The following is a 57,671-nucleotide window of genomic DNA, read 5'->3' as shown; positions in this document are numbered from 1 at the left end:
TATATAATTGTTGGCCAATCCATTATTGTAAACCCTAAGTTAAAAGGCGAAATCAACAGTTATAAAGATCTAAATGATCCGAAATACACAGTGACTAGTAAGCTTGGAACAACTGGCGAGGTGGTTGTTAAGAGAATGCTAAGTAAGGCTAAGTACAATGCATTTGAGACTGAAACTGATGCGGCTATGGAAGTGATTAACGGTAAAGCAGATGCAATGATTTATGATATGCCTTTCGTTTCTATTTATGCAGCTCAAAACAGCGATAAAGTTGATTCAATCCTAGAACCTTTTACTTATGAGCCTCTTGGTTGGGCTGTTAAGCAAGGTGATCCAGATATGGTTAACTTTTTGAACAACTTCCTTCGTCAGATCAAAGGTGACGGCACTTATGATCGTATTTACGATAAGTGGTTCAAAAGTGATGCTTGGTTAAAACAAATTAATTAAGTAAAAAAGCCAGTAGCACGTTGCTACTGGCTTTTTTTACTTTCATTTCTGGTATTGATATGCAACATAAAAAGAATAATTGGGCTTGGCAACTTTTGTTTGTACTTGCTCTTATTGGCATCGGTTTTTCTGTTTACACGGCTTCTCAGAAAATAAATTATACGTGGCAGTGGAATCGAATAGTTCCTTACATCATTGACTCATCTCCTATTGAAACATTAGCCAATGGTGACGGTACCGTAGCCTTAAGTGAAAACGGTACTGTTGTTATTGAGTTTGATAACGGTGACCCTGCTCAACGTATTGAAAAAGCAGACGATGTATTTGTTTTTGAGGGTGACCTTGTGTTTTCTGGAGATACTATCTCTAGTGTGAACCAGCAGAGCATGGGTGTGCTTCTTAAGGGGCTAATAACCACTATTCAACTTTCTATAATATCACTCTGTTTTGCTATTGTGATTGGGCTTTTTGCTGCTTTAATGCGCATATCTACAAACCCTTTAAGCCGAAATTTTGCTTTTTTGTACGTTGAGATTATTCGGGGTACTCCGTTGCTCGTACAAATCTTTATAGTGTATTTTTTCTTAGGAACCATTTTTGAATTAGATCGATTTACGGCAGGTATTACAGCATTGTCTGTATTTACAGGTGCGTACATTGCAGAAATAATTCGTTCAGGTATTCAATCTATTCCACCGGGCCAAATGGAAGCGGCACGCTCTCTGGGAATGAGTTACCCCAAGGCAATGACGTACGTTATTTTGCCGCAAGCGTTCAAACGCACACTACCTCCGATGGCTGGACAATTAATAAATTTAGTAAAAGATTCCTCACTGGTGTCTGTGATATCAATTACAGACTTAACCAAAGCAGGTCGTGAAGTGGTTGCAGGTAGTTTTGCTACGTTTGAAGTATGGTTCGCGGTTGCGGCACTTTATCTTGTTATTACTTCTACGCTTTCGATCGGCGTGCAACGCATAGAGAAAAGGTTATCAAATAGTGACTAGAGCGGATTATAAAGGCGAAGACATGGTCGTCGCCGCATGTGTAGATAAAATTTATGATAACGGTTGCCATGCTCTTAAAAAGGTTTCCGTTACTGTAAAACGTGGAGAAGTAGTGGTTATTATAGGGCCGTCGGGCTCAGGGAAATCTACTTTTCTACGTACGTTAAACCAACTAGAAACCGTGACCGATGGTGATATTGTCATTGATGGTATCAACATGTATGACTCTTCTACAGATATCAATGTATTGCGAGAAAATGTGGGCATGGTTTTTCAATCGTTTAATCTTTTTCCGCACCTTTCAGTGAAAAAAACGTGATGTTAGCACCTTTGAAGGTGTCTAAACTGGATAAAAATCAGGTCGAGAAAGATGCCGAAAAGTTGCTTAAAAGGGTAGGTTTGGCTGAGAAAATAGATGTGTTCCCAAGCCAACTTTCTGGTGGACAACAACAGCGTGTTGCCATAGCTCGTGCATTAGCGATGAAGCCAGATCTTATGCTGTTTGATGAACCCACTTCTGCGCTTGACCCTGAAATGGTTGGGGAGGTTCTTGAAGTCATGAAATCGCTTGCTGAAGAGGGCATGACAATGGTTGTCGTTACCCATGAAATGGGTTTTGCTAGCGAAGTAGCGGATAGAGTCTTGTTTATGGAAGATGGTCAACTTCTGGTTGATGATGTCCCTGAAAACTTTTTCGAAAATCCATCTCACCCAAGACTAAAAACGTTCTTGTCGAGTATTCTATAAGAAATAAGAAATAAGAAATAAGAAATAAGAAGGTTAGAAGCCATGATTTTGAAAGTCATGGCTTTTTACTTTCCAGACTTAGGTCCAATCATTTCTCAAACTAACTTATATTTATCGTGCCATCCAATTCCCAATATTTTTTGTTACACTACGCTCAATTATCCCTATAGGTCATTCCCATGTACGAAGAGCAACCAGACGATCTTGCTTCTGATGAAGTAGAAATAGAGGCGATCGGTATTGAGGTCAATAGCCAACCCATTGAGCTATATAAAATTTTTAAAATAGCGAATTTGGTTAATGGCGGAGGTGAGGCGAAACATATTATCTCAGAAGGTTATGTTGCTGTTAATGGTGAAATAGAGACTAGAAAACGTCGAAAAATGTACGATGGTGATTTGGTGGAATTCAACCAAGAATACTACGTTATTTTATGTGATCTTCCTGAAGGCGAGTTGCCTGAAGTATTTGAAGAAGACATGGTCGCTCATGAGTATCAGGTTAGCGATATGGAAGTAGAATCTATAGAGCAGAACGCGGCAGATGAATTTAGTCAGGTTGAAAAAGAAGAATTACCGTTAGAAATGGAAGAGTCAGAAAGTGAAAAACCGAAGGTTGAGCAAGAGGAGCCTGAGAAGAAAGACAATGGCAGAAAGTCGATTCAGTTTTTTTAGTTTTTGCTTAGCAATAGCGATGTTGATTTAGATACAATCCCTGATAATAACCACTGAATGAACAGAGATTTTCGGTGGTTACTCCTTCCTTTGAGTAATCTTGACGATTAGCTTCACAAAATAAGACTTAAAAATCTTCTTAACTGTTACTTAATCGATTAAGTTGAATATGATGTTTCTCCTATATTGAAAAATCAGTTGTAACGAGGGAGTTCTCAATGCTGTCTAAACCGTTGAGCGAGAAAGCACTAAAACAAGTCTTGAGTTCTGTTTCTCTACCTAAATTAACCAAAAAAGACGAAAAGCTGTTTTTGACACGTCTAGAGCAACACTTTCCTGAGTTGGTTTCCAAGTTACACGACTTGTACGCAGATAAATATGATTTTTTCTTCCACTTAGAAAAGCTTGTTACTGTATTAGCATCCGCGTTTGCGAGCCGAAAACCTAGCCTGAAGATGAGGGACGAGCAACGATTGCTAGAGCCTAATTGGTATCGTAGTGAAAAAATGTTGGGGATGGCTCTCTATGTCGATTTATTTGCGGGTAATTTAAAAAATCTAAAGAAAAAAATACCGTACTTTAAGAGTTTGGGTATTAATTATGTCCACTTAATGCCTCTTTACCTGAGCCCTGAAGGCGATAGTGATGGTGGCTATGCGGTGTCGGATTATCGGCGTGTAGATCCACGTTTGGGTACTGAAAAAGATTTATTAGAGTTGGCGGAGGCTTTTAGCACTGAAGGAATTAGCCTCGTACTCGACTTTGTATTTAACCACACATCAAACGAGCATGAATGGGCGCAAAAAGCGTTAGCAGGTGATCCAGAGTATGCCGATTACTACTATTTTTTCGATGATAAAAAGCAGGTGGATGAGTACAATCAGACCTGTCGTGAGATCTTTCCAGCAGTCAGGAGAGGCAGCTTTACTTATTTAGAAAGCCACAATCAATGGGTATGGACTACATTTAATAGTTTCCAGTGGGACCTCAATTTTTCTAATCCTACCGTATTTAACGCCATTACGGACGAAATGCTCTATTTAGCCAATATAGGCTGCGAAGGGCTACGTTTAGATGCACTTGCCTTTATTTGGAAAGAGAAATGGACCCTTTGCGAAAGCCTACCAAAAGCCCATACTCTTATTCAGGCATTTAATTTGTGTTTGCGGATAGTTGCTCCAGCCGTTCAATTCAAGTCAGAAGCGATTGTTCACCCAGATGAAGTGGCAAAGTATATAGATAGCAAAGAGTGCCAGCTTTCCTATAATCCACTCATGATGGCATTGATGTGGGAAAGTTTAGCCACTCGAGAAACCAAGCTATTAACGGCTTCGCTTAAGAAAAGCTTTGAAATTGCCGATGACTGTGCCTGGGTAAACTACATTCGTTGTCACGATGATATTGGTTGGACATTTGATGATGATTTGGCTGGCCAATTAGGGATTAACGGCTATGATCACCGTAAGTTCTTGAATCAATATTATACGGGGCGCTTTGAAGGCTCCTTCGCAAAGGGCGTTCCTTTTCAGGAAAATCCAGCAACGGGTGATTGCCGAGTTTGTGGATCGCTAGCTTCATTGTCAGGATTAGAAAAAGCAATAGACTCTGGCGACACACTGGAAATGGATTTGGCAATAAAACGAATATTATTGCTTAACAGTATCAATCTAAGTATTGGTGGTATTCCGCTTATCTATCAAGGCGATGAGCTTGGTGTATTAAATGATCACAGTTATTTAGGTGATGAGTTTAAGCGGGACGATTCTCGTTGGGTTAACCGACCAGAAATTACGCCAGAACTGGTTAATGTGGCGAAACGAGCAACCACCCCACAAGGGATAATAAATCGTCAACTTCGACAAATGATCGCTATACGACAGTCTTCACCCGTCTTTGGTGAAGCGACAACCGAAGTTTTGGAAACTTATCGTTCGCATTTATTTGCTTATTCTCGTGAGCATGAAAATGGCGACAAGTTCTTATCGATTTGTAACTTCAGTGAGCAGACACAATCAGTACCCGCCTCTATTTGTGACCTTCTTGATGCGGATGAAATTGTGGATGTATTGACAGGAAACAAAGTAGGTTTAGGCCAAGATATCGTACTCGGACCATATGCAGTGCTTTGGTTAAAAAAGAAGGACTAAATTGTAGAATGAGAAGTGAAAGGGAAAAAATGCTTGCTGGTGAGCCCTATTTAGCTTGGGATAAAGAGTTATATGCAGAACGTATAGCTTGCCGCCAAACTCTGCATAGGCTAAATAATAGCATTCCAGATACTGAAGAATGGATAGCGTCAATTCAGCAGTTGATATCCAATGCCACAGACGATACTTATATCGAACCTCCATTTCGTTGCGACTACGGCAGTAATATTCGTGTAGGTAAGAATTTTTACGCTAATTTTAATTGCATTATTTTAGATGTAAACCGAGTAGAAATAGGTGATAACGTTATGTTTGCACCTAATGTTCAGATCTATACCGCTGGTCATCCAACGGATGTGAAAGGCAGAGTCGAACAGGGTGTAGAATTTGGTTTGCCGATTACTATTGGTGACAATGTTTGGATAGGTGGAGGGGTTATCGTATGCCCCGGTGTGACTATAGGATCTAACTCAGTCATTGGCGCTGGTGCCGTGGTGACCAAAAATATCCCTGAAAATGTGGTTGCAGCCGGTAATCCTTGTAAGATCATTAAAACGATAGATAATTCTTAATACCCAATCCAATAAATAACTTATCAGACAAAATAAGAGCGATGACATCCTTTGCTACTATTTACATGAAGAGAATTAGACTGGTTACATGAAGAGAATTAAACTGGCGACATTTTAACTAATTGTTGTAATAGAAAGGCGATACAGTTATCGTGCGCTTCCAATTTCGTCACACCATAACCGATAGGACATTCCTTTGAGCCAGATTCCATTTTCTACTCTCACTCTGTCGCCAGCTTTATTACAAAACTTGGATACATTGGGCTACACCTCAATGACACCTATTCAAGCAAAAGCGTTACCATTAATGCTCAAGGGCGTGGACGTTATTGGGCAGGGTAAAACCGGCTCTGGTAAGACGGCTGCGTTTGGACTAAGCCTGTTAACTAATCTCAATGTTAAGCGCTTTAGAGTGCAGTCGTTAGTACTATGTCCCACTCGAGAATTAGCCGATCAAGTCGCAAAAGAGATCAGAACACTGGCGCGTTCTATTCATAATATAAAGGTACTAACACTTTGCGGTGGTATGCCAATGGGGCCACAAATAGGCTCGCTTGAGCATGGTGCTCATATCTTAGTGGGTACACCAGGGCGTATATTAGATCACTTAGAGAAGGATCGAATTGATCTTTCTGAGCTAAACACATTGGTTTTGGATGAAGCCGATAGAATGTTGGATATGGGTTTTCAAGACGCATTAGATGCCATCATTGATGAAGCACCAACCGATCGTCAAACACTATTATTTAGCGCGACATTCCCAGAGCAGATTCAAACGGTTGCCAATAGAATAATGAAAAATGCTGAATTGGTTAAAGTTGAAGCCACTCATGACAATTCAAGTATTACGCAATTCTTCTACAAAGTAGGCAATGACGCCGACAGATTGAATGCGGTCAAGAAACTGCTATTGAAGCACCGTCCAGAGTCTTCAGTTATCTTCTGTAATACAAAGCGAGAAGTACAAGAAGTTGCAGAAGAGTTGTACCAAGAAGGCTTTGACGTTATTGATCTTCATGGCGATTTGGAGCAGAGAGATCGTAACCAATCGTTGGTTCAGTTTTCGAATAAGAGTATTTCTATTCTCATCGCCACCGATGTCGCGGCACGCGGACTTGATGTTGATAATCTAGACATGGTTATAAATTATCAGCTATCTCGTGATCCTGAAGTTCACGTCCATCGCATTGGTCGTACGGGCCGCGCTGGAAGCAAAGGTATGGCATGTAGTCTGTTTAGCAGCAATGAGATGCACCGTGTCGCTCAGATAGACGAATATATGGATCTTCCAATAGAACCAATAGCTTTACCTGATGAAGAGGTGCTTAGTGAAGCCACTTACCAAGCTGAGATGGTTACCATTGAAATATCGGGTGGCAAGAAGCAAAAAGTCCGTGCAGGTGATATTTTAGGTGCTTTGACTGGGCAAGATGGCATAGATGGTAAAAAAGTAGGCAAAATTAACCTATTTGATATGCGTTCTTATGTTGCTGTGCATAAAAATGTTGTGAAAGCTGCACTCAAAAAGCTCGAAAATGGCAAGTTAAAAGGCCGTAAATTTAGAGCTAGAATCCTTAAATAGTGTTCTGATTTAGTAGCAGGTATTATGATCAAATACCTGCTATGCACTTCCTTAAAACTTCAATTTTCGCTCTCTGCTTTATCAAACACCCTATTTACAGTTTACTTAATTAGTGACCAACCTCTGTTTTTCATTTTCAAAATGAATATTTCTTAAGACCTTTATCACACATTTATTTTTCCTATAAGGCAAAAAATAATTGAGAAGCTATATTCTATCGAAACGTTTCGATGGTGTTGTTTTTGAGTGTATCGAAACGTTTCGATAGTGAGGTTAAGTTTGGGCCGATTCTTCTTACCAAATTACATGTCCTTGCTTTGAGGTTTACACAATTAGGTCATCAATATGAAAAAAACACGTTTATTGAATTCAGAGCTCTCATATCTTGTTGCAACGTTAGGGCATACAGATGAAATTACTATTGGTGATGCTGGATTGCCTATTCCGGAAGGTGTAGAGCGCATTGACCTAGCTTTAACACACGGTGTTCCTGGGTTTATTCAGACAGTGGAAGTTCTGTTAAGTGAGTCTCAAATAGAAGGCGTTATCATTGCAGAAGAGACGAAACAAGTTAGTCCTGAGTTACATTCTCAGTTGCTTGAAGTAATCAAAAAAGACAGTGAAAGCACAGGAAAAGAAACAAATGTTACCTACGTTTCTCACGAAGAGTTTAAAGTTCGTTCTTTTGATAGTAAAGCTATCGTTAGAACGGGTGAATGTACACCTTACGCCAATGTGATTTTTCAAACTGGCGTTACCTTTTAAACGCGGACATTTCGAGGAAGAGTAATGACTCAACCAATTTTAGAGCTAACCGGAATAGATAAAGCCTTTCCTGGTGTGAAAGCGCTCGATAATGCTTGCTTAAATGTTTACCCAGGTCGTGTCATGGCACTGCTTGGCGAGAACGGGGCAGGAAAGTCTACGTTGATGAAGGTTCTGACGGGGATTTACTCATTAGATGCTGGTGAAATTCGTTATCAAGGTGAAAGGGCTGCGTTTCAAGGACCAAAACACTCTCAAGAAGCGGGCATCAGTATTATCCATCAAGAGTTGAATTTAATACCCGAGCTGACTATTGCAGAAAACATATTTTTAGGACGAGAGAAAGTGTCTCCGTTCGGCCGCATTAAATGGTCTGAAATGCATAAAGAAGCTGATGCGCTGCTTGCTCGGTTAAATGTAAAGCACAGTTCAAAAAAACAGCTTGGTGAATTAAGCCTTGGTGAACAACAAATGGTTGAGATTGCAAAAGCGCTCTCATTTGACTCAAAAGTCATCATTATGGATGAACCAACAGATGCATTAACCGATACCGAAACAGAATCGCTCTTTAATGTCATTGCTGAGTTGCGTGAAGAAGGTTGCGGAATTGTTTATATCTCGCACCGATTGAAAGAAATATTTCAGATGTGTGATGACATTACCGTACTACGTGACGGAAAATTCATCGGTCAGTGTACTGTAGCGGAAACCAATGAAGATCTTCTTATCGAGATGATGGTGGGTCGTAAATTAGAAGAACAATATCCTCGTATAGATGCTGTACACGGAACCACCTGTTTAGAGGTCAATAACCTTTGTGGTTCAGGTGTTGAAGGTGTCAGCTTTAAATTGGACAGAGGAGAGATACTCGGTATTTCTGGTTTGATGGGAGCAGGACGTACTGAGTTGATGAAGGCTATCTATGGCGCATTGCCTAAAGATTCTGGTGAAGTGTTGCTCGACGGTAAAGCCATTAATCCGCAAAGTCCGCAAGAAGGCCTAGCTCACGGCATCGCGTATATTTCTGAAGATCGAAAAGGTGATGGCTTGGTTTTGAGTTTATCGGTCAAAGAAAACATGTCTCTGAGCTGTTTAGAGCAGCTGACGAATGGTATTCAGATTCGACATAAAGATGAGGTGACTGCGGTAGAAGATTTTATCGGTCTGTTTAATATCAAAACACCAAGTCGGAATCAGATAATTGGCAACCTTTCTGGTGGTAACCAACAAAAAGTGGCTATCGCAAAAGGGCTGATGACTAGGCCGAAGGTGTTGATTCTGGATGAGCCAACACGTGGTGTCGATGTCGGTGCAAAAAAGGAGATCTACCAACTCATCAATAAGTTTAAATCAGAAGGAATGAGCATCATTTTGGTCTCTTCTGAAATGCCAGAAGTCTTAGGTATGAGTGACCGAGTAATTGTCATGCATGAAGGCCATATCAGTGGTGAATTTAATGCAATAGACGCGGATCAAGAAAAACTTATGGCTTGTGCTGTTGGTAAGAAAGTAAGTGAGGTAGCAGCATGAGTAACAATACAACAACTAAAAAGATAGAACCCATGCAAGATAGAAAACTATTAACAAAAGAGTGGCTAATCGAGCAGAAATCGCTAATCGCATTGCTGTTTTTAATTGCCGTGGTTTCGTTTTTAAACCCCTATTTTTTCACGGTAGATAATATCCTCAATATTTTGAGACAGACTTCTGTGAATGCAATTATTGCTGTAGGTATGACGTTAGTTATATTAACAGCAGGGATAGATTTGAGCGTTGGGTCTGTGCTAGCACTCTGTGGTGCTTTTGCTGCAAGCCTTATTGCGATGGAAGTTTCTGTATTTATTGCGGTTCCTGTTGCGCTGCTAGCAGGTGCAGCCTTAGGCGCAATAAGTGGTGTGATAATCGCAAAGGGCAAAGTACAGGCCTTTATTGCCACACTGGTTACTATGACTTTATTACGTGGTGTCACTATGGTGTACACCGACGGACGACCTATTTCCACTGGATTTACTGATACCGCTGATGCGTTTGCATGGTTTGGTACGGGCTATGCTCTAGGCATCCCGGTTCCAGTATGGATTATGGTTATTGTATTTTCGGCCGCATGGTATGTGTTAAACCACACGCGATTTGGCCGTTATGTATACGCCTTAGGTGGTAATGAATCAGCAACACGCCTATCTGGTATTAATGTTGATCGTGTAAAAATTGGTGTATACGCCATCTGTGGTTTACTTGCTGCGTTAGCGGGTCTCATTGTTACTTCTCGTTTGTCATCGGCACAGCCGACGGCAGGGATGGCTTATGAGCTCGATGCTATTGCAGCTGTTGTACTCGGTGGTACCAGCTTAGCTGGTGGGCGTGGACGTATTATGGGAACCTTAATCGGAGCATTGATTATTGGCTTCTTGAATAATGCATTAAACCTTTTAGACGTATCTTCTTACTATCAGATGATTGCCAAAGCTGTCGTTATACTTCTGGCAGTATTAGTTGATAATAAAAATAAATAACTCTACCAATAAAGAGCTAGACCGAGTTTAGCTCTCACAATGAAACAAAGGACTACAACAATGAAAAAGATCGCAACTCTTGTCTCAGCTGCTGTTCTATCCGCATCAATGAGCGCTTCAGCATTCGCTGCAGATACATTAGCAGTAGTGGTATCTACTCTAAACAACCCATTTTTCGTTTCGATGAAAGATGGTGCAGAGAAAAAAGCAGAAGAATTGGGCTATAAGCTGATCGTTTTAGATTCGCAAAATGACCCAAGTAAAGAGCTATCTAATGTAGAGGATTTAACCGTTCGTGGCGTTAAGGCTATTCTAATCAATCCAACAGATTCAGATGCCGTTTCAAACGCTATCCGCATGATCAATGGTACTAACATCCCTGTTCTTACCTTAGACCGTGGCGCAAGCCGTGGTAAAGTTGCGAGCCACATTGCGTCAGATAATGTAGTAGGTGGTGAACTAGCAGGTAACTTCATTGTTGAAGCCATTGGTAATAACGCTAAAGTAATCCAACTTGAAGGTATTGCTGGTACATCTGCGGCTCGTGAACGTGGTGAAGGCTTCATGAATGCAGTAAACGGCAGCAAAATGGAACTTCTTGCAACACAACCAGCTGATTTTGACCGTACTAAAGGTCTAAACGTAATGGAAAACTTGTTAGCAGCTAACCCAAATGTGCAAGCGGTATTTGCTCAAAATGATGAAATGGCATTAGGAGCACTTCGTGCAGTTCAGGCGTCGGGTAAAGACGTAATGATCGTCGGCTTTGATGGTACTGACGATGGTGTTGCAGCGGTTATGCGTGGTGACTTAGCAGCAACGGTTGCTCAACAGCCTGAGCTTATTGGTGCGCTTGGTATTGAAACTGCCGACAAAATTCTTAAAGGCGAAATGGTTGAAGAGTACATTCCAGTACCTCTAAAACTCGTTCTTAAGTAAGTTGTTATTAGGTAATGTGAGTAAGTTCCTTAGGTCTTTATTCGCATTACCTCCCTTTGGGAGTATTCCCTTGTCATAGAATATTTTTGAGAATTCGATGATTTGTTTATTTCGATAAAGTAATCAAATTATTCGATTTTCCCGTTTATATATCCTCTACTCAATAGGTTGAATTTATGAGTAAGCTCATTGTACTTGGAAGCGTAAATGCTGACCACGTTCTAAAAGTTCCCTCCTTTCCTAGACCAGGTGAAACTCTGCACGGTACTGGATATCAAGTGATTCCTGGTGGTAAGGGTGCAAATCAGGCGATAGCGGCTGTTAGATTAGGTGCTGATATTGGATTTATAGCCAGTGTTGGTGATGACGCTTTTGGTGTGGCGATTAAAAACAGTTTTTCTCAAGAAGGGATGGATATTGGAGCGGTATTGATCGAAGACAATACGCCGACGGGTATCGCAATGATTCAGGTAGCCGATACTGGTGAAAATAGCATCTGCATTTCTGCAGAAGCGAATGGGAAGCTAGATGCCGCACGAATAACGCCTCATCTGCATACCATCGAGAACGCTGATTTTTTATTAATGCAGTTGGAAACGCCAATGGATGGTGTGGAATTAGCTGCGAAAACCGCTCGTTCATCAGGAACTAAAGTGGTGCTTAACCCTGCTCCAGCAACAGCCTTGAGTGACCAATTATTGAGTTGTGTAGATATTATCACACCAAATGAAACGGAAGCAGAAGTGCTTACTGGTGTGACCGTATTTGATGAACAGTCAGCTCAGGTATCTTCAGATATATTGCATGCCAAGGGCATTAAAATAGTGATGATTACCTTAGGATCTAAGGGCGTTTGGTTGAGTGACGAGCAAGGTAAAGGTGAAATAATTGCTGGTTTTAAAGTAGACGCAACCGATACGACGGCTGCGGGTGATACTTTCAATGGTGGCCTGGTAACGGGTTTACTTGAAGGAAAAAGCCTGAAAGAATCGGTTATTTTAGCGCATGCGGCTGCGGCTATCTCAGTCACGCGTTTTGGTGCTCAAACGTCTATCCCTACTCGGGAAGAAGTTGACGCATTTTTAGCAAAACAATAGCGTCTTACAGTATTTAAAAATATTAAAGGTAAACACATGGCTTCAATGAAAGATATTGCAAAGTTAGCGGAGGTTTCTACTTCCACCGTGAGTCATGTTATTAACCAAACTCGTTATGTAAGTGAAGAGATAACAGCCCGCGTACAGCAAGCGGCTAAAGAATTAAATTACTCGCCTTCTGCTCTTGCTCGTAGCCTTAAAATGAATCGTACACGTACGATAGGTTTATTGGTAACAACCTCTACCAATCCTTTCTTTGGTGAAGTAGTTAAAGGGGTCGAACGACATTGCTATGAGCAAGATTATAATTTGATCCTGTGTAACACCGAAGGTGATGAAGCTCGAATGAAGGCGTCAATCAATACGCTTTTAGAAAAAAGAGTCGATGGCTTATTGTTGCTATGTTCTACTTTAGAAGGTAAATACTTAGACGTCTTTGACCGATATCAGGACATACCGACTGTCGTAATGGACTGGGGTGAAACGCACTTTCCTAGTGATAAAATTAAAGACAATTCAGAGTTTGGCGGATATATGGCTGCTAAACACTTAATTGAAAACGGACATCGAGAAATAGGGTGTATCACTGGTCCATTAGATCGTCATCAAGCTCAGATCCGTTTTGCCGGTTTTAAAAGGGCATTGCAGGAAGAGGGAATATCTATGGAAGAGAAATGGATTATACCTTCTAATTTTGAGTGCGATGGTGGATACGATGCTTTTAACACGCTTTATGAACGAGGTGAGTTACCCAGCGCCATTTTTGCGTGTAACGATATGATGGCGATGGGGTTAATTAATGCAGCCAGTGAGAAAGGAGTAAAAGTCCCTGAGGATCTTTCCGTTATTGGTTACGATGATGTTTATATCGCTAAGTTTATGGTGCCACCGCTAACCACGATTCATCAACCTAAGTTTCGGCTAGGGAAAAAGGCGGTAGACATCTTACTTAATCGAATTGAAAAGCGGGTGGAGCAAGGAAAACAGATTCAATTAGAACCGGCATTAATGGTTCGCAACAGTGTTAAAAGCCTTAATTAATACCATTCGAAGTTAGCGTGTGCTCACTATAGGCCAATTCTGCTATTTTTGTAAATGTTTGCGGCTGTTGTCTTCTAACTTAGAAAATAGTAGCGAAAGGCCGAAGCAGAGTAGAAAATAAGATAAGCCGACTAATAACCATATCTCAAAAATCAATCCAGAAGAATTCGCCATTTCTGTTCCAACGAAGGTAAGTTCTTGAATTGAAATCAGTGCCACAATAGACGAATCTTTTACCAACGAAATGGCCTGCCCAGCTAATGGTGGGGTAATGATACTGGTTACTTGAGGGGCGATAACATACCGATATTTAGACCATGTAGATAATCCTAATGCATCTGCTGCTTCCCACTGACCTTTTTCTATACTCTCTAAACCTGCTCGCACGACTTCCGCAATGTAGGCTGCAGATAATAACCCCACACAAAGAACGCCAGACAGTAAGTTTTCCCATAGGTTGGCTTTGCCAAACAACAGCTCTTGAAAGGGGTTAATATTGCCTGAGTGTTCTCGAAGTACGGCTTCTAGTCCAAGTAAAGGGATAAGTTGATTGGAGATGAAAAAATAAAATATAAAAATAAAAACCAGCGGTGGAATGTTTCGAATCAGCTGAATATAGGCAATGGCTGGTGCACGCAAAATCGATAATGTAGAGCGTCGAGCGATGCCCAATAGTACCCCAAGAATGAGAGCAAAAATAACGCCCCAAATGCTAAGACGTAGGGTTGAAACAACCCCTTGAAAAAAATAGGGAATGTCACCATTTGCTCTTGGAGTAAAAATAAGATCAATGGCTGCACTCCAGTTCCAATGGTAGTTCACACCAATCGATGAACGGTAATAAAGCCAGACAGCGGCCAAGGTAATTAAACCGAGCAGAAAATAATCCAATCGGTTTAATTTTTGTAAGCGCTGAGTTTTCGAAAGTCTCATTGCGTTAATACTGCTCCATCGATCTTATTTCACTTGTTTCATTAGACCAATGCTATTATTAGCAGGCCATAATCTATTGTCCTTGGGCCACTTCTTTTTGCCAATCTAGTGTTGCAAACCAATATTCATAACGCTCAGAAAGCCAACCATCTTCAGTACGATCTCTGATCCATTTATCAAAGAAGGCTTTTTTATCTTCTTCGTCTAGGCGCACTGCAAATGCCTCGTTACCTTTAGAAAGTCGTTCGCTGAAAGGCAAAAAGAGCACATCATTGTGGTTGATTACTTCATGTTCAGGTTTTGGGCTAGAAGCGATAACAGCATGGGCATTACCATTTAGAACTTCTTGGAATGCTTGCGCGTCATCATCAAATTGAAGAATTTTAGCTTTTGGGAATGTTTCGCGTGCCACCTGTACTGTGAATGCACCACGTCGTGCTGCAATTTTAACTTTGCGGGAATTAAAGTCGCTAAATTTATCATAGCCATCTGCAAGCGCTTTGTTTGCCGCAACCTGAACTCCTGAGTGTGAGTAAGGCTCAGTAAACAGAACGCTTTTTGCACGCTCAGGTGTAATGGACATCCCACCGATAATGACATCAAATTTTTTGGCTAACAGAGCTGGAATAATACCGTCCCAAGCTGTGGGTACAAATTCTACCTTCCAGCCAGAATCTTCGGCCAGTCGTTTAGCTACATCGATTTCAAATCCTATTAATTCACCTTGTTTGTCTCGCATTGCCCAAGGTACAAAAGTAGACATGCCAACACGCAGTGTACCGCGCTCATTGATTTTCTCTACATTCGAGTTGTCCGCTACTGAAGGTAGCGATATTAACGATCCGAGCAATAGGAACATTGCTGTTTTTAAAAGTCTCATTTTTCTTCTCCATATTATTGGTGCTTGTCCATTATAGCGTTCTCCACTGAGCACCTAGTTTATGTTCTAACCTTGCGGAAAAAGCGGAAAGTGAAAGGGTTAAGATTAAATAGATAGCGGCGACAGTGAACCATATTTCAAAAGGCATTGCTGTCTCCGATACGATATTGCGGCCCTCTGTCGTTAAGTCAAAAATAGCCATGACACTCACAATTGATGAATTTTTGATAAGCGACACAACCTCATTAGTTAGCGGTGGCAACGTCCTCTGAATAACCTGTGGCAAAATAACATCACGATAGGTGTCTAACGAGGAAAGCCCTAATGATCGAGCAGCTTCAAATTGACCAGTTGAAATGCTGTTTAGTCCGGCTCTAAAAATCTCAGCGGTATAAGCCCCTTGAAATAGTGCCAACGCCAAAATAGCCGTTGAAAATCTGTCCAGTCCAATTACCGGGCCAAAGATAAAATAGAGTAAGTAAATTTGAACCAATAAAGGGGTATTACGTATCAACTCAATATAACTACGAGCGAGAGCTCGGCCGACTATCGAGTCAGATAATCGGAGCAGCGCAGTGGTTAATCCTATCACTAAAGTCGCCAATAAGCTGAGCAATGAAATTCGTATAGTAACCGATAGTCCATCTATTAATTCAGCTGACCACCACTCTCCATCTTCGTAAAAAAACAAGAAGTCTGGGATCCGTTCCCACTGCCAGCGGTAACCCATGGAATCGGCACCGCTATTTAATAGCCAGATAATACCTGCAAGTAACAGAACAATTTGAAGCATAGCAGATAAAACAGGCTTGAGAATACTCTTCATATTAATGACTTAATATTTGGTTTAAGAACGTACGAGTTCGCTTTTTTTGGGGTGAACTAAATAATTGTTCAGGCGGGGCTATTTCTATAAGTCTCCCTTCATCCATAAAAATGACGCGATCGGCCACCTTCTTGGCAAAGCCCATTTCATGGGTAACGCACACCATCGTCATGCCTTCTTTTGCAAGCTCAATCATAACGTCCAAAACTTCGTTGATCATCTCTGGATCGAGAGCTGAAGTAGGTTCATCAAATAACATTATCGAGGGCATCATACATAGAGAGCGAGCAATCGCAACGCGCTGTTGTTGTCCACCTGAGAGTTGTATTGGGAACTTATCTGCTTGTTCGGCAATGTGAACCCGATTTAGAAAATGCATCGCACGCTCTTCGGCTTCTTTTTTGAAAGCTTCAAGGTCCGAATGGGTGCTAAAGTGAGATTGTCTAGGACGGTTAAGTGTGGGAACAGATTAAAATGCTGAAACACCATACCAACTTGGCCTTTCTGCACGGATAGGTTGTCATTCCCAAGAACATGAATTGATCCGGTGTCGTATTGCTCTAGGCCATTGATACAGCGAATTAATGTCGATTTTCCAGATCCCGATGGGCCACAGATAACAACAATTTCACCTTCTGCTACCGCAAGATCTATTTCGGCCAAGGCTTGAAAGGAACCAAACCATTTATCAACGTTTTTAAATTCGATGGCGTGTGACTTTGACTTCGTCAATTTTATTCCATTGTGATTTGCCATTTCATTACCATAACAATATCAGTGAGATATTTCATTTATAGATTGAGTTTTGTGGCAAAATTTTGTCACCCATATACGCTTGAAATATGAGACAATGGTCCCAATTTATTGATTACTGTAGGCAGCCGGCCATAAACGTTGTCTGTCCGTTACATTCAGAATTGTTATTTACAGAGAGCGAAAAATGACTTTTGATTTAAATCTGATCCCTACTACATTTGATATGTTGCATGCAGGACTAGCAGCATCTTCCATTTTACTGCTAATTATCGCTGTATCCCGTAAATCCCAAGTGATTGAAAAAACGGTTGAAAAACCAGTCGAAAAAATTGTTGAAGTAGAGAAACCAGTAGAGAAAATAATTGAAGTAGAAAAAATAGTAGAAGTTGAGAAAGTGGTAGAAAAGGTAGTTGAGGTAGAATCAAAGTTAAAAACCGCAAGTACGGATTCTGCAATGCAGCTGCTCTCAATTATGCAAAAAGAAGCAAGATTGATTGATTTCCTTAAAGAAGATTTAACCGGTTTTTCCGATGATGAAGTGGGTGCTGCTGCCCGAGTTATTCATTCCGGTGGGCAAAAAGTGTTGTCTGAATATGTCGTACTTTCCCATATACAAAATGAAGAAGAAGAGACTCGTATTACGATCAATGAAGGCTTTAATTCTCAAGCTATTCGCTTAGTTGGTAATGTGACTGGAAGCGCGCCATTTAGCGGAACACTTATTCATAAAGGTTGGAAAGCCGATAAACTGAACCTGCCTAAGTTGTCTGAAAACTATGATGCTTCGATTATCGCGCCAGCTGAGGTAGAGCTTTAATGGACAACATTAATTCTAAATTCAGTGTGGGTATTGACTTAGGGACAACTCATTGTGTTTTGTCTTATGTTGAATTGAATAATGAAGATGCGTCTGTACAGGTTTTTACTGTTCCTCAATTAGTTGGACCGGGTCAGGTTGAAGACCGAACACAATTAGGTTCTTTTGTGTACCAACCATCTGAATATGAAATGGGCGAAGGTTCGCGAGTGCTTCCATGGACAACCACACCAAATGCGTTAGTGGGTGCAGTGGCTCGAAATCTTGGGGCCAAAACACCGATTCGCCTTGTGGCGAGTGCAAAATCTTGGTTGTGTCACGGAGGTGTCAATCGTCACGATGCATTTCTTCCTCAAGGTAGCCCTGAAGAAGTTGCGAAAATCTCACCGCTAAGAGCGACAGAGTTGTATCTAGAACATTTGAAAGATGCATGGAATTTTAAAAATCCTGAGCATAGGTTAGAAGCACAAGATCTTACCATTACCGTACCTGCCTCTTTTGACCCAGCAGCAAGAGAATTGACTGCAGAAGCCGCGAGAAATGTTGGTTTTGAGCATTTAACCTTACTTGAAGAACCACAAGCGGCTTTATATAGCTGGATAAATAACAGCAATGACCAATGGCGAAATGAAGTTGACGTTGGTGATGTTGTTTTAGTCGTGGATATTGGTGGTGGTACAACGGATTTATCTTTGGTCGCTGTAACAGAAGAAGAAGGTAATCTAAATCTCAACCGTGTCGCGGTTGGTGAGCACATTCTTTTGGGGGGAGACAATATGGATCTCGCCCTTGCTTATCGCATTAAGATGAAGATGGCTCAAGAAGGTAAAGATCTTCAACCATGGCAAATTCAGGCGATCACACAAGCGTGTCGAGATGCAAAAGAAGCCTTGCTTAATGATAGTGAAACACACTCTGTTCCTATCGTTATTCCCAGTCGTGGATCAAAGTTACTCGGTACAACGCTAAAAACTGAGTTGACGAAAGAAGAAGTCCAACAAACATTGGTTGATGGATTTTTCCCTATGGTTCAAGTACATGAGCATCCCGTTCAAAAAGCGCGTAGCGCATTGACTCATATGGGGCTACCTTATGCGCAAGATGCTGGAATTACTCGCCATATCGCTGCCTTCTTATGTAAACAGAGTAATGCAACGCAAGATGTGTTTAGCGGTATGTTTGGTGAACAACCGGCTCTCGATTTTATTAAGCCCACGGCCATCTTGTTCAACGGTGGGGTGTTAAAATCAACTTTGCTTGAAGAGCGTCTTACTGCAACGATTAACTCATGGCTTGAGCAAGCAAGTAACGCTGAACAAATAAATTCCCCTGAAAGTAATAATAGCCAAGTAGCCAAAAAACTCAGCGGTTTAGATCTTGACCTCGCTGTTGCAAATGGTGCGGCATATTATGGTGTCGTTAGACAAGGCACTGGTGTGCGCATTCGCGGAGGTATAGCAAGTAGTTACTATGTTGGTATTGAAAGTTCTATGCCTGCGATTCCGGGAATGGAGCCCCCGATGGAGGCCATCTGCGTTGCTCCATTTGGAATGGAAGAAGGATCATATTGTCAGGTTGAAAGCCGAGAATTTGGGTTGATTATAGGCCAACCGGTTCAGTTTCAGTTTTATGGTTCAACCACTCGACGAGATGATCAAGCTGGTACTCATTTAGATTACTGGAAGCCAGAAGAATTAGAAGAACTTCCAGAGATCCAAGTAACACTTCAGGCCTCTGAAGGGCGCAACTCCGGAGAGATTGTTCCTGTCTCGCTTGCCGCTAGAGTTACGGAATTGGGTACACTCTATTTAGAAGCGATTGCGACCGACAACGGGCAAAAATGGCATGTTGAATTTGACGTGCGTGAAGTATAAAGCTGGCTAAACTGGTTAGCCCCCTTATTACATAAGGCTGTTCGGTTAGAACCTTAACTGAACAGCTTTAAGTTTGAAAAGGTATACAAAAAGGATAAATCATGGCTTCTGCTCGTTATTTGGTCGGTATCGATTTAGGCACGACAAATATTGTTGTCGCTTACAGTGAAATCACTGATCAACTAAAAGAATCACCGATATCTATTTTTGATATTGACCAACTTGTCGCTCCGGGAGAAGTGAGCCGTAAGCCTTTGTTACCTTCTTTTCGATTTCATCCTGCCAAAGAACAAATATCCACTAATGACATGGTATTACCATGGGAAAATTTTCCTGTGGAGGGAGATACCAATGCCGCGATTATCGGCGAGTGGGCCAGAGAACTAGGCGCAAAGGTTGAAGGAAGACAAGTTTCAAGTGCGAAAAGTTGGTTGTCGCATCAGGCAGTAGATAGAGAATCTGACATTCTGCCATGGGTAGCGAGTACAGATGTAGATAAGGTTTCTCCTGTTGTTGCCACAGCCAGTTATCTTAACCATGTACGGCAGGCTTGGAACTACCATAACCCAATTAATGTTTTAGAAAACCAAGAAGTAGTTGTTACTGTTCCGGCCTCGTTTGATGAAAGTGCTCGGAAACTTACTCTTCAGGCTGCTAAGTTAGCTGGGTTAAGTAAAATAGCGTTATTGGAAGAGCCTCAAGCGGTTTGTTACGACTGGTATGCGCGTCATGCTGAGTCAGCAAAAACCGAGTTGACCGATGTTCCGCTCATATTGGTATGTGATGTAGGCGGAGGGACGACCGATTTAAGTTTAATTGAAGCCCAACATGTCGATGATGAGTTAGCCTTAAACCGTATTGGGGTTGGTGAGCACCTTATGCTAGGGGGTGACAACCTAGATCTCGCGCTTGCGCATGTTGCAGAGCAGCGATTTAATAAAGACAAAAAACTGAATGCATCGAGCCTTTCAAAGTTGATTCAACAAACACGAAAGGCAAAAGAGCAGCTGCTTAGTAAAACAGAACAAGATCAAGTAAAGATAACCATGCTTGGTAGTGGGTCTAAACTTATTGGTGGCACCAAAAGCGTGGCACTGTCTAAGCAGGAAGTACATAACATCGCCTTAGAAGGTTTCTTTCCTCAGGTACAGATAACCGATTTGCCAGATAAAAGACGTAGAGCGGTTATTGAATTCGGTCTCCCTTATGTCGCCGATCCAGCGGTGACCAAGCATATTGCTGAATTTATTTCTCAGCATCAATCCGTTGCCAGAAATGCACTTGGACTTGCCGCCTCTGATAACCAACAGGTCGAAGAAACAGTGGTCCCTGTCGGAGTCTTGCTTAATGGAGGCGTTTTTAATAGTGAACTAGTAACTGAACAAGTGACAACCATACTGAGTAACTGGCGAGGAAGCCCCGTTACTGTGCTGGACAATCCTCATCCAGACCTTGCTGTCGCATTGGGGGCGGTAGCTTTTGGTAAAGCACGCCGCGGAGCGCAGTTAAAGATTGGTGGTGGCTCTGCCCGTTCCTATTTCTTGCATTTAGCTGAGAAAAAAGGCTTTGGTAATGCCATCTGTCTGCTGTCCAAAGGTATAGAAGAAGGACAAGAAATTCGATTGTCTGGACGTAAATTTTCTCTAACGCTTGGTGAGCCAGTTCGGTTTAATCTGTTAACGTCGATACATGACAAGCTGAGTGATAACAAACCAGCCTTAAATGGAGCAATGTACAAGGTAAACACGGATATTTTTACTCCGCTACCTCCTTATATTACAACTCTAGATCGCATAGAAAGCACAGACGAGCTGCATGCAAATCAGAAACAGCGGGTAGAAGTTCAATTAGCTTGCAAATTGACTGAAGTAGGTACGCTGCAATTAGAATGCGTTAGTACTGATGATGCAGAAACACGTTGGGCAGTGGAGTTTGAGATAAGAAAACAAGCGGATGTTACCCAAGAGTCGGAAACATTATCGCCTAAGTTGCAAGTCTCCTTAGATCTGATTGCTACGGCGTATAGTGGTAACAAAAAAAATGCTGATCCGAAAACAATAAAAACATTAGTTAAAGAACTCGAACAAAAATTAGGTAAGCGAGCTGATTGGAACTTTTCGACTTCACGTCACGTATTCGACGCCTTTTCGAAAGGAAGAAAACGACGTCGTCGTTCAGAACAACATGAAAAAAACTGGCTTAGACTCTCTGGCTATGCCCTAAGGCCGGGGTTTGGTGACCCAACCGACGATTGGCGTATAGAACAGATGTGGTCACTCTATTCGCAAGGCATTCAATATCAGAATCATCAGGGCTGGAGTGATTGGTGGGTATTTTGGAGAAGAATTTCCGGCGGTCTTAATTCCGATCAACAAGAAGCCATTGCGTCTGACATTGTAAAATACTTACACCCTGGTTCGTTACGTAACCCCAAGGTTGCCAAAGAAGCGCAAGAAAAAAGTTATGAAGCGATGGTACGTCTCGGCGCTTCGTTAGAACACTTGCATGTTGAAGATAAGGTATTGATGGCTAAGTGGTTTATGAATAAAGCGGTAAGTGAAGCGCAGCATGCTCAGGCTCACTGGTGGGCATTAGGCCGAATAGCGGCACGTCAATTGATGTATGGCAGCCAGCATTCTGTATTGCCCCGTGAACAGGTAGAGCAATGGTTACCCACTCTACTAGAGCAGAATTGGACTAAAGAACCCATAATTGGTTTCGCCGTGGTGATGATGTGTCGTAAAACGGGAGATAGATTGTTTGATATTTCAGATGATTTTAGTCAACAGGTAGTGAGCAAACTACAGCGCAGTAAAGCACCGTTAGCATGGATAGAATTGGTACAGGAAGTGAAAGAAATGGATGAGTCAGAGTCAAAACGCGCCTTTGGAGACGCGTTACCACATGGGCTTCGTCTTGTTAAGGAATAGATGATAATTGACTCCGACTTTTACGCTGCGTGTTTCGTTACTTCATGGGGATAAATGCGCATACCACTGATGGTATTTTCATAAACAGATTGTTCTGTAATGTAAGACCAAGCGTGAATGTCAGTCCCTGATTGTAAGGCGAGACGCACAATGACATTATCTATATTGCGTCCTGCATAATCTTTTTGTGGGATAAATAAATTTTTGATAATGGTTAACATAATGACGTCCTCTTGTAATTTAATTACCTAAATATCTTGTAACAACAATATAACACTTAATTAATGTGATCAAGATCTATTTTATTGTTCACTAAATTGTCATAAATGTAATTTATTTACACTTATATATTTTAGGGGATTTAGTTCTTGTGGACTGAACGAAGATGGAATTTTGGTAGGCAATGTAGAAAAGCAGCCTTTGCGATAACAATCACTAGGCTGCAGAGTTTTTGACATTCGATACTGGAGAGCCGTTAATTCTTAAGTGCGGTGTACTCTAGTTTATAGAAGTGAGCTTCACTTTGGCCATTGGTAAATTGGTTATAAACACCTGCTTTGAAGTAAGTCAGTAGGTGACGCCAGTAGTCGATGTCTTTTTCCATCTTACGTTCACCGTTAACATCGATCGCTAATATTTTGTTACCCACAGTAATATCGAAGTCCGTTGATTTTCCGGTAGGCGCTTTGCCTAAGTCAACTTGAGAATACGCCACTTCAGACTTGCACATTTCTTTGTCTTTATTTTTTTCCCGAACGTCCCCTTACAGATGACGGCGTTGTTTTTAACAATCGCCCAAAAATGACCTTGTATACCATCTTTGTCTCGTTTCCATACAACTCGTAATAGTGGATGAGGAACATTGTGAGTTCCCAAATCATCCAAGCCTTTATTGTGTACTTGTAAGAAAGTAATTTCGTCTTGCTTTGAATCCGAGTCCTTCATTGACTCTTCTGGATTGATGATCTCTACTTCGGAGCTTAATTTGTAAAATTCGCTAGGTAAGTCAGTGCGGAAATTCTTTTGCACTCGTAACTCATTGCGAAGGTGGTCATTTTTCATCGTGAAAACAAGGGCTTCTGTAGACTTATTCACGTAGAAGTTGCTATTAACGATGCCTGCATAGTCGTTATCTAATGCAAAGTATTCTTTGTTGCCTTTTTTACCTTCAGGGTCTGAAATTTGAAGCTCAGACGCAGAGAGAATATTTTCGTATTGTTGATATTTTGACGGCTCACCTAACTCGTCTCCGGGATTAGAAAATTGCACATTCGCGCTAGCCACTGAGGACGCTGCAAGGAGTAGAGAGGTAACGATAAGCTGATGTTTCATCCAAATTTCTCTTTTGTGTTATTGTCAGTCAAATAGTGGGTGTTAAATATCATTTTTTTATAGCAGTGGAAATTGGAAGTGTTTGAAATTGTGGTGTGGTACTAATTTTTACAATGTTTTGAAAACTTTGTCGGGAAGCTTGCTTACGAACTTACGCAAGTATTTAATAGAGTTTAAAAGCACAAGTGTTAACTTGATCTTCTGCCTATTACTCGAAAAATGGGCAGGTTGTATATTATTTCTATAAACCGTTTATCGTTGTCTGTTAATTATCAATTACCGACCACTATTCTAATATTTTGATATTGAAATCCATTCGACACTCTGATTAGCCTTTTATCCTAAACGGTTTTGTCCCAATAGGGCGGATTTCCATAGTAGTCAGCGAAATAATCAATAAAGGCTCTAACCTTCGGTGCCAGTAAACGTGAACTTGGGTAAACGGCCCAAATTCCAGAGTCTGAATCTAAAGGATATTCTTTTAGAATCTGGACCAACTCACCACTTTCAAGTTGTTTATATACACTCCAAGTTGCTGCCATTGCTATACCCAACCCCTGAATACAAGCGTCTCTTACTGCTTCACCATGGTCGGTCCGTAAATTGCCTTTTGTCTTTATATTGAGTGCTCCATTGGGTGTTTCGAATAACCAGTTTTCTAAACCCATTAGGTTTATGCAGTGATGCGCACGAAGATCTTCGGGATAACTAGGCTGACCGTTATTTGCTAGGTAGTCGGGTGAAGCGCAAATGATACGATTGTCCGGTGCCAGTTTACGAGCAATCAAGCTTGAATCTTTTAGTTCCGCATTTCGAATAGCAATATCGAAGCCACCTTCAACGAGATCGACAATAGAATCGGTTAGACGCAAATCGATAGAAAGGCGAGGGTGTAAAGCCAAAAACTCTTTCAGTGCTGGCAGTAAGTGCATTCGGCCAAATGACGCTGGCGCTGTTATCCGCAAAGTGCCTTGAGGTAATGCATTGCCTACACCAACAGATGCTCTTGCGGCTTCAATGGTTGCGAGTACTTCTTCTGCATGAGGGAGAAAGTCGATACCTTCTTCAGTCAATGATACCTTTCTAGTCGTACGATGAACCAGGCGCACGCCTAGTCCTTCTTCCAGCTTATTTACATGGGCACTTGCAACAGCAGGTGATAAGCCGAGTTCTTGCCCTGCTTGGCTGATATTATTCGTTGCGGCGATTCGAACAAATAATCTTAAGTGTTCAATATTCATTATCAATAAAATATAAGTAATGGTTTAGAAACTTGGTTCATCTTATATTCATTTTAAATAAACAGCCACCTAGCAATCTTTATTTTGCATGTTGAAGTTTATCTAGCTAGGTGGTGGTGATGCTTTCTGTTTTCAAAACGTGGTTTAGTGGAATTTATAATTTGATTGGGATTTCTATGATGGGGGCGGGTAGTTTTTCAGTAGTGACGTAAAGGCTGCCGCTGTCAGACCCAAATGCTAATGACTCGGCTTGTTTTAACGATGGTAGTTCGTATCTTGTTGGTAGCGATGAAAGTATGGAAAGCCAATCGGTGCTGCCATTCGTTTCAAATACAAACGCACTGTCATAGGTCAGTACTGCGATAAAGCGGCCATTATTGGAGATATCCATTGCCGTCGGTTGTGTCGAGTAGCCTAGTAAATCAATGAAACTAAATTCCGGATTTGCTGGTTCTGGGAATGAAGGGATTGCACCTAATCTCGTTGCAATTTGTTGCTTATTACTATTCAAATCATTAGGATATGATTTATTACTTTGAAGTGGTAATTCAAAAAGAATAGGTTGTTGCTCTCTTTTAGATAGTAATAATATTTTTTCATTTACCATGTCCACGGCGACAGATTCGCAATCTCGAGCTCCATCTGCGTAGGTGTAAGAGATACTCCAGTTGGGAGTAACGATAATGGGATCAAAATAATGTTTTTTTGTTAACAGCGGTTCTCGGATGATATGAAGAAAATACTCGTCTCGTTGAGCGTAATTGTCACCGGTATCTGCGATAATGAGGTAATTCTCTTCATTGTATTTAAATGCCGCTAGATCTTCCCAATCTATATTTTCGATTCCTTTAATATCCACTTTAGCCTTGAATTTACCTTGTAAATCAAATGCAATTAGAGAAGGTGTATTACCGCTGTCATTGTGGCTCCATAGCGTGTTTGGATTCAGTATAGAAATGGCTAATCCACTAGATTCTTCAAGGTTTTTATCCTTGATAACACCAGAAAATATGTGTGTTGACTCGTTATTATAGCTACCAAGTTGTGAGCAGGATGAAAGCCAAACGGCACCAAAAAAAGTATCGTAATCAATGAGGTCAACTTGATGATGTAATGCATATAATTTTTTGTATATGGTGTCATGCTTACTCTTGTAACCTAAAGTTGATTTTTTATCAATTTATCGGCTGCACTCGACTCTTAGCTTCGAATTGACAAATGAGCGCAAGGAAAATCCGGTAACTAGCATGGTGCCAGAAAGCACCAATAGTGTACCAAATAAGGTGTTCCAACCTATTTGTTCATCCAATATCAAGTAACCCCATAAGATACCAAAAACGGGAATGAGGAAAGTAACAGAAAGAGCTGAAGCTGCGCCGACATTTGCAACCAAGTTAAAGTACAGCAAGTAGGCAACACCTGTGCTGAATACGCCCAATGCAATAACGGACAGACTGATTTCTATTGTAGGTACTTCTCTGATTGGGATAAAGAAAACCAATGGCAAGACGATGAGAGCTGCAGCCCACATGTTTCCATGTGCATTGTCAAAGGATGAAATCTGTGGTGCCGTTCTAGTGTAATTACTGGCGATACCATAACAAACGGCAGCTAGTATCCCTGCAGTGATTGGCAGTATTGATTCTGAACCTAAACTCGCGGCATCCCAACCAACAAGAATGACGACACCAATCACGCCTATAACTAATCCAAAAGAAGCCTGTCTCGTTAGCGCTGTTTTTGTCCAGAATACGCTAATAACCGCGCCCCAAATGGCCGCAGTTGAATTTAATATAGAAAGTGTTGATGCATTAAGTGTCTGTGCGGCGTAAGCAAAAAAGAGAAAGGGCAGCGCGGTATTAAATAACCCAATAATTAAGAAGTGTCGTTTGTACTTTAACAGTGGCAGTTTTCTTTTTAAAAACAATGATACGAGCAATAAAAAAAGTGCGGCTAATGTTACCCTAGCTTCAATCAATACTGCCGGTCCAAGCGCATTTGCTGACACTCTCATAAACAAAAATGAACCACCCCAAAGGGCTGCAAGCAGCAGGAGTTGAAGCATATTACGTAGTGTCATTTAGGAACCGATTTGAAGGTTATAGGGTGATTGACGTTATCTTGTTACTAAATCGCAGCAAGTACAACCGGAATTTTTCTAACAATAATTGTTTAGGAAGGTGGACACTTTTTATACATCCTACTTAATGTCAGAGACGATTCAAAAATAATGGATTAAAATTCTGTTTTTTATCATGTTTATAGCTTACAGTATCTAAAAAGTTATTCTCAGGAGGAGATATGCGATATCAGATTAAAGAGGCGCTTGATAAATTTATTGATGTGACGAGCGCTGAACCAAGTAAAGTTTCTGTAATCAGCGCTAATCCCAACGATATAAGACTTGCCTATACGGATGATGAACAACGTAAGTTTGAATTCAAGTATTCTAGTGGTCAGCTCTTTCTATTAGATAATGTGGAGAAATCTTGGTTTCCGTTAGATGAATTTAATTGCACGTGTGATGAGCTCTATTTTGTTAATTCCTAGTTCGATCTCGGTAACTTTATCTATTCTTTAGTAAGATCTTAGCAACGGTCCCTTTAAATGTTGCAAGAGCCTTAATAATGAAGAGAAATACAGACGATTTTCTAATTTTCTACCATCTAATTGAGCTTGGGTCTTTTAGTAAAGCAGCGGAAAAAGTAGGTCTAACGAAATCCGTGATCAGTAAACGCATTACTCGTTTGGAACAAGAGTTAAGCGTACAACTTATCTTTAGAACGACTCGGAAACTTACTCTTACGGAAGCGGGAGAAGTGTTTTTTCGCCATGCGAGAGAAATTTACCTTTCTGTTGAAAATGCTCAAGAAGAATTAAAAGGGTTAAGTGACACCTTTTCGGGGACGATACGTTTAACTGTCCCCACCATTTCTGGTGAGCTTATTTTACCTCAGGCTATTGCTGAGTTTAGTGAAAAATTCCCTGATATTACCGTACATATGGACTTAGATAATCAATTTGTTGATTTGCTTTCGGGTGGCTATGATTTAGCAATCCGAACAGGTGTACTCCCGGATTCAAGCTTGATTGCAAGGCGACTTGTTGATGCTCACTGGATAATTTGTGGAGCGCCGAATTACTTTGAGAAACATACTATTCCTAAAGTCCCTCAAGATCTTACAGAACACAATTGCTTAGGTTATTCATTTCAGGAAACCGGTTCAGATGAATGGTTGTTTAAAGGGGAAAGAGAGCCATTTACTCTAAAAGTTGCAGGGAATTTTTGTACTAACAACGCCTCAGCACTAAGGCGTGCCGCGTTGTTAGGGCAAGGTTTGATTTATGTGCCAAAAGTATTAGTTGCTGAAGATTTGAAATCGGGCTCGCTTGTGGAAGTGCTCCATAAACAGGTAGGTAAATGCTTGGGTATTTTTGCTGTTTATCCTTATACCAAACATTTACCGGTTAAAACTAAGCTATTTATAGAGCACATTTACGACAGTTATAACAGAAACGCTGAGAGTTTTTAAAAGGTACAGTTGTCGAGGCCTCTTGCAACATTACTCAGCTTGGATTTAGATGAACGTACTTACAATGGCCGCAACAATACCGTAAACGATCATAGGCTTGACGGTACGTTTAATTATGTAACCTTCCTTATTTGCTATTCCTAAGATAGTAGAAACAGCGATGATATTGTTAATGCAAACCATGTTCCCCATAGCTCCTCCAACAGATTGAAGACCTAAAATAGTGGTTTGGGAAATACCGACGTTAATAGCAATAGTCTGTTGAATCGCACCAAAAGTGAGGTTAGATACGGTAGCCGAACCAGAGAAAAATGCCCCTAATGCGCCCAAATAAGCTGCAACGTATTGCCAACTTGAACCCATTAAATCAGAAAATGCTTGTCCTGTTACCATAATGGGAGAGTTGCTGTCTCCGGTCATCATAAGCTTGACCATTATTAACGCGCCCACGAGTGCGATAAATGGCATCTTTATGCGATTAGCCGTTTCAGCAAACATCTGTTTAACCACGTTTCTTTGAAGGTTAAAAACTGGGATAGAAATAAGCGCCACGAGAAGAAAAGGAATGGCAGCGGGGACATATAATGTCTTATAGGCCCAGCCCACATCCGTTCCCAAAATGTGACTTAATTTTAGTATTAGAGCGTTGCTAACACTGAAATCGCCCAAAGGACCGAACGAGAGAGTAAACATCTCGGTATTGTCAGTCAGCATTGCTTTTAGACCGAATTGCTTGATACGCGTAACGACGAGAATCAGAATGAGCAGCAGTGTTGGGGTCATTGCTTTAAATACCTGAGCACCGGTCACTGTCGTTTTTTGAATATCTTCTGTTTGACCTTCTTCTTTGCCTAAACCAATTTGTGCTTTTGCAATAAGAACGGAAAGCAATAGGCCAATCGCCCCTCCTACTAATGCTGGGAATTCATAGTTCCACTGTGCAATTAAGAAGTAAGGTACGGTGCAAGAGAGCGTACTTAACAGAACGAATAAGTAGTTTTTCCGTATCTCTTGCCATTTCACGACAAATCTAAGCGCCATCGGAGGAATAACAAAAGCAGCGATTAAATGGATAAGCGCACTTACCTTTCCGGCTTCTTGTAGGGTTTCCATATCCAACCCAAGATTAGAAAAACCAAACCAAGTTGGTGTGCCTACAGCACCAAAGGAGACAGGTACAGAGTTCATTACCAGTGCAAGCATGGCGACTTTAAGCGGTGGAAATCCTAATCCAACTAAAATAGGCGCAGCAATGGCGGCTGGTGTACCGAAACCAGACGCGCCTTCTATCATGAAGGCAAATGCCCAACCAATGATCATCAATTGGGCTACCTGATTTTTACTAATACCTTCTAGCCAGCTTCGAATCGTCGCTTCAGCTCCGGAAAGGAATGTGAGTCTATTTACTAATATTGCGCCAGCTACGATTGAAATAGGGGTAATAGCAGAGAGGGAGCCAGCAATAACGTTTGCACTTATTAGGGTAAAGTCGGTATTAAAATGGAAGTATTGTAATATCCCAACCAGTAAGGCTGTGATAGGAAGGGCTATATGAGATGGGATGCCATTTTTTTTGGTCATCATCCAGATGAGTAATATTATTGGTGTTACTGATATTAATAGGGTGGTCATTAAAACTACTCCAGTTTGTGTTCTATCTTTATTGGGTTAATAATATTTTTAATAATAGTGATTTTTATAATTTCGTTATTTTTATACGGATGTTATTTATTTACCTGATAGTCTATATTGATTCTTATGTAATTAAAGGCTGGCATTGTTGTCTTTGTGTAACATAATGGTTTATTATGTTAATGCTATGAGTTGATTATGTTTTGGTTAAATAATTAATTCTATTTATCAATAACTTAATTCTCTAGCTCTTGTTGATTAATAGCCAAATGACACAGAGTGTTGCAAAAATAATGATAATAGATACGAGTTTTATATCTGTTTTAATTTGTATATATTATTTAAAATTTAAGTGTTATTTTTATTTAAATTTGGTTTGTAGCTTATTTACGTTGTATAAGTAAATAATACCTATTAATGGTTAGGATTTTTGTAATTTAGTAACATATTAAAAATACTCACAATTAGGTATTTTAATTTTTTTAGTTTTATTTATTTAAATTTAATTTTTTATTCAAATATCAACCATAAATAGAAGTTTAACCAGTGGCATGGATGTGACGGACAAGAAATCAATCATTCCAGCTTAGTTCCATTCCTATCAATTATGTAATAAAAAAGCAGCCTGAAGGCTGCTTAATAAAGTGAATCCATATCGGTCTAAATAGCATGAAACCGGTTGTTAACTAACCTTATCTACCAAATAAAGAATAGAGCGGTACTCGATACCACTATGCTCTGATAAGCCTATTTCACAAGTTCTGCTGTTAGAATAACCTTCTGTACAATTATCAGGTACTTCTGATTTTAAAGAGGCTAACGCAGAGGCATTCAATTCCGGTTTGGTAAACCCTTTGTCACCTGCAAATCCACAACACTGTATGTCTTCAGGAATGATCACATTTTCAGCACACGCTTCAGTCACCTGCTGTATAACACCAGCTAAGCCACTCTTTCTCGATGTACAGGTAATATGTAACATTACAGGTTCTTTTTGAGGCGTTATAGCTAGTCGAGGCAATACGTACTCGGCAACAAACTTAAACGGTTCGTATATCGATAACTCTTTTTGTAGGGCTTCTTTGCTTAAGCTTGCACATGGACTGGTGTCCATAAGGATAGGATACTCCCCTTGCTTAGAAGCCTGCCAAAGTGATGCTTGTAAGTCACCCATTTTGCTATTTGCGGTATCAACGAAACCTTTACTTTTATACGGCATACCACAGCACTGATTTTTTACGTCATCAGGGAGTATTACGTCGTACCCCGCTTTTTCAAGTAGCGAAATCGTTACTTCTGCTAATGGTCGACTGTCTATGGCGTTTTTTTCTGTTCCCATATTGCGAGACGCGCAACTAGGGAAATAAACTACTTTCTCTTTGCCTACCGAGTTTATCTTAATTGTAGCGATATCTTTCGCAGGTCTTGGAAGATGTGGTGTCCATAACGGTACTCGCTTGCCTGATAGTTTGTGAGCCGCTTTGGTGATAGCTCGCATGTTGTTCGTTCCAATAAGGCTATGCACACCATTTGCTGCTCCCAATCCTAGCTTGGTGGCGGAGGTGACACCCTCGAAATGATCCGCAGTCCAACTCGCTATTGTTTTGGCAAGAGAAGAGTGATCTTCCCGGAGTTTTCGCATGAGATCACCGGTATTAATCCCAACTGGACAGCGGTCTCCGCAGAGCCCAGTCGCGGCACAGGTATCAATACCTTGGTAGCGGAATACTTTTTCCATTTCGGCGAGTTTAGCCGGGTCTTCATTAGTCTTATAGAGACGGCGTATTTCACGATAGACAGTGTTTCGCTGTCTTGGCGTCAATGAAAGGTTTCTAGAAGGGCACACTGGCTCACAAAATCCACATTCGATACACTTGTCGATTAATTCATCGGCTGCCGGCATTTCTTTGAGGTTTTTTATATGCGATTCGTGATCGCTATTTAGGATGACTCCGGGGTTTAGAATACCGGTTGTATCAAAGATGCGTTTGATCTTTTGCATCAATTCATAGCCGTCTTTGCCCCACTCCAGTTCTACGTAGGGTGCCATATTTCGGCCTGTGCCGTGCTCTGCTTTTAGTGAACCTTTGTATTCTACTGCCACGAGTTGTGCCACGTCGTCCATAAAGGCACTATAACGGTTTATTTCTGATTCGGTTTCAAAGGCTTGAGTAAAGACAAAGTGTAGGTTACCGGCTAACGCATGACCAAAAATTATTGCTTCATTATATTCGTGCTTAATGAATAGGTTCTGTAAGTCTCGAACGGCGGGTGCGAGTTGGGCCAATGGAAATGCAACATCTTCGATAATTACCGTTGTACCCGTTTCTCGTACCGCACCAACGGCGGGAAATAGTCCTTTTCGTATAGCCCAAAGTTGAGCGCAAACGGTAGCATCACGGCTAAACTCTACTGCTTCAATGGGTGAAAATTGGTTAATGATACTCGTAATAGCTTTGACTTGAGTCGCGAGATCTTGTTCATCTACAGCATGCATTTCCACAAGAATGGCTGCTGCTTCTTTGTTCCCTTTTGCTTCTAATTCAGCGATAAAATCAGGCATGCCCGGCTCATTGGCGACAGAAGCGAGTGAGCGGCTATCCATTAATTCAACCGCAGCTACATCGGTTTTACTCAATTCGCTGACAGCGAAACAAGTGGTCTCAATATCGGCGAATAGAAACAACCCAGATGCTTTAAAAGCGTGGTCGATTACTGTGTTATAAGTGATGTCGGCGATGAAGCCGAGTGTACCTTCTGAACCGATGAGTAGGTGCTGAAGAATATCAATTGGGTCATCATAATCTACCAACGAATTAAGGCTGTATCCAGTAGTGTTTTTAAGACGATATTTATGGCGTATTTTGTCTGCAATATCAGAGTTGTTCTGACATTCTTGGGCGAGTATTGTTAGGTCTGACAATAGTTCTTTATGGCTAAATTTAAAAGATTCAATACTGCTATCATCGAGAGTATCGAGCACAGTACCATCAGCCAAGACAACGGTCATTCCTGCGAGGGTTTTATAGCTATTTTTAGATGTGCCACAACACATACCAGATGCATTGTTTGCTGCTATTCCCCCAATTTTACAAGTATTGATAGAAGCAGGATCTGGACCAATCATACGCCCGTAAGGGGAAAGATATTTGTTAGCGTCTGCACCAATAACACCAGGCTGCAGCCAAATCTGTTCGCCTTCATCAATGATCTTATGATTACGCCAGTTTGTGGTTAAGGTAATAAGCACAGAGTCAGATATTGCTTGTCCAGATAGACTCGTTCCTGCGGCGCGAAATGTTATTGGTATCTGCTTTTCATTACAGGCTTTGATGGTGAGGACAACTTCATCAAGAGTATCGAGCTGAAGAATGATTTTAGGTACCATTCTATAAAAGCTAGCATCAGTGCCGTAGGCAAGGGTTAAGGTTGGGTCAGTGATGATTCTCTTTTCATCGATATGAGTTTTGAGAGTCTGTATTAACTCTATATATATAGGTTCCATTATCGCTCCAGATCCATTTTCGTCACGTTATTTCGCATGTCTTTATACGTTTACACGTTTCATGCATTCTTATATTAGTTACCGGATAGTACCTTAAGCTATTTATGCAATACATTACCTTTAATGCACTTGTTTGTTGCAAAAAGACAACTAATACCAAATTAATTATGTTTGTGAACAATATAGGAGTTTTTCGCGGGCCAAGGATAAAAAATGCCAGTCTGAATTAACGGACTGGCATCTGATTTTTGTTTGAAACTAAACGTAACTTAGATTAGTTTTTTTAACCCACGCGGTTGTATCGATATCGAGATCGGCATACTCGTCAGGGTTTAACACCGGATGTTCAATGCCTGCTTTAAGCTGTTTTCTGTAGTCCTTGATCAAGCGAGTTGCTGTTGGGAACAGCATGATTAGGGCGAGTAAGTTCACTATAGCCAAAATACCCATCAATGGATCAGAGAAGAAGAACACAGATGTTGCACCTGGTGCTACGGCACCAATAAATACGATACCAATAACTAGAATACGCAATATATGCACAGCCATTGGACTCTTAGTCATAAAGGTTAGTGCATTCTCACCCAGGTAGTAGTTGTAGATAACTGAACTGAAAGAGAATAGTAGAATTGCGAATGTTAGATAGTACTGAGTCCACGCACCGAAGTGAGAAACTAAAGATTGTTGAGTTAGCACTACACCATCAATGCCTTCTGCTCCTGGGACATAAACGTCACCTAGAAGAATAACAAAGGCTGTACAGCTACAAACGATAATCGTATCGATAAATACAGAAAGAGACTGAGTAATGCCTTGGCTTACAGGGTGAGTAACGTCTGCTGTTGCAGCAACGTTAGGAGCTGAACCTAGACCAGCCTCGTTTGAGAACAAACCACGACGCAGTCCTTGTGCCAGCGCTGCACCCATACCACCGCCTACTGCTTCTTCAATGCCAAATGCGTTAGATACGATGTTTACGATGATAGCTGGAATTTCTGTAATATTAGTAATGATAACCATTAAAGCCATTGCAACATAAGCGACGGCCATGACTGGTACAACGATATCAGCTGCTTTTGCAATACGCTTGATACCACCATAAATGATGAAACCAACAACGACAGCAAGAAATACACCAGTATACATACGGTCAATGCCTAAACTATCTTGAACGGCACCAGCAACGGTATTTCCTTGGAAAGCGTTAAAGCCAAATGCAAAAGATGCGATTAAACAGAATGCAAGTACATAGGCTAACCAACGGTAATCTTCGCCAAGACCATGGATGATAGTACGTGCTGGACCACCTCGGAACTCGTCGCCTTCTTTACGTTTATATAGCTGAGCAAGTGAACACTCTACTAGACTCGTTGCCATGCCTATCAATGCAATTGCCCACATCCAGAAGACGGCACCTGGGCCACCAAGGGTAATAGCAACAGCTACACCAGCGATGTTACCACCACCTACACGACCACCAACTGATAATAAAAGGGCTTCACGTCCGGAAATTTTGTCTTTACCAGCGGTTTGGTTTTTGCTTGATAGTACTCGGAACATACGTCCGAAGAATCGAAACTGAACAAAATCAGTAACAATAGTAAAAAATAGGCCAAAAATTACAAGGAATGGTATTAATGACCATCCCCAAGTGAGGTCACCAATGACCCCAAAAAAGCTTTCTAACATTTCCATTTGTTCTCCTTGGAATAATTTTCTGTCTGAGAATTGCGCGATCTGGCTAAGTTTTAGTCTAATGGGTGCCAAATCACCGGGCATTGTACTGTTTTTGTGAGAACTTTCGAAGGGGGCTAGAGAAAAAGTTTGCTTGTGGTGCCAGAAGTGGAGAAAAAAGGAGCCCTTTAGGCTCCTGCGAGATATTGTACTGTAAAGTTAATGCAACCTAGAGTTAACATGATGTTAGCAATTATACAGCTTGTGCCAATGCAAACTCGATATATGTTTCTCTGATCTGCATCGCAATAGGACCGGGAGATCCGCTACCAATTGGTTTGTCATCTATAGCAACGACTGGCCAAACAAAGGTTGACGCTGAGCTTATGAATGCTTCTTTTGCCGCGTAAGCTTCTTCAATGGTAAACAACCTTTCTTCTATTACTAAGTTTTCTTGCTTGGCTACTTTTAATAGTGAGGCTCGAGTTATACCGTGAAGAATGTCATTACTTAATGGACGTGTAACAATGACATTGTCTTGGGTAATAATATAGGCGTTGCTAGAGCCTCCTTCTGTTACGTAGCCGTCTTCGATCAGCCAAACATCATCGCAGCCAGCTGCAATAGCGGCCTGCTTCGCCATACATGCTGCAAGCAAGGATGTTGTTTTTATATCGCGACGTCGCCACCGAATGTCTGGCGTAGAGATAACCTTTATACCTTTTTTCGCTTTAGGTGAGTCCACAACCGCACGTGACTGAGAAAAGAGAACGACAGTCGGCTCGGTGTTTTCAGGGTAGGCGAAATCACGGTCACCTGATGAGCCTCTTGTGACTTGTAAATAAATACCACCTTCTTTTACGTCATTGAGTCTGACTAATTCTTTCTGAATATGAACGAGTTCTTCTGCGGTTAGAGGATTTTTCATTTCCAGCTCTCCACAAGAACGAGCGAGCCTAGCGACGTGTCCGTCATTGTCTAATAACTTACCGTCGACGACAGCGGTCACTTCATAAATAGCATCGGCGAACAGAAAGCCTCTGTCGAATATGGACACCTTCGCTTCAGATTCTGGTAAATATTCACCATTTAAGTAAACAGTACGTGGCATAATTTATTCCTAATTTTATTCAATGGATAAGGGGCGACCCAATGGACTCCCCATTACCCCCAAAGTTTTGACGAAAATGGCAACATATGATTATTTTCAAATTCGAATCCATATTGGATGTCGTCACTTAATAACAGTGGGCCGTCAAGGTCGATAATGTCTGCACCTTGGGCGACAACAAACGCTGGAGCCATGCTTAATGAGCTAGACAACATGCAGCCGACCATAATTTGTAACCCTGCTTTCTCAGCGTCTTGTTTGAGAGCGAGCGCTTCAGTCAAGCCACCGGTTTTGTCGGTTTTGATGTTAATCATGTCATAGCGACCATAGATCTCACTTAAGCTCGACCTATCGTGACAAGATTCATCTGCGCAGATTGGAATTGGCCTCGGAAGTGTTTCCAAAATTTTATCTTCTCCTGCAGGGAAAGGTTGCTCGATCATAGCGACGCCCAGTTTTACGAGTTCAGGGACTAACTCTTTATATAGCTCTGGTGTCCACGCCTCGTTTGCATCGAGAATGATCTTTGCATTGGGTGAACCTTCTCTCACCGCTGCTACTCTGGCAAGATCTTCGCCTCCACCCAGTTTTAATTTAAGCAAAGGTCTGAACGCATTTTCTATAGCTGCTTGCTTCATGTTCTCTGGTGAATCTAGCGATAAAGTAAACGCGGTGACCAAAGAACGGGGGGCCGTAGCTAAGTTATCCCATATAGCCTGTTTATTCTGTTTGCACTCGAGATCCCATAACGCACAATCGACCGCGTTGCGTGCTGCACCAGATGGTAGTAGGTCTTGCAACTGCTCTCTAGTAATCCCTTTTTTAAGGGTGGGTAACAGGTCTTCAAGTTCTGTTAATGTACTATCGATAGTCTCATTGTAACGAGTATAAGGAACGCACTCTCCACGCCCAATCGCTCCATTTTCAGAAATTTCTACTTGAATGACGTCGACTTGAGTCTTACTTCCCCTTGAAATAGTGAAGCTCCCTCGAATCGGCCAACTTTTTACTTTAAAGCTTATATGCATTACACCTCCGATAGTTTACTGACTATACGGCTCACACCTTGACGGAATGGGTCAACGACAGGAAGGCCAAATTCAGATTCTACTTTATCCATAAATTCTAGTGCGGCTTTTTCGCCAAGCTGAGAGGTGTTGACAGAAATACCTACAAACTTCACGTTAGGGTTCGTTAATTTGGCAGCTGCTAAGTTCGCTTCCATACATGTTTTTATATCGGGTACAGAATAATCAATAAGTCCACGCATGTGTGTTCTGGTTGGTTCATGGCAAAGTACTAGAGCGTCTGGTTGAGCACCATGAATGAGACCGGTTGTAACTCCAGCGAAAGACGGATGGAAAAGAGAGCCTTGGCCTTCAATAACGTCCCAATGATCACTACTATTCTCAGGAGAGATTGTTTCTATCGCTCCTGCAATAAAGTCTGCAACAACGCAGTCAACGCTAACGCCATCACCTGTGATCAAAATTCCGGTTTGGCCGGTTGCACGAAAGTCTGCATTCATACCCTGTGCTTTCATCTCTTTTTCAATCGCGAGTGATGTATACATTTTGCCACATGAACAGTCTGTACCAACCGTTAACAAACGTTTACCTTTGCGGTTTTTGCCATTAGCAACTGGGTAACTTTGGGTAGGGTAGCGTACATCAAACAGAGCACGACCATTTTGCTCCGCACTTGCTACCAATTCAGGAATATCGGTCAGCTTGTTGTGTAAGCCAGATGCAATGTCTAGCCCTGCGTCTAACGCTTCAACTAGTACACTTATCCATTCTTGAGAGATCACGCCACCACGGTTCGCAACGCCAATAACTAAAGTTTTAGCACCTGCTTTTACAGCCTGCTCAATAGAAAGATCATCCACTTCGCAATCAGCGTTGCATGTAGGTAGGCGATATTGACCTACACAATACTCCGGATGCCAAGTTTTAATACCTTGAGCGACTTTTGCTGCTAGGGGGTCGGCTGCGTCACCAAGAAATAGTAGGTATGGTTTTTTAAGTTCCATTGAGTTACTCCATTTTTAGCATAAATTGATATATGTTCAGATGATTGGTCTGAATACTCATGCTAAAAGCAGTGCAAAATTCGTGACAATAATGATGGTTGGATAAAATTAATTTTGATTATTATCCTTCTTTCCATTGTTTTAAAGGGCTTTTGTTCAATTCTCACAACTATTACAGAGTTTTTCGTATTATTTATATGTCCTGATAACTTGTTTTTTTACGGGATAAAACGCTATAAATGACAATTCAGTAGATAAATTATTCGAAATCAAACATTATCCAGAAAAATATAATTTCATATAAATGATGATTTTGTGAAATCTTATGCTTTCCATATTTAAGGGTAAAAATGCATAAATATCTTAAAATTTTAAGGAAGCTATAAATTTACTTTAAAGATTATCTAGCATAAACACCTGTCGTATGCACCATTATCTAGCAATTTCAGCCATTGTTGCGCGTTCGTGGTGCAAATGTATACTTGCTAAGTGAATTTTTTAGCATTTAAAACTTAGGTTGCATCTATTGTTCTAAAGCTCAATTAGGTCGTAATGTTGTTAAAATGTGAATTTTTACAGGTTAATTAATTAGTATAATATCCCGCCTCTAGTGGTTTTTGTGGTTCGTATGACTTTTATTTACGAGAAAGTAAGATAAATTTGTGCTTGCAGCGCTATCCCATTATTGATTCACTGCCATTGAAACGCTTCCTTTAAAGAAATAAATCTAATCATTTCTTATGCTTGGTCTGCAATTTGCAGAGCTAGGTGAGAGCGACATTTTAATTAATTTTATTGTTGGAGAATCAGAAAATGGAATTTATTTCCGAGTTTATCGGTCAGATTAACGGCATTGTTTGGGGTGTGCCTATGCTCGTACTCATATTAGGTGTTGGTATCTATTTGACCGTTGGGTTGAAGTTTATGCCTATCCTAAATGTTGGTCGTGCATTTAAACTGATGTGGAGTGGTCGTGAGTCTAGCGGTGCTGGTGAAATTCCGCCATTTCAAGCTCTGATGACAGCCATGTCCGCGACAGTAGGTACTGGTAATATTGCTGGTGTTGCAACGGCGGTATTTATTGGTGGTCCGGGCGCTCTGTTTTGGATGTGGTTGACCGCGTTACTTGGTATGGCAACAAAATTTGCAGAAGCGGTTCTTGCCGTGAAATACCGTGAAAAAGATGAAAAGGGTGCATTTGTCGGTGGCCCTATGTACTACATCAAAAATGGTATGGGTGAAAAATGGGCCTGGCTCGGCACTCTATTTGCCGTATTTGGTGCCGTCGCGTGTTTTGGTATCGGAAATGCAGTTCAATCAAACTCAATTGCTCAAGTTCTAGAATCTAATTTCTCCTTTTCGCCTCTTGTTGTTGGCCTCATTATTATGGTTCTTGCTGGTGGCGTTATATTGGGTGGCCTTAAACGTGTAGGTAAATTTGCGGGAGCGCTTGTACCAGTAATGGCAACGGCTTATATTCTATGTGGCGTTGTTATTCTGCTTATGAATCTTGAAGGGATCATTCCTGCCTTTGCCTTGGTTTTTGAGCACGCATTCACCCCTAGCTCTGCGGAAGGTGGTTTTGCTGGAGCGACAGTATGGATGGCTATCCGCTTTGGTGTCGCTCGTGGTGTATTCTCTAACGAAGCTGGTTTAGGTTCGGCTCCAATTGCACACGCCAGTGCTCAAACTGATGACCCGGTTCGTCAGGGTTTGATTGCGATGTTAGGTACTTTCTTAGATACGTTAATTATCTGTAGCATCACAGGTTTGGTTATTATTATTTCTGGTGCATGGACGAGTGGCGAATCTGGTGCGGCATTAACATCTGCAGCCTTTGGTCAGGTTATTCCTGGCGGTAGCTACTTAGTTGCTATTAGTTTAGCTGTATTTGCCTTTACAACGATTGTTGGTTGGTCTGTATATGGCGAACGTTGTGCTGAATATTTATTTGGCGCTAAAGCTGTATTGCCATTCCGTTTAATCTTTATTTTAGCTCTTCCTGTCGGAGCAATGATGGAGCTCGATTTTGTATGGCTATTGGGTGATACGTTAAACGCTATGATGGCGATACCTAACTTAATTGCACTTGCTGTATTGAGCCCTGTTGTGTTTGCCCTTACTAAAAGTTATTTCAGTAAAGAAAAATCAGCGCTCGTTGATACAAAATAAAACCCTAATTGCTATCTTCTAAATAAGCTTCTGCTTAGGCAGAAGATAGCTTTTCTATATCTAAAATTGGAGTAGATATGGTTACTGCTGAAGCAATTATTCATCTACCATCGATACAACATAACTACCGTTATCTAAAATCTTTATGTGGTGATAATCCATTAATTGCTGTGATTAAAGGTGATGCTTATGGTCATAGTGCAAGAGATGTTGCACTGGCTTTACCTGACGCTGATATGTTTGCGGTTGCTAGAATTGAAGAAGCGATCGAGTTACGAGAGTCTGGAGTTGATACTGAAATTTTGTTGCTTGAGGGTTGCTTTTGTCTAGAAGACTTACAGCTAGCGTCTCGTTATCAATTCCAATTAGTTATTCATCATCTATCTCAATTAGAGCAATTCGAAAATACGGCCCTTGATAAACCTATATCGGTATGGCTAAAACTCGATACCGGAATGCATAGAGTGGGTATACAAAGTGATGAAGTGGAATATTTTGCTAAACGCATTGCAAGATCCACGAATATTGAAGGTGAACTGAATTTTTTGAGTCATTTTAGTTGCGCAGACGATTTACTTTCACAAAAGACTCAGCAGCAGATTAGTAATTTCTCGAATTTGACCGATGCATACAAAGGTAAAAAGTCGATAGCAAACTCAGCGGGCCTTTTGTTCTGGCCAAATTCTCATTATGACGTGGCACGCAGTGGCATTGCACTTTATGGAATTTCACCCGTTGAAGACCACACAGGTGCAGAATTAAACCTTAAGCCGGTAATGACCCTTAAGACTCGGCTTATTTCGGTAAGGGAACATCAAAAGAGCCAACCTGTGGGTTATGGAGAAATGTGGCACTCAACACAAGATACCAGCATCGGTGTTATTGCGATGGGTTACGGTGATGGATATCCAAGACTTGCACCTGAAGGAACGCCAGTTTGGATTAACGGGCGGCAGGTTCCAATTGTAGGTCGAGTTTCCATGGATATGATTACCGTAGATTTAGGAAGCGAAAGCCAAGATAAAATTGGTGACGATGTTGAATTATGGGGTAGTCAGCTACCAATAGAGAAAGTCGCTAAAGCGATAGGTACTATCCCTTATGAACTCACAATCAAACTCACTCAGCGTGTCGTGAAGACCTTTGTTGGCCTTTGAATAATACGGTTTGCTTTTACGGTCCAAACATATTTGTTAATAAATAGAAATTACTTGTCTTGATTGGGATTTAATGTCGATGTTTTTGAGGATGTCGTTTAATATGCATACCATGAAAAGACTTAACGTATTATTTTTAAAACTATTGTTTTTATCTTTTTCTGTTTTTGCACAGGAAGAAGAGCCTAGCACTGTGAATAACAATATAGTGACTCTTAAGGATGCAGAAGCACATTGTTATAGTGAAAATAAAGAAGTTGATGCGCTAGATAGCGCCTACCATTATTTAAATACAAAGTTTTGCCAACCAGCAATATGGTTTGATAGTTTTTTTGTCGATGAGCGAGTGACAGACGACGCTAGAGCGGGAACAATGGTGCGCTGGTATAACGATTATTCTTGGTCAAAATCAGAAGGATTCAAGTATAGGACCTCACTTAAAGCAAAATTGCACTTACCTAAAGCAACTAAGAAACTCAAACTTGTTTTTGAATCTGATGCCGATGATGATTTACAAGATTTGTTTCCAACAAGTGGCGAGGATTTAGAAAGCTCATTAGGCCTTCGATATGATTGGTACGCAAAAGAAAGGAGTAGCTTTAATATTAAGGTGACGCTTAGACCAAGCATAGAGGCGCGATATCGATATAGCTACTCTTTTACTCAAGATACTCTGCTGAATCTTACACAGAGGGTGTATAGCCGTAAAAGTGTACTAGGAGAGAGAACGCAAATCGATTTGGACCACACGTTAAGTGAGCAATTTCTTATTCGTTGGGCTAACTATGCGAAGTATGAAAATGACGTGGACCACTTTGAGCTAGGTACGGGGTTAACATTGTACCAATCTATTTCACCCAAGCAGGCGCTTAGTTATAAAGCGAGTTTGACTGGGCACGATAAACCGCACGGTTATTTAAGCAATAAACACATATCAATCACTTATCGACAGAACGTCTATCGAGACTGGTTATTCTATGAAATAACGCCGGAATATAATTGGGATAACGATTTGGAAGAAGATAAAATGAATCACGCTACAATCACGTTTCGATTAGAATTTCTATTTAACAACGTATGATCTTAGCAAAAGTGATGTTATACCGAATTGGTTAGTTTAATGTTAGACGGTGTACGTCTATTCTTTAAAAGAAGGTTGAGATAAACAAGTGTTAGAAAAAGAAAATCTGATTAAATTAGCACGAATGAAAATGCCTTTTGGTAAATATGCAGGGCGTGTTTTGATAGATCTACCTGAAGAGTATTTGCTTTGGTTTGCTCGAAAAGAATCCTTTCCCCAAGGTGAATTAGGGGAATTGATGCAGCTTTGCTTAGCCTTAAAAATTGAAGGATTAGATTCTGTGGTTAAACCGTTGAAGTATCCTGCAACACACTAAGCGTAAAGCGACATCGATGCGTGAGAATAGCGTTTATTTGGCTGCTATCAATTCTTCCATTCCACCCCCATTATGAACATTGGTGAAGCCAATCTGTTTTAGGTAGCGTTCGGCTTGCCCCGATCGATTACCGCTTCGGCAATAGACAACAATATCCCGGTCTTTATCTATATTATTGAATGCAACATTTACGGTGTTTAGTGGAAAGTTTAAGGCTGATTCGAGGTGCTGCGTTTCGAATTCTTGCGGTGTTCTAACATCAACCAGCAGTGCACCTTGCTCTACCTTTTGCCATGCTAAGTCTGCGCGATTTTCAGCAAAGCTTGAAAACGCAATAAACGTCAAAAATAGGGTGATAACTTTTCTTAAGGTCACAGATAATTCCTTTTAATGAGCCTATATAAGGATATGATTATATAGGCTCTGTAATTGATTTGTGAAGTGTTTAATCAAACTAAGGTTTCAACAGGTTACTTGCCTACAAAAGCGACGATAATTTTGTCATCACCTAAAATTCGCGAGAAAGCATATCCCGAAGATTGTTTAAGCTCTTTATGGTAGCCAGCACCTATAGCAGGATGAGCCTTTCTAAATTGCCCTAGAATTTTCCAGTGTTCAAGAAGCTTTTCTCTTTCGCCATCTAATTGCCAAATCATATCGGACCGAGTGCCTTGATGGAAATCATCGGCATAGGGGCCAATAGCTCTAGCCACTTCATCACCATAGTAAACTTGTATTGCGCCGGGGCTAAGCAGTAATGCGCTCGCCGCGTCTCTTTGCATATCGAATGACTTATAGCGACTAAAAAACAGTTCTGTGTCATGGGATGACATATAGCTTACTGGGTTGAAGTCTTTTTCAGACTGTATGGTGTCTGCATAAGACTGATAGGTGTCTGCTATATAACTAAAGCAGGCGGCACCTTTATCCATTTTTTTCTGCATGTCGAAATTGATTAGGGCGTCAAAGCCATCGTCGAAATAAGGGCTGCGATAGGCGGAATGACCCCATACTTCGCCCATCATCCAAAATGGTTGTCCTGATTTCCCATTTTGTTTACGCCATACGTTTAAGTTTTCTGTCGCTTGTTTTTTTAACCGCTGCCAGACTTCGCCTTCTACATGCTTCACCGTATCAACACGAAAACCATCTATTCCAAAACGTTTAACCCAATCGGTTTGCCATTCAATTAAATAATCAGATACAGTAAAATTTTGTCTAGATGAGACTCGAGTGCCTGGGTTAGCCAATAACCACTTGGGTGGGGTAACGGCTTTGTCTGACTCCGTAATAAAATCAGGTAAACCGGCAAGGGACATCTTTATGTCACCTGTACCTGGTTTGCTATGATTAGGAAACCCCGCCCGAATCCAGTCTGGGCCCCACCAATCCATCCAGTTTTGGCTAGAATAATCGATACTATTATTGTAACTGTGCCAATTTTCATTGCTACTTGGTGTCCAAGTCGTCCAGTTATCAGGCCAGTTGCTCTTCGCGCTGACAACATCGACGCCATCAAATTGCAGATCAGCAAGGGATGCGTATCCACTGTGGTTTACAACCGCGTCTAATAGGACTTTTATTCCTCTTTTATGAGCTTCCTGTACGAGTAGCGCTAAATCACTATCGTTACCAAAATTCTCGTCTATCTTAGTAAAGTCTCGCGTCCAATAGCCGTGATAGGCGTAGAACGGAAAAGAGCCTTTCTCTCCTCCACCAACGAATCCATGTATCTGTTCTACGATAGGGGATAGCCATAATGCATCTGTCCCTAAACTCTGAATGTAATCAAGTTTTTCGATAACGCCTTTCAAGTCACCACCGTGAAAAGTACCTACTTCGTCTTTACCATCTTTTTGCCGTCCGTAGCTACCGTCATTATTTGGGTTACCATTATTAAATCTATCGACCATCACGAAATAGATATTTGCGTTGCGCCAATCGAGCGGTTGAACCTCTTTGTTTTTCTGTTTTTTCACTGGCTCTAGTAAAACCATACCGCCACTCTGAGTTGAAGGTGTCAACGTGACTTGCTGATTATCAACCGTAACGACTTGACCTGTGAATTTCTCTCTGAGGTTCGTACCATCTGCGAATGTAGTCGCTACGTTCAATGTCACTTCACCGCCCTGATAGGAATCACAAGTGACTTTTGGAATCGGACGTTTAAACTCTTTTTTAACGGTTTTACTTTTTTGCTTGGTTAACGTAATCGACGGTGCTTCTTGGTTGAACGTAAATAAATAGTTTCCGCTGACGCGTATTTTTAGGTCGAATTCGCTTGGTTTTTGGCAGTCTAGGTGGGTTGGAGTATTAAATTTCAATGCTGTAGTCGCTTCACTACTGCAACTGCCATCAATGTCAGTGATTTTAATGGAATAGCTGTCCTTACTAAGTTCAACGTTTATTGGGTGTTCTTCGCTTAGCGGGTAATCTCGGCTGTTGGTAGTGGTCGAAATTGTCAAAGTAGCAGCGGACAAATTGGCCGATGCTAAGAACAGTAATGTCGTTATAGTGTTAAGTTTCATCGTAGAGCCATAGCGTTATTATTAATATCATTTATAGAAATAATAAATGTAAATTTTCGTTCAGACATCATTCGCGAGACTACGCCCCAAAAATGTTAACTAGATCATATAGAGGGAGTAGAAATACGACATATTTATGGGATAAAAAATCTAAAAATATTTACTGCACGAGTGTATAATAACTGTTGTTGAGAGAAAGTTTACGGTATACTCCCCCTAGTTACTGAAGCGTGACTTCACCATAAGAAGCTATAAGAGTGTTTAAATGAATTTCCGTAGAAAATGGGGAGGTATTCATATTCATGTTTTCTGAGAACAAATACTTTCTAAATGACAAATATATTTTTGATGCCAACACGAAATCATTATCAAAGCAAAGCGATAGTAGCGATATTGTATGGTTAGGTAACAATGAAAGTAATATTATTTTGGCATTTATAGAAAGGCCTAATGAAGTATTAAGTCGAGACCAAATACATGAAATTGTTTGGAAAAGAAACGGTTTTCATGTAGATGAATCTAGTGTTATACAGGCCATATCAACGGTTAGAAAAATATTAAAAGATTCGGTGAAAAACCCCGAGTTTATTAAGACGATTCCGAAGCATGGATATCAATTTATTGCAAGTTGTGAAAGAGTGGAAGAAGATCAAAATGATAATTTTAATGGAGATATCTCTAATCAAGAAGATGCTATTAAATCAAGCAATAAATCAAGCAATAAATCAAGTAATAAATCAAGTAATAAATCCAGCATAAAAAAATTAATAAAGAAAAGTTATTTCTTGTATTCCTTGTGTTTCTTTGTCTTCATGTCGGTTGCTTTTGCAGTTAATTACATCTGGTTTTCAGATGCTAAGCTTTCACCAAAATATACATCAACGCATGAAGTAGATAAGCTTGGTCGTGTTGGTATCTACATGTTAACTGATAATTATGAAGACTATGAATATAATGAAGCTCTAAAGTATTGTATTTATAAGACTTTGAAATATCACGATAAACATGGCAGTGCAGATAAGGTTGTTGCTTCTTATACGCTTAGAAACGAGTTGACAATTAACGTTGTGGATAAGGTTCTAACTAAGAGTTCTAGTTATATTTTCATGGCAAGAAACGTGGATTTGAAGACATTTTGTGAGATGAGGTTTTATAGTGTTAAAAAATAAACTTTTAGTAATGGCTAGTATCATTTCAATTCCTTTAGGTTTTTATGCTTATAATAGTGACTCACCGGAACAATCGAATCTGACTTCTAAAAATTGGCACTCCAATGTAACGATTTTTGTTCCGAAAGAAGAAGGGTATAACGAGGAGTTTGTTCTTAGTAAAGTACATTCAGCTATAATAGATAGCGACTTTAAATATTTGAATGATAAATCTTATATACAAAATTCATTTGTTGAAGTGTTCGATAGTAATAATAATATTTTATTTAGTCTAGAGTTGTCTAATATGGGTAAATGGGAATATGATCAAGGGTATCTATTTTTAGAAGCAGGTGATGTCCATGATATTGCAACAGTGAGGAAAGATTATATTACTCAAAAAGATATCGAAAGATTGAAGGATATTTTTATTGTCGATATGCTGCAAGTTAGAAAAATTGATAGAATTAGTGAGGACACAATGTTGATGACATCTGTAGAGAACGACTCTAAGTTGTGGATTGCGCACTAAAAAATGTTGGTGTGTTAGGTATAAAAGTTTATTAAGCATAAAAAATTACCCGCCATTTGGCGGGTAATTTTACGTTTAAAAATTATGAATTAGAAGTCGTAACGTAAACCAAGTGCTAACTCATCTTCAGAATTAACTGTTCCTACATCGTCTTTATCTAACATGTTGAAGTTATATGATATGTAAGTACGGAAGTTCTTTTTGAAGTAATAAGTCATGTCGATTGCAGCCGATTCAGCAACAGTTGTTTCGACGCTGCCTGTATCCAATTCTTGCTCACCATAGGTTGCACTGATAACGTATTGGCCCATAGTGTAAGCTACAGCAAAATCATATGCTGTTGAGTCTACGATTGTGCTGTCAACAGTTGCATCATTTATCACATTGTATTGACCAGCTAAATAGAAGCCACCTATCTCGTAAGAAAGTGCCATGTTGTACTCATCCGTTTCATCTTGATTTGCAACACCAGCACCAATGCCCAATCCTAAATCACTAAACGAATATGCAGCAGAAAGCGAATAACCGTCAGCGTCATTGTCTGTAAATGTGTCCGCCACTTCAGCATCTGTTGTGTTATCAGCAAAACGTAAACTTGCTTTTACCGAAAGATCGTCAAAAGCACCTGCATATGAAACCATGTTGTCTGTACGGTCTGCAACTGCAAGCTTTCCACCAGCAACTGCGCCGTGATACGCCATGATATCGGTAAAGTCCGTAATTTGGCCAAGCGCACCATCGTTCTTGCCATAAGTGACTAGACCAAATGAACCGCCAATACCTGCGAAAGTTTTACGATTGTCTAAGAAATCGTTCTCACCGTCAGCATCATTTGTTTGGTATTCACCTTCATAGAAACCAACGCCATATAAGTCATCGTTTATTTCGACTTTACCTAAAAGGTTAAAACGTACTCTTGAATTGTCTGTAGATTTACCATCTTGAACTGCCATACGAGCTTCTGCACGTCCACCGACTTTGATACTTGCACCTTCACCAGAATAGATTGTGTTGGCTTTGATGGCGGTATCTTGGTTGTTTTGAACTTTTTGAGTGGTGCTTGAGTCTACTGTCGCAGTAGCTGCAAATGATAGTGGAGAGGCAATAACGGCTGCCACTGCTAGAGCAATAATTTTCTTATCCATTTTAAAAATCCTATATGTATGTACTTTGGTTTTATCAAGGTGTAGTCAATACAAATAACGGCTAAAAGCGTGTATCTATTCTCTATTGGTTTAGTCGATAGATTTAGCGCCCATATGTAGAATGCACGATGTATTGACTTACGACATTGATTTAACTCGGAGAGGTTTTTTTAGGCCAGTAAAATGAAATAAAAGTGATTGTAAATGTTATTTATTTATCTATTATTTTTTTATCTTATTGAATATTATGGTTTTTAATTGCCTATCTCAATGGGTATTAGTCTTAAAAATAAATCATTAGTTCAGTGTCTGTTTATGGGTTTTTTATATAAAAATGAGATGTAAAGCCGGTTTTTTAGGTGTTTCGGAAATTTTTTGAATGGTGTTTTGTTTAAATCTGTACAATACCCGCAATTGACGTAGGTGCAGTAAACATGAAAAAACAAACTTGGTTGTCTATTTGGTTACTTATATTTACGAATCAAGCGAGTGCATTCTCACTTGAATGGTTACAGCCAATGATTGACCCAAATACGGCACCATGGAGTTTAGAGCGAGTACAGGACTCGATGGATTTGTATGACTGCGGATTGGAGCAGGAATATGAGGAGTTTTGCTCTGATGTAACCAAATACTATAACGTTGATGTGGAAAGTCGCTTATTTGTATCCGATGAATTAGTACATGAAATAGAAATTACCTCACCTTATTCGCCATTAGTGTATTCAGAGTTACAGCTAAACCTAAGAAAAGACGGTTATGTACTTGCCCAAGCCATAATTGAAGGTAAAGAATATAACGCGATTGAGGAGCTGAAAAACAAGTCAATCAAATTAGTCAACCGAGAAATGGTTATGTTTTTAAATGAAGGTCCAATATCTTCAGAAAGACAACTAACGTGGTACCCAAATTCTGAATACTACGAGAAAAAGCCTAGTCGCACCGCGATTTTTACCAGTAGTGAACATGGCATAAATGTGTATTTTAAGCGAATGGATGGAGTTGATTGAACCTGAATTATTGGCCACGATTTAAGAAGGCTTTCATACCCGTTTTATCGAGATAATTGTCTGCTTTTTTATGTGCTCGTAGATATTGATAACCAGCAATAATGTTGCGGTGTTTATTCTCTTCAACTAACGGCCGAGCAGTAACGAATTCGTAAGCCATTTTATAGGCCTCCATATCCACTATTTCGGCTTGACGGTATAAATATCCACAACCAGTTGCTAGCCACTCCAGTGAGCAGTTCGCTCTCATCGCAATTTGATTTGCTTTAGATAGACTAGGTTCACTGCCTTTAAGGTATTTTCTGATCAACGCTTCATTTAGATCGACTCGTCTAGCGAAGCCACTGATGCTTTCTTGGCCTATTAACTCTTGTAATCTCTCTGAAAAGCTCATGATTTCGTACTCTGGTTCGAATATTCCTTCTTTTACCATTGAGCAAGCCGTCAAACAAGCCTAGGATTTACCTTATCCAGTTTATCAAGGAGACAACCTAATGGTTGCTAAAGTGAGTATTTCACCGCAAGGCCCAGTTTTTTCAGAATTGGTTCAAGGTTATTGGAGAATGGCAGAGTGGGGCATGAGCCCTCAACAAAGGCTCAGTTTTTTGAAGCAACACGTGGAGTTAGGTGTGACCACTGTTGATCATGCGGATATTTATGGGAATTATCAATGTGAACTGCTTTTTGGTGAAGCCCTAGCACTCGATAAGTCGATGCGCGATCAAATAGAAATCGTGACTAAGTGTGATATCCACTTATGTGGTGATCACACACCAGAAAGAAAAATTAATCATTACGATACAAGTAAACAGCATATCGTTGCATCTGTTAATAATTCATTGTCTCGCTTAAATATCGAAAACATAGATGTTTTGCTGATCCATAGACCTGACGCATTAATGAATGCGGATGAAGTGGCAGAAACGTTTTTAGCGCTAAAAAAAGCGGGAAAGGTGACACATTTTGGTGTATCTAACCATAGCCCTCGTCAGTTCGAGTTGTTGCAATCGCGGTTGGACGAGCCGTTGGTAACAAATCAAGTAGAAATTAATCCACTAAACTTTGATGTTGTTGATGACGGTACGCTCGATCAAATGCAGACTCAAAATACCAGGCCAATGGCATGGTCATGTTTGGCTGGTGGCGGCATTTTCTCTGGAAACTCAGAAAAAGAGACGCGAGTTAGAAATGAGCTCGAAGCGATTCGGCAGGAAATCGGAGCAGAGAGCATCGATCAAGTTATTTATGCTTGGGTTCGTCGCTTACCATCTAAACCATTACCAATTATCGGGTCGGGCAAAATTGAACGTGTTCAAACGGCCATTGCTGCACTAAAGTTCGAACTGACTAGAGAGCAATGGTATAGAGTTTGGGTTGCATCAAAAGGTTACGGTGTACCATAGAAAAACGCTATTTTCTGACAAAAGATAGATATCGTTAACCTCACTTAAATAGATATAAAAAGTCGCTGAATAAATGGCGACTTTTTATATGCTGTTTCTTTTTGAAATATTTGTAAACAATTTCCTGCTAAATCTTGATAAACCTCGGACATTATCTGGTTTTTTATCATCTACTTTGTTAACCAATAAGCTGTTGAAAATTCATAATAATCGTTGGTTGACTAATGCAAAAAAATTACTTCTTATCACTGTTTCTAGTGCTGCTTTTCTAGTTGGATGTGGCAAAGAACCATTGTTACAACAAGCACAGGCCCCTCTTGTTTCTGCGGAAAAAGTTGAACTGACTTCTTACCATCGCAACCAAAGTTATGTTGGTCGAGTAAGCGCAGTAGAGGATGTGTCTATTACAGCTCAGATTTCTGGTTACTTAAAATCTCGTCATTTTACTGAAGGAGATACTGTAGAAAAGGGGCAATTGCTGTATCAGATAGAGTCTTCTTCTTATCAAGCTCAGGTTGCTAGCGCGAAAGCGGCGATTGCTCAAGCGAATGCCGATGTGCAAAAGGCGATGTTAGATTTTGAACGAGGCAAAGATTTATTGCCTAAAGGGAATATATCTCGTTCGGAATATGACGCGTTAACCAGTATTAAGCTCGGAGCAGAAGCGCAGTTGGAAGCAGCAAAAGCTCAGTTGAATGTTGCTGAAGTCAACCTATCATATACTCGTATCGAAGCACCTGTATCAGGAAGAATCAGTGAAAGTTACGTAAGTACGGGTGATCTTGTCTCTCCTTCAACAGGAACATTAACAAATATTGTTAGCTTAGACCCAATTCACGCTAGCTTTACCGTTAGCGAAAGAGACCGCTTGAACATGGGAATGGATGATGTAGAAGGCCGAGGTGAAGGTGCTACCGATAAAGTCGAAGTACATGTGATATTGGAGAATGACAAAACATATAACCATAGTGGATACATAGACTTTATTGACAACCGTATAGATGTGACTACAGGCACATTAGCGATGAGAGCCAGCTTTGCCAATCCGAATCAAATACTATTACCTGGACAACATGTAAAAGTGAACATTCAGGAGAAGAAAGCCATAGAGGTGATCACGATTCCCCGTCGCGCTGTTCAAAGTGACTTGCAAGGTGATTATGTTATGGTGCTGAGTGATGGTGACATCGCTGAACGACATAATGTAAAGCTTGGGAAGCAAACGGAATCTGGAATTATTATCGTGGAGGGATTATCCACGAGTGATCGAGTGATCACTAAAGGGTTACAACGAGTTCGCAATGGTATTGAAGTCAGAATGGAAAATGCCTCTCAGGCTGAAAAATCTACAGAAGAGGAATCGTAGATATGCTTAGTCGTTTCTTTATTCAACGTCCAAAGTTTGCTCTTGTTATCTCCATTATTTTGACCTTAGCTGGCGCTATATCATTAACGCAACTGCCGGTGGCGGAATACCCTCAAATTAGCCCTCCGTCAGTGAGCGTAACGGCATTTTACACTGGTGCAAGTGCTGAGACGGTGGAGCAAGCCATTGCAGACCCAATAGAGACGTCTGTAAACGGTGTTGAAGACATGATCTACATGTCATCTAAAAGCGCCAATGATGGCTCGTACAGTCTAAACGTGACCTTTGACGTTGGCACTGATCCTGATATGGCGCAAGTTAATGTGCAAAATCGGGTAACACAGATAGAATCTAAACTGCCTCAAGAAGTACGCATGGTTGGGGTGACTGTTAAAAAGAGATCACCAGACTTACTTATGGTTCTTAATTTTTACTCACCTGATGGTAAGTACGATGATCAGTTTTTGGTTAACTACATAAACCTCAACGTTAAAGATCAACTGGCTCGGGTAAAAGGTATCAGTGAGGTAGGGGTTATAGGGGGCGGTGAGTACTCAATGCGTGTCTGGCTAGACCCAGACAAGATGACAAGCCTTAATTTAACTACAACAGATATTTATTCCGCCTTAGCAGAACAGAACGTACAAGTAGCAGCAGGTAAAGTTGGTGCTCCACCATTTAACAATGCCCAAGAAGTTCAATTTAACCTAGTTACAAAAGGTCGACTAGAAACGGTTGAAGAGTTCGAAAATGTAGTACTAAGAGCCAATAATGACGGCTCAACCATTTATTTGAAAGATGTGGCTAGATTAGAGTTAGGTAAAAAATTCTATGATGGTAATGGTAAATTCAGAGGACAGGATGCATCAATAGTAACCTTGTCACTGCAGTCCGGTGCAAACGCCTTAGAAAGCGGTGAAGCAGTAATGGCACTTCTGGACAATATGAGTGTTAATTTCCCAGAAGGTATGGAGTATGAAGCCAGTTATGACACGACGGTATTTGTCGCTGAATCTATAAAAGGGGTAGTGAAGACATTAATCGAAGCTATCTTATTGGTTATCGCCGTTACTTATATGTTCTTGGGCAGTGCTAGAGCTACGTTGATACCTATTGTCGCTATTCCGGTCTCCTTAATCGGTACTTTTGCCGTGATGCTCATATCCGGTTTTACCATAAATACGGTGACATTGTTCGGCTTGATATTGGCCATTGGTATTGTTGTTGATGACGCCATTTTAGTTATTGAAAATGTCGATACAACGATGAAAAAAGACCCAAGTTTGACGCCAGCGAAAGCAACATTAATAGCAATGAAAGAGGTAACCGGTCCTATTATTACCTCTACGCTCGTTTTACTGGCCGTTTTCCTACCTGTAGCAATGCTACCAGGGATTACTGGGATTATGTATCGTCAGTTTGCGTTAACGATCTGTATTTCTGTGGTTATCTCTTCTATCAATGCATTGACACTATCACCAGCACTCTGCTCGCTAGTTCTAAAGCAAGGTGGCGATAACACGGCGAACTGGTTTAAGGCATTTAATAGAGGGCTGGATAAAGTAACGCAAGGGTACGGTAATATTGCCGGATTCTTGGTTAGAAAAACTATCCTACTTGGTACCTTTTTCTTAATCGCCGTTGCTGCTGTAACTTTCTTTGCTAAAACAACATCAACCGCGTTTGTACCTCAAGAAGATAAAGGTATTTTATTAGTAAACGTTCAGTTGCCTGATTCAGCATCTCTTTCTAGAACAGAAGAAGCAAGTGCTAAACTCATGGAATTGGTTGAGCAAGAGCCGGGCATTGACGGTGTTACTGTCGCGAATGGTTATGCGTTACTTACTGGAGCGTCAGCCTCTAATGGCGCTACCTTGTTTGTAAAACTTAAAGACTGGGATGCGAGAAATAGCCTAGAAGGTGACCACTCATCTTTTGCTATCTCTCAGAGGATTAATGCAGCTGCGGCTCAACAACTGCCTGAAGCGGTTGTGTTTGCAATGGGCCCGCCTGCTGTTCCTGGTATGGGGGCAGCATCTGGATTTGAATTTGTATTGGAAGATACGTTAGGAAGAAATAGGACTGATCTTGCTCAAGTGATGAATGATGTAATTCAAACTGCGAATCAACAACCAGAAATACAATACACATTTAGTACTTTTAGAGCGAATGTTCCCCATTATCACGTGGATATTGACCGAGAGAAGGCCAAACAGTTAGGGTTATCATTAGGCGATATTTTCCAAACATTACAAGGTAACTTAGGTTCAATCTATGTGAATGATTTTACTATGTTTGGTAAAAATTTCAGGGTGACCATGCAGGCTGAAAGTGAACATCGAAGCAGTATGGATAATCTGAATCGATTTAATGTGCGTTCTGCTGATGGAAAAATGATCCCCCTGAGTACGTTGGTTTCTTATGAGCAGGTTTTTGAACCAGATGTTGCATGGCGTTATAACATGTATCGCTCAGCGGTTATTCAAGGTCAACCAGCTCTGGGGTATTCCAGTGGTGACGCTATTGCTGCAATGGAACGTGTTGCGGCTGAAGTCCTACCTCATGGGTATCAATATGAATGGACGGGGATGGCGTATCAAGAAGTGAAAGCAGGAAACCAAGCTATTTTTGCTTTTGCACTAGCACTTATCTTTATCTATTTATTTATGGTGGCTCAGTATGAAAGCTGGAGTATACCGGTTGCGATTATTCTTGTTGTACCTATAGCAACACTAGGGTCTTTCTTAGCATTGAACCTAGCTGGTTTACCGTTGAATCTTTACGCACAAATCGGTTTAGTATTGTTAATTGCGTTGGCCGCGAAAAATGCCATTCTCATTGTGGAGTTTGCTAAGCAAGAGCGAGAGGAGAAAGACATTCCTGTAGATGATGCGGCTGTCTATGGTGGTAAGCTACGATTCAGAGCGGTGAACATGACATCCTGGTCATTTATATTGGGTATCACGCCCCTAATATTCGCCACGGGTGCAGGGCATATCAGTCAAAACTCACTTGGTGTCTCTCTCGTTGGTGGTTTGTTATGTGTGCTGTTGGCAGGAACGTTCCTAATACCTGGCTTCTACGCTGTCATTCAGAGAAAAAGAGAGAAAATTCATGGCGGTAGTACTAAGTTAGTAGATATTGACGAATAAGGATTAATAGCTCGCCATTCTAATTGATGTTGGAATGGCGAGCATTGTCTCTGTATAAAGGTATTAGCTTTTCACTGCCGATTTTTCGATCTGTTCAGCTCCGCGCAGCATGGCTTGTACTAGCTCTGTCGCATCAAATTTAGATAGTGCTTCATGTGCTCCCACCTGATGGGCTCTATCGGCACTCATTTCGCTAGAAAGAGAGGTATGCAGTATTCGATAGGCGTTACTTATTTTTGGGTTATTTTGTACTTCAAAGGCGAGTTCATAGCCATCAAGACCTGGCATTTCTATATCACTTACAAGCAAATCAACGGGCCGGCCTTCTTCGGCATAGTTTTTCATTAGATCGAGTGCATCTATCCCATTTTTGCAGACTGAATAGGATATGTTGATACTATCAAGCGCATCAGAAAGTTGCTTACGGGCAATAATAGAGTCGTCTACCAATAGAATATTTAGTGGCTTTAAGCGTTCACGTTCAACATCTGTCAAAATAGGTATTCTGGCCGACGCATCCTGAGGGTAGATTTTTGATAACAGTAATTCAACGTCGAGCATCTGTACGATTTTGTCGTCATGTCGAGTTATTCCGGTAACAAAAACGTCGGGACCAGCCGTTTCTGGAGATGGTTCAATAGCATGCCAGTCACAATCGATAATTTTTTCAATCGTTCTAACCATAAAAGCAACGATGGTTCTTAAACAGTCGGTAACGATAAGATAACAGTTGTTATATTCTTCTTTTGATATGGGTCTAAACCCAATAGCTGCTGCCATATCGATGACAGGAACAGTGAGCCCGCGTATATTAACGGTACCAATGACATGATGGTGTGAATAAGGGATCTGCGTGGTCGGAGAGTAGGGAACAATTTCTCGTACTTTTAGCGTACCAATAGCAAAGCTCTGCTGTTGCAGAGAAAGTTTGAACAATAGCATCCCTTGGGACTGTTTCGCTTTGCTTTTCATATTTGTTTCCTACATATACGACTGAATTGCTTATTCTATAATAGCGAACTCTAGAGCACTACTCAGCATAATTTTTATTTATATGTCGTTATAGCGACTTGAACGTGTACATCTTTAGTTATTTAGTTAAAATCGCCTTCTATTTTTTTGGAGCTCATAATGGCCAGAACTGCAGCAGCATTACATATATTAGTGAAACACGAGTCTTTAGCGAAAGATTTGCTAGAACAACTCAAGAAAGGGGCAAAATTTCAAGTTTTAGCCAAGAAACATTCAACCTGTCCATCGGCTAAAAAAGGGGGTGATCTAGGTGAGTTTCGTCAAGGTTCAATGGTGCCGCAGTTCGACAAAGCGGTATTTAAAAATGAAGTGTTGACACCATTTATCGTTAAGACAAAGTTTGGCTGGCATGTCGTCAAAGTACTTTATAAAACCTAATTTAGTGAGACTTAGTAAACCAGCTAATAATTTTATTTGACCAGAGGATAGAAGGCTCGTCCCCCTTGCGTTTGTGTTTACCATGATAATAGCTTGCGAGAAGCTCTGTCCTAATTTCGTCCACGTCGTGTGAATGAAGTGCTTTAGCGAGAAGTGTGGCGGCATTGAGCGCATAATCGTTCGCTAAACTGAAGTCCATATTTAGGTAACCTTGCACCATAAGCCATAACTTAGTGATTAGAGAAAGCTCGATGACAGAATCGGCACTAAATTTATCCGCTTGAGATTGGCCGAGAGTATCGGAAAATATATTCTGCATGAGTCCAATTTTATCTGCTTGAGCATCTAGCCTTGCTGTTGCTTCTATTTGTAACTTGGTTAGTAACCCCAGCAGCAGTAGTTTAGGTTTTTTTTCAGGGCTATTTAAACAAATCTCTTCAAATACAGCGGCTTTTTCTTCTATCGCACGAGCAAACAGTAACGTCTCCTTATCTGAAAGATGAAGAGTATCTAGTCCTGCAATCTCCAACTGCTGTTTGAGCTTACTCATGATTGAGTCTGTCATATTCCGCTATGCCTTCAGTTCTACCCACTCTACCTCACAATCCCCATTTTCTGTTGAAACAAATGCGGAATTACCA

At 40.7% G+C, this 57,671-nt stretch carries 48 protein-coding genes and 3 pseudogenes (2 of these 51 running past the window's edge); 29 read left to right on the top strand and 22 right to left on the bottom strand.

Annotation, left to right across the window (positions count from 1 at the left end; all coding sequences use genetic code 11):
- From PGX00_RS17960 to PGX00_RS17900, 13 genes and pseudogenes are all read left to right on the top strand, one after another.
- A protein-coding gene (locus PGX00_RS17960; protein ID WP_272139142.1) for a transporter substrate-binding domain-containing protein crosses the window boundary here: on the top strand, window positions 1–450 show its 3' portion. It extends 348 nt beyond the left edge of the window; 450 of the gene's 798 nt are visible here — the last part of the coding sequence; its start codon lies off the left edge, out of view; its stop codon occupies window positions 448–450.
- Window positions 451–509: 59 nt separating this feature from the next.
- A complete protein-coding gene (locus PGX00_RS17955) occupies window positions 510–1,457 on the top strand; it encodes an amino acid ABC transporter permease (RefSeq protein WP_272139140.1) in 948 nt (315 codons plus the stop codon).
- 22 nt (window positions 1,458–1,479) lie between these two features.
- Window positions 1,480–2,204 (top strand): annotated as a pseudogene (locus tag PGX00_RS17950) (amino acid ABC transporter ATP-binding protein).
- 179 nt (window positions 2,205–2,383) lie between these two features.
- On the top strand, window positions 2,384–2,878 hold the full coding sequence (locus tag PGX00_RS17945) for an RNA-binding S4 domain-containing protein (protein WP_272139139.1): 495 nt from the start codon (window positions 2,384–2,386) through the stop codon (window positions 2,876–2,878).
- A 218-nt stretch (window positions 2,879–3,096) separates the two neighbouring features.
- Window positions 3,097–5,025 carry an alpha-amylase family glycosyl hydrolase gene (locus tag PGX00_RS17940; RefSeq protein WP_272139138.1) on the top strand — a complete coding sequence of 643 codons (1,929 nt, stop codon included), beginning with the start codon at window positions 3,097–3,099 and terminating at the stop codon, window positions 5,023–5,025.
- 8 nt (window positions 5,026–5,033) lie between these two features.
- On the top strand, window positions 5,034–5,597 hold the full coding sequence (locus PGX00_RS17935; protein WP_272139137.1) for a sugar O-acetyltransferase: 564 nt from the start codon (window positions 5,034–5,036) through the stop codon (window positions 5,595–5,597).
- Window positions 5,598–5,793: 196 nt separating this feature from the next.
- A complete protein-coding gene (dbpA, locus tag PGX00_RS17930; protein ID WP_272139136.1) occupies window positions 5,794–7,179 on the top strand; it encodes an ATP-dependent RNA helicase DbpA in 1,386 nt (461 codons plus the stop codon).
- 345 nt (window positions 7,180–7,524) lie between these two features.
- Window positions 7,525–7,944: a D-ribose pyranase gene (rbsD, locus tag PGX00_RS17925; RefSeq protein ID WP_272139135.1), complete on the top strand. Its 420-nt coding sequence runs from the start codon at window positions 7,525–7,527 to the stop codon at window positions 7,942–7,944.
- Between the two features lie 24 nt (window positions 7,945–7,968).
- On the top strand, window positions 7,969–9,474 hold the full coding sequence (gene rbsA / locus PGX00_RS17920; RefSeq protein WP_272139133.1) for a ribose ABC transporter ATP-binding protein RbsA: 1,506 nt from the start codon (window positions 7,969–7,971) through the stop codon (window positions 9,472–9,474).
- Window positions 9,471–10,457: a ribose ABC transporter permease gene (gene rbsC / locus PGX00_RS17915; protein ID WP_272139131.1), complete on the top strand. Its 987-nt coding sequence runs from the start codon at window positions 9,471–9,473 to the stop codon at window positions 10,455–10,457. The genes rbsA and rbsC overlap by 4 nt, the downstream gene beginning before the upstream one ends.
- A gap of 60 nt (window positions 10,458–10,517) precedes the next feature.
- Window positions 10,518–11,396: a ribose ABC transporter substrate-binding protein RbsB gene (gene rbsB / locus PGX00_RS17910; protein WP_272139129.1), complete on the top strand. Its 879-nt coding sequence runs from the start codon at window positions 10,518–10,520 to the stop codon at window positions 11,394–11,396.
- A 176-nt stretch (window positions 11,397–11,572) separates the two neighbouring features.
- Window positions 11,573–12,493, top strand: a complete 921-nt coding sequence (rbsK, locus tag PGX00_RS17905) for a ribokinase (protein WP_272139127.1) — start codon at window positions 11,573–11,575, stop codon at window positions 12,491–12,493.
- A 36-nt stretch (window positions 12,494–12,529) separates the two neighbouring features.
- The gene (locus PGX00_RS17900) at window positions 12,530–13,534 is read left to right on the top strand and encodes a substrate-binding domain-containing protein (protein WP_272139125.1); all 1,005 of its coding nucleotides are present in this window, start codon (window positions 12,530–12,532) and stop codon (window positions 13,532–13,534) included.
- A gap of 42 nt (window positions 13,535–13,576) precedes the next feature.
- Here the strand turns inward: PGX00_RS17900 and PGX00_RS17895 are convergent, their stop codons facing one another.
- The 4 genes and pseudogenes from PGX00_RS17895 to PGX00_RS17880 form a co-directional block, all read right to left on the bottom strand.
- A complete protein-coding gene (locus PGX00_RS17895; RefSeq protein WP_272139122.1) occupies window positions 13,577–14,467 on the bottom strand; it encodes an amino acid ABC transporter permease in 891 nt (296 codons plus the stop codon).
- A gap of 73 nt (window positions 14,468–14,540) precedes the next feature.
- A complete protein-coding gene (locus PGX00_RS17890) occupies window positions 14,541–15,347 on the bottom strand; it encodes a transporter substrate-binding domain-containing protein (protein ID WP_272139120.1) in 807 nt (268 codons plus the stop codon).
- Between the two features lie 31 nt (window positions 15,348–15,378).
- Window positions 15,379–16,173 carry an amino acid ABC transporter permease gene (locus PGX00_RS17885; RefSeq protein WP_272139118.1) on the bottom strand — a complete coding sequence of 265 codons (795 nt, stop codon included), beginning with the start codon at window positions 16,171–16,173 and terminating at the stop codon, window positions 15,379–15,381.
- A gap of 1 nt (window position 16,174) precedes the next feature.
- Window positions 16,175–16,929: pseudogene (locus tag PGX00_RS17880) on the bottom strand (amino acid ABC transporter ATP-binding protein).
- Between the two features lie 184 nt (window positions 16,930–17,113).
- On the opposite strand from PGX00_RS17880, the gene PGX00_RS17875 reads away from it, so the two are divergent.
- The 3 genes from PGX00_RS17875 (at window position 17,114) to PGX00_RS17865 (ending at window position 22,550) form a co-directional block, all read left to right on the top strand.
- On the top strand, window positions 17,114–17,746 hold the full coding sequence (locus PGX00_RS17875; protein WP_272139116.1) for a DUF2760 domain-containing protein: 633 nt from the start codon (window positions 17,114–17,116) through the stop codon (window positions 17,744–17,746).
- On the top strand, window positions 17,746–19,620 hold the full coding sequence (locus tag PGX00_RS17870; protein ID WP_272139114.1) for an Hsp70 family protein: 1,875 nt from the start codon (window positions 17,746–17,748) through the stop codon (window positions 19,618–19,620). The genes PGX00_RS17875 and PGX00_RS17870 overlap by 1 nt, the downstream gene beginning before the upstream one ends.
- Before the next feature lie 101 nt (window positions 19,621–19,721).
- Complete coding sequence (locus tag PGX00_RS17865) at window positions 19,722–22,550, top strand: Hsp70 family protein (RefSeq protein WP_272139112.1); 2,829 nt, start codon at window positions 19,722–19,724, stop codon at window positions 22,548–22,550.
- 20 nt (window positions 22,551–22,570) lie between these two features.
- Here PGX00_RS17865 and PGX00_RS17860 read toward each other — a convergent pair whose 3' ends face one another.
- From PGX00_RS17860 to PGX00_RS17835, 5 genes and pseudogenes are all read right to left on the bottom strand, one after another.
- Entirely contained in the window at window positions 22,571–22,771 is a 201-nt protein-coding gene (locus PGX00_RS17860; protein WP_272139109.1) for a hypothetical protein, read from the bottom strand.
- A 254-nt stretch (window positions 22,772–23,025) separates the two neighbouring features.
- Window positions 23,026–23,882: pseudogene (locus PGX00_RS17850) on the bottom strand (polysaccharide lyase family 7 protein).
- Between the two features lie 341 nt (window positions 23,883–24,223).
- On the bottom strand, window positions 24,224–25,123 hold the full coding sequence (locus PGX00_RS17845; RefSeq protein WP_272139103.1) for a LysR family transcriptional regulator: 900 nt from the start codon (window positions 25,121–25,123) through the stop codon (window positions 24,224–24,226).
- A gap of 154 nt (window positions 25,124–25,277) precedes the next feature.
- Complete coding sequence (locus PGX00_RS17840) at window positions 25,278–25,982, bottom strand: hypothetical protein (protein ID WP_272139101.1); 705 nt, start codon at window positions 25,980–25,982, stop codon at window positions 25,278–25,280.
- 321 nt (window positions 25,983–26,303) lie between these two features.
- Complete coding sequence (locus tag PGX00_RS17835; protein WP_272139099.1) at window positions 26,304–27,203, bottom strand: DMT family transporter; 900 nt, start codon at window positions 27,201–27,203, stop codon at window positions 26,304–26,306.
- 221 nt (window positions 27,204–27,424) lie between these two features.
- Between PGX00_RS17835 and PGX00_RS17830 the strand changes: the two genes are divergently transcribed.
- Together PGX00_RS17830 and PGX00_RS17825 are read left to right on the top strand one after the other, a co-directional pair.
- Window positions 27,425–27,673 (top strand): hypothetical protein, encoded by a 249-nt coding sequence (locus PGX00_RS17830; protein WP_272139096.1) that lies wholly within the window; start codon window positions 27,425–27,427, stop codon window positions 27,671–27,673.
- Window positions 27,674–27,750: 77 nt separating this feature from the next.
- Complete coding sequence (locus PGX00_RS17825) at window positions 27,751–28,656, top strand: LysR family transcriptional regulator (RefSeq protein WP_272139094.1); 906 nt, start codon at window positions 27,751–27,753, stop codon at window positions 28,654–28,656.
- Between the two features lie 45 nt (window positions 28,657–28,701).
- Here PGX00_RS17825 and PGX00_RS17820 read toward each other — a convergent pair whose 3' ends face one another.
- The 6 genes from PGX00_RS17820 to dgcN all read right to left on the bottom strand — a co-directional run bounded on the left by PGX00_RS17820 (window position 28,702) and on the right by dgcN (window position 38,610).
- Window positions 28,702–30,288: an L-lactate permease gene (locus PGX00_RS17820; protein ID WP_272139093.1), complete on the bottom strand. Its 1,587-nt coding sequence runs from the start codon at window positions 30,286–30,288 to the stop codon at window positions 28,702–28,704.
- 682 nt (window positions 30,289–30,970) lie between these two features.
- The gene (locus PGX00_RS17815; RefSeq protein ID WP_272139092.1) at window positions 30,971–33,793 is read right to left on the bottom strand and encodes an FAD-binding and (Fe-S)-binding domain-containing protein; all 2,823 of its coding nucleotides are present in this window, start codon (window positions 33,791–33,793) and stop codon (window positions 30,971–30,973) included.
- A gap of 258 nt (window positions 33,794–34,051) precedes the next feature.
- Entirely contained in the window at window positions 34,052–35,488 is a 1,437-nt protein-coding gene (locus PGX00_RS17810) for an alanine/glycine:cation symporter family protein (protein ID WP_272139090.1), read from the bottom strand.
- Between the two features lie 232 nt (window positions 35,489–35,720).
- A complete protein-coding gene (locus PGX00_RS17805) occupies window positions 35,721–36,578 on the bottom strand; it encodes a D-amino-acid transaminase (RefSeq protein WP_272139088.1) in 858 nt (285 codons plus the stop codon).
- Between the two features lie 53 nt (window positions 36,579–36,631).
- Window positions 36,632–37,606 (bottom strand): N-acetyl-D-Glu racemase DgcA, encoded by a 975-nt coding sequence (dgcA, locus tag PGX00_RS17800; protein WP_272139086.1) that lies wholly within the window; start codon window positions 37,604–37,606, stop codon window positions 36,632–36,634.
- The gene (dgcN, locus tag PGX00_RS17795; RefSeq protein WP_272139084.1) at window positions 37,606–38,610 is read right to left on the bottom strand and encodes an N-acetyltransferase DgcN; all 1,005 of its coding nucleotides are present in this window, start codon (window positions 38,608–38,610) and stop codon (window positions 37,606–37,608) included. Before dgcN ends, dgcA begins: the two co-directional genes overlap by 1 nt.
- A gap of 813 nt (window positions 38,611–39,423) precedes the next feature.
- On the opposite strand from dgcN, the gene PGX00_RS17790 reads away from it, so the two are divergent.
- The 4 genes from PGX00_RS17790 to PGX00_RS17775 all read left to right on the top strand — a co-directional run bounded on the left by PGX00_RS17790 (window position 39,424) and on the right by PGX00_RS17775 (window position 43,336).
- Window positions 39,424–40,782, top strand: coding sequence for an alanine/glycine:cation symporter family protein (locus tag PGX00_RS17790; protein ID WP_272139082.1), 1,359 nt, complete (start codon window positions 39,424–39,426; stop codon window positions 40,780–40,782).
- A 77-nt stretch (window positions 40,783–40,859) separates the two neighbouring features.
- Window positions 40,860–41,939 carry an alanine racemase gene (gene alr, locus PGX00_RS17785; RefSeq protein ID WP_272139080.1) on the top strand — a complete coding sequence of 360 codons (1,080 nt, stop codon included), beginning with the start codon at window positions 40,860–40,862 and terminating at the stop codon, window positions 41,937–41,939.
- Between the two features lie 193 nt (window positions 41,940–42,132).
- Window positions 42,133–43,020, top strand: coding sequence for a hypothetical protein (locus PGX00_RS17780; protein WP_272139078.1), 888 nt, complete (start codon window positions 42,133–42,135; stop codon window positions 43,018–43,020).
- Between the two features lie 88 nt (window positions 43,021–43,108).
- On the top strand, window positions 43,109–43,336 hold the full coding sequence (locus tag PGX00_RS17775) for a DUF3820 family protein (protein WP_272139076.1): 228 nt from the start codon (window positions 43,109–43,111) through the stop codon (window positions 43,334–43,336).
- Window positions 43,337–43,369: 33 nt separating this feature from the next.
- Here PGX00_RS17775 and PGX00_RS17770 read toward each other — a convergent pair whose 3' ends face one another.
- Together PGX00_RS17770 and PGX00_RS17765 are read right to left on the bottom strand one after the other, a co-directional pair.
- Window positions 43,370–43,711: a rhodanese-like domain-containing protein gene (locus PGX00_RS17770; protein ID WP_272139074.1), complete on the bottom strand. Its 342-nt coding sequence runs from the start codon at window positions 43,709–43,711 to the stop codon at window positions 43,370–43,372.
- Between the two features lie 95 nt (window positions 43,712–43,806).
- Window positions 43,807–45,864, bottom strand: coding sequence for an alpha-amylase (locus tag PGX00_RS17765; protein WP_272139071.1), 2,058 nt, complete (start codon window positions 45,862–45,864; stop codon window positions 43,807–43,809).
- 302 nt (window positions 45,865–46,166) lie between these two features.
- Here PGX00_RS17765 and PGX00_RS17760 point away from each other — a divergent pair, with 302 nt between their 5' ends.
- Together PGX00_RS17760 and PGX00_RS17755 are read left to right on the top strand one after the other, a co-directional pair.
- Window positions 46,167–47,033 carry a winged helix-turn-helix domain-containing protein gene (locus tag PGX00_RS17760; protein ID WP_272139069.1) on the top strand — a complete coding sequence of 289 codons (867 nt, stop codon included), beginning with the start codon at window positions 46,167–46,169 and terminating at the stop codon, window positions 47,031–47,033.
- Entirely contained in the window at window positions 47,020–47,544 is a 525-nt protein-coding gene (locus PGX00_RS17755) for a regulatory protein ToxS (RefSeq protein ID WP_272139067.1), read from the top strand. Before PGX00_RS17760 ends, PGX00_RS17755 begins: the two co-directional genes overlap by 14 nt.
- A gap of 89 nt (window positions 47,545–47,633) precedes the next feature.
- Here PGX00_RS17755 and PGX00_RS17750 read toward each other — a convergent pair whose 3' ends face one another.
- The gene (locus PGX00_RS17750) at window positions 47,634–48,689 is read right to left on the bottom strand and encodes a porin (protein WP_272139065.1); all 1,056 of its coding nucleotides are present in this window, start codon (window positions 48,687–48,689) and stop codon (window positions 47,634–47,636) included.
- Window positions 48,690–49,123: 434 nt separating this feature from the next.
- On the opposite strand from PGX00_RS17750, the gene PGX00_RS17745 reads away from it, so the two are divergent.
- A complete protein-coding gene (locus tag PGX00_RS17745; protein ID WP_272139063.1) occupies window positions 49,124–49,699 on the top strand; it encodes a hypothetical protein in 576 nt (191 codons plus the stop codon).
- 7 nt (window positions 49,700–49,706) lie between these two features.
- Here PGX00_RS17745 and PGX00_RS17740 read toward each other — a convergent pair whose 3' ends face one another.
- The gene (locus PGX00_RS17740; RefSeq protein ID WP_272140898.1) at window positions 49,707–50,093 is read right to left on the bottom strand and encodes an XRE family transcriptional regulator; all 387 of its coding nucleotides are present in this window, start codon (window positions 50,091–50,093) and stop codon (window positions 49,707–49,709) included.
- 100 nt (window positions 50,094–50,193) lie between these two features.
- Between PGX00_RS17740 and PGX00_RS17735 the strand changes: the two genes are divergently transcribed.
- The 3 genes from PGX00_RS17735 (at window position 50,194) to PGX00_RS17725 (ending at window position 55,620) form a co-directional block, all read left to right on the top strand.
- A complete protein-coding gene (locus tag PGX00_RS17735; protein ID WP_272139061.1) occupies window positions 50,194–51,102 on the top strand; it encodes an aldo/keto reductase in 909 nt (302 codons plus the stop codon).
- Between the two features lie 88 nt (window positions 51,103–51,190).
- Window positions 51,191–52,468 carry an efflux RND transporter periplasmic adaptor subunit gene (locus PGX00_RS17730; protein WP_272139059.1) on the top strand — a complete coding sequence of 426 codons (1,278 nt, stop codon included), beginning with the start codon at window positions 51,191–51,193 and terminating at the stop codon, window positions 52,466–52,468.
- Window positions 52,469–52,470: 2 nt separating this feature from the next.
- Entirely contained in the window at window positions 52,471–55,620 is a 3,150-nt protein-coding gene (locus tag PGX00_RS17725; protein WP_272139056.1) for an efflux RND transporter permease subunit, read from the top strand.
- 63 nt (window positions 55,621–55,683) lie between these two features.
- Here the strand turns inward: PGX00_RS17725 and PGX00_RS17720 are convergent, their stop codons facing one another.
- Entirely contained in the window at window positions 55,684–56,592 is a 909-nt protein-coding gene (locus PGX00_RS17720) for a chemotaxis protein (protein WP_272139054.1), read from the bottom strand.
- A 159-nt stretch (window positions 56,593–56,751) separates the two neighbouring features.
- Here PGX00_RS17720 and ppiC point away from each other — a divergent pair, with 159 nt between their 5' ends.
- A complete protein-coding gene (ppiC, locus tag PGX00_RS17715; protein ID WP_272139052.1) occupies window positions 56,752–57,030 on the top strand; it encodes a peptidylprolyl isomerase PpiC in 279 nt (92 codons plus the stop codon).
- Between the two features lies 1 nt (window position 57,031).
- Here ppiC and PGX00_RS17710 read toward each other — a convergent pair whose 3' ends face one another.
- Window positions 57,032–57,595: a hypothetical protein gene (locus tag PGX00_RS17710; protein ID WP_272139050.1), complete on the bottom strand. Its 564-nt coding sequence runs from the start codon at window positions 57,593–57,595 to the stop codon at window positions 57,032–57,034.
- Window positions 57,596–57,601: 6 nt separating this feature from the next.
- Window positions 57,602–57,671 carry the 3' portion of a YaeQ family protein gene (locus PGX00_RS17705; RefSeq protein ID WP_272139048.1) on the bottom strand. Its footprint extends 464 nt past the window's final position, so only the last 70 of its 534 coding nucleotides appear in the window; its start codon lies beyond the right edge, outside the window; its stop codon occupies window positions 57,602–57,604.

It is taken from the genome of Vibrio algarum (assembly GCF_028204155.1).
Classification (GTDB): domain Bacteria; phylum Pseudomonadota; class Gammaproteobacteria; order Enterobacterales; family Vibrionaceae; genus Vibrio; species Vibrio algarum.
Note: the sequence above shows the minus strand (reverse complement) of the source record. Positions and strands in the feature narration are given on the sequence as shown.

Coding starts and splice junctions, on each gene's coding strand:
- ppiC (WP_272139052.1), top strand. CDS start 56,752: ATGGCCAGAACTGCAGCAGCATTACATATATTAGTGAAACACGAGTCT.
- PGX00_RS17765 (WP_272139071.1), bottom strand. CDS start 45,864: ATGAAACTTAACACTATAACGACATTACTGTTCTTAGCATCGGCCAAT.
- PGX00_RS17875 (WP_272139116.1), top strand. CDS start 17,114: ATGACTTTTGATTTAAATCTGATCCCTACTACATTTGATATGTTGCAT.
- PGX00_RS17900 (WP_272139125.1), top strand. CDS start 12,530: ATGGCTTCAATGAAAGATATTGCAAAGTTAGCGGAGGTTTCTACTTCC.
- rbsD (WP_272139135.1), top strand. CDS start 7,525: ATGAAAAAAACACGTTTATTGAATTCAGAGCTCTCATATCTTGTTGCA.
- PGX00_RS17935 (WP_272139137.1), top strand. CDS start 5,034: ATGAGAAGTGAAAGGGAAAAAATGCTTGCTGGTGAGCCCTATTTAGCT.
- PGX00_RS17805 (WP_272139088.1), bottom strand. CDS start 36,578: ATGCCACGTACTGTTTACTTAAATGGTGAATATTTACCAGAATCTGAA.
- PGX00_RS17885 (WP_272139118.1), bottom strand. CDS start 16,173: ATGAAGAGTATTCTCAAGCCTGTTTTATCTGCTATGCTTCAAATTGTT.
- rbsA (WP_272139133.1), top strand. CDS start 7,969: ATGACTCAACCAATTTTAGAGCTAACCGGAATAGATAAAGCCTTTCCT.
- PGX00_RS17810 (WP_272139090.1), bottom strand. CDS start 35,488: ATGGAAATGTTAGAAAGCTTTTTTGGGGTCATTGGTGACCTCACTTGG.
- PGX00_RS17940 (WP_272139138.1), top strand. CDS start 3,097: ATGCTGTCTAAACCGTTGAGCGAGAAAGCACTAAAACAAGTCTTGAGT.
- dgcA (WP_272139086.1), bottom strand. CDS start 37,606: ATGCATATAAGCTTTAAAGTAAAAAGTTGGCCGATTCGAGGGAGCTTC.
- PGX00_RS17760 (WP_272139069.1), top strand. CDS start 46,167: ATGTTTTCTGAGAACAAATACTTTCTAAATGACAAATATATTTTTGAT.
- alr (WP_272139080.1), top strand. CDS start 40,860: ATGGTTACTGCTGAAGCAATTATTCATCTACCATCGATACAACATAAC.
- PGX00_RS17820 (WP_272139093.1), bottom strand. CDS start 30,288: ATGACCACCCTATTAATATCAGTAACACCAATAATATTACTCATCTGG.
- PGX00_RS17890 (WP_272139120.1), bottom strand. CDS start 15,347: ATGAGACTTTTAAAAACAGCAATGTTCCTATTGCTCGGATCGTTAATA.
- PGX00_RS17740 (WP_272140898.1), bottom strand. CDS start 50,093: ATGAGCTTTTCAGAGAGATTACAAGAGTTAATAGGCCAAGAAAGCATC.
- rbsK (WP_272139127.1), top strand. CDS start 11,573: ATGAGTAAGCTCATTGTACTTGGAAGCGTAAATGCTGACCACGTTCTA.
- PGX00_RS17750 (WP_272139065.1), bottom strand. CDS start 48,689: ATGGATAAGAAAATTATTGCTCTAGCAGTGGCAGCCGTTATTGCCTCT.
- PGX00_RS17845 (WP_272139103.1), bottom strand. CDS start 25,123: ATGAATATTGAACACTTAAGATTATTTGTTCGAATCGCCGCAACGAAT.
- PGX00_RS17830 (WP_272139096.1), top strand. CDS start 27,425: ATGCGATATCAGATTAAAGAGGCGCTTGATAAATTTATTGATGTGACG.
- PGX00_RS17865 (WP_272139112.1), top strand. CDS start 19,722: ATGGCTTCTGCTCGTTATTTGGTCGGTATCGATTTAGGCACGACAAAT.
- PGX00_RS17720 (WP_272139054.1), bottom strand. CDS start 56,592: ATGAAAAGCAAAGCGAAACAGTCCCAAGGGATGCTATTGTTCAAACTT.
- rbsB (WP_272139129.1), top strand. CDS start 10,518: ATGAAAAAGATCGCAACTCTTGTCTCAGCTGCTGTTCTATCCGCATCA.
- PGX00_RS17895 (WP_272139122.1), bottom strand. CDS start 14,467: ATGAGACTTTCGAAAACTCAGCGCTTACAAAAATTAAACCGATTGGAT.
- PGX00_RS17825 (WP_272139094.1), top strand. CDS start 27,751: ATGAAGAGAAATACAGACGATTTTCTAATTTTCTACCATCTAATTGAG.
- PGX00_RS17835 (WP_272139099.1), bottom strand. CDS start 27,203: ATGACACTACGTAATATGCTTCAACTCCTGCTGCTTGCAGCCCTTTGG.
- PGX00_RS17860 (WP_272139109.1), bottom strand. CDS start 22,771: ATGTTAACCATTATCAAAAATTTATTTATCCCACAAAAAGATTATGCA.
- PGX00_RS17745 (WP_272139063.1), top strand. CDS start 49,124: ATGAAAAAACAAACTTGGTTGTCTATTTGGTTACTTATATTTACGAAT.
- PGX00_RS17955 (WP_272139140.1), top strand. CDS start 510: ATGCAACATAAAAAGAATAATTGGGCTTGGCAACTTTTGTTTGTACTT.
- PGX00_RS17790 (WP_272139082.1), top strand. CDS start 39,424: ATGGAATTTATTTCCGAGTTTATCGGTCAGATTAACGGCATTGTTTGG.
- PGX00_RS17730 (WP_272139059.1), top strand. CDS start 51,191: ATGCTGTTTCTTTTTGAAATATTTGTAAACAATTTCCTGCTAAATCTT.
- PGX00_RS17725 (WP_272139056.1), top strand. CDS start 52,471: ATGCTTAGTCGTTTCTTTATTCAACGTCCAAAGTTTGCTCTTGTTATC.
- PGX00_RS17870 (WP_272139114.1), top strand. CDS start 17,746: ATGGACAACATTAATTCTAAATTCAGTGTGGGTATTGACTTAGGGACA.
- PGX00_RS17815 (WP_272139092.1), bottom strand. CDS start 33,793: ATGGAACCTATATATATAGAGTTAATACAGACTCTCAAAACTCATATC.
- PGX00_RS17735 (WP_272139061.1), top strand. CDS start 50,194: ATGGTTGCTAAAGTGAGTATTTCACCGCAAGGCCCAGTTTTTTCAGAA.
- dgcN (WP_272139084.1), bottom strand. CDS start 38,610: ATGGAACTTAAAAAACCATACCTACTATTTCTTGGTGACGCAGCCGAC.
- rbsC (WP_272139131.1), top strand. CDS start 9,471: ATGAGTAACAATACAACAACTAAAAAGATAGAACCCATGCAAGATAGA.
- PGX00_RS17710 (WP_272139050.1), bottom strand. CDS start 57,595: ATGACAGACTCAATCATGAGTAAGCTCAAACAGCAGTTGGAGATTGCA.
- PGX00_RS17945 (WP_272139139.1), top strand. CDS start 2,384: ATGTACGAAGAGCAACCAGACGATCTTGCTTCTGATGAAGTAGAAATA.